This window comes from Bradyrhizobium algeriense (assembly GCF_036924595.1).
In the GTDB taxonomy this organism is placed as follows: Bacteria; Pseudomonadota; Alphaproteobacteria; order Rhizobiales; family Xanthobacteraceae; genus Bradyrhizobium; species Bradyrhizobium algeriense.
In genome coordinates this window covers 680,965-736,911 of the sequence record NZ_JAZHRV010000001.1, presented here as the reverse complement: position 1 = coordinate 736,911, position 55,947 = coordinate 680,965, and the positions used below count along the sequence as shown (strand labels likewise).

General features: G+C 62.2%; 58 protein-coding genes and 1 pseudogene (2 of these 59 cut by a window edge). 20 read left to right on the top strand and 39 right to left on the bottom strand.

Annotated elements, in window-relative coordinates; translation table 11 throughout:
- The 12 genes from V1286_RS03585 to V1286_RS03530 form a co-directional block, all read right to left on the bottom strand.
- Positions 1–340: the 5' portion of a hypothetical protein gene (locus tag V1286_RS03585; protein ID WP_334477622.1), read on the bottom strand. Its footprint begins 92 nt before the window's first position; 340 of the gene's 432 nt are visible here — the first part of the coding sequence; the start codon lies at positions 338–340; the stop codon falls past the left edge of the window.
- Complete coding sequence (gene ptsP / locus V1286_RS03580; RefSeq protein ID WP_334477621.1) at positions 337–1,938, bottom strand: phosphoenolpyruvate--protein phosphotransferase; 1,602 nt, start codon at positions 1,936–1,938, stop codon at positions 337–339. The genes V1286_RS03585 and ptsP overlap by 4 nt, the downstream gene beginning before the upstream one ends.
- Positions 1,939–1,943: 5 nt before the next feature.
- Positions 1,944–2,258, bottom strand: coding sequence for an HPr family phosphocarrier protein (locus tag V1286_RS03575; RefSeq protein WP_057845267.1), 315 nt, complete (start codon positions 2,256–2,258; stop codon positions 1,944–1,946).
- The gene (gene dhaM / locus V1286_RS03570; protein WP_334477618.1) at positions 2,251–2,652 is read right to left on the bottom strand and encodes a dihydroxyacetone kinase phosphoryl donor subunit DhaM; all 402 of its coding nucleotides are present in this window, start codon (positions 2,650–2,652) and stop codon (positions 2,251–2,253) included. The genes V1286_RS03575 and dhaM overlap by 8 nt, the downstream gene beginning before the upstream one ends.
- A complete protein-coding gene (gene dhaL, locus V1286_RS03565) occupies positions 2,649–3,263 on the bottom strand; it encodes a dihydroxyacetone kinase subunit DhaL (RefSeq protein WP_334477617.1) in 615 nt (204 codons plus the stop codon). Before dhaL ends, dhaM begins: the two co-directional genes overlap by 4 nt.
- Positions 3,260–4,267 carry an ABC transporter ATP-binding protein gene (locus tag V1286_RS03560; RefSeq protein ID WP_334477616.1) on the bottom strand — a complete coding sequence of 336 codons (1,008 nt, stop codon included), beginning with the start codon at positions 4,265–4,267 and terminating at the stop codon, positions 3,260–3,262. The genes dhaL and V1286_RS03560 overlap by 4 nt, the downstream gene beginning before the upstream one ends.
- Positions 4,260–5,357: an ABC transporter ATP-binding protein gene (locus V1286_RS03555; RefSeq protein ID WP_334477615.1), complete on the bottom strand. Its 1,098-nt coding sequence runs from the start codon at positions 5,355–5,357 to the stop codon at positions 4,260–4,262. The genes V1286_RS03560 and V1286_RS03555 overlap by 8 nt, the downstream gene beginning before the upstream one ends.
- Before the next feature lie 6 nt (positions 5,358–5,363).
- Complete coding sequence (locus tag V1286_RS03550; RefSeq protein WP_334477613.1) at positions 5,364–5,576, bottom strand: hypothetical protein; 213 nt, start codon at positions 5,574–5,576, stop codon at positions 5,364–5,366.
- Positions 5,573–6,526 carry a carbohydrate ABC transporter permease gene (locus V1286_RS03545; RefSeq protein ID WP_334477612.1) on the bottom strand — a complete coding sequence of 318 codons (954 nt, stop codon included), beginning with the start codon at positions 6,524–6,526 and terminating at the stop codon, positions 5,573–5,575. Before V1286_RS03545 ends, V1286_RS03550 begins: the two co-directional genes overlap by 4 nt.
- On the bottom strand, positions 6,523–7,482 hold the full coding sequence (locus V1286_RS03540; RefSeq protein ID WP_334477611.1) for a carbohydrate ABC transporter permease: 960 nt from the start codon (positions 7,480–7,482) through the stop codon (positions 6,523–6,525). Before V1286_RS03540 ends, V1286_RS03545 begins: the two co-directional genes overlap by 4 nt.
- 109 nt (positions 7,483–7,591) lie before the next feature.
- Positions 7,592–8,923 carry an ABC transporter substrate-binding protein gene (locus tag V1286_RS03535; protein ID WP_334489521.1) on the bottom strand — a complete coding sequence of 444 codons (1,332 nt, stop codon included), beginning with the start codon at positions 8,921–8,923 and terminating at the stop codon, positions 7,592–7,594.
- A gap of 300 nt (positions 8,924–9,223) precedes the next feature.
- Positions 9,224–9,373 (bottom strand): hypothetical protein, encoded by a 150-nt coding sequence (locus tag V1286_RS03530; RefSeq protein WP_334477610.1) that lies wholly within the window; start codon positions 9,371–9,373, stop codon positions 9,224–9,226.
- Between the two features lie 36 nt (positions 9,374–9,409).
- Here V1286_RS03530 and V1286_RS03525 point away from each other — a divergent pair.
- Positions 9,410–10,010, top strand: a pseudogene (locus tag V1286_RS03525) (amidase family protein); the annotation flags it as partial.
- A 269-nt stretch (positions 10,011–10,279) separates the two neighbouring features.
- On the opposite strand, the gene V1286_RS03520 reads toward V1286_RS03525, so the two are convergent.
- The 5 genes from V1286_RS03520 to V1286_RS03500 all read right to left on the bottom strand — a co-directional run bounded on the left by V1286_RS03520 (position 10,280) and on the right by V1286_RS03500 (position 14,736).
- Positions 10,280–11,050 carry an amino acid ABC transporter ATP-binding protein gene (locus tag V1286_RS03520; protein WP_334477608.1) on the bottom strand — a complete coding sequence of 257 codons (771 nt, stop codon included), beginning with the start codon at positions 11,048–11,050 and terminating at the stop codon, positions 10,280–10,282.
- 34 nt (positions 11,051–11,084) lie between these two features.
- The gene (locus tag V1286_RS03515) at positions 11,085–11,783 is read right to left on the bottom strand and encodes an amino acid ABC transporter permease (RefSeq protein ID WP_334477606.1); all 699 of its coding nucleotides are present in this window, start codon (positions 11,781–11,783) and stop codon (positions 11,085–11,087) included.
- Positions 11,780–12,577 carry an amino acid ABC transporter permease gene (locus V1286_RS03510; protein ID WP_334477605.1) on the bottom strand — a complete coding sequence of 266 codons (798 nt, stop codon included), beginning with the start codon at positions 12,575–12,577 and terminating at the stop codon, positions 11,780–11,782. The genes V1286_RS03515 and V1286_RS03510 overlap by 4 nt, the downstream gene beginning before the upstream one ends.
- Before the next feature lie 67 nt (positions 12,578–12,644).
- Positions 12,645–13,547 (bottom strand): amino acid ABC transporter substrate-binding protein, encoded by a 903-nt coding sequence (locus V1286_RS03505; RefSeq protein WP_334477604.1) that lies wholly within the window; start codon positions 13,545–13,547, stop codon positions 12,645–12,647.
- A 28-nt stretch (positions 13,548–13,575) separates the two neighbouring features.
- Complete coding sequence (locus tag V1286_RS03500; protein WP_334477602.1) at positions 13,576–14,736, bottom strand: aminotransferase class V-fold PLP-dependent enzyme; 1,161 nt, start codon at positions 14,734–14,736, stop codon at positions 13,576–13,578.
- 214 nt (positions 14,737–14,950) lie between these two features.
- Between V1286_RS03500 and V1286_RS03495 the strand changes: the two genes are divergently transcribed.
- The 8 genes from V1286_RS03495 (at position 14,951) to V1286_RS03460 (ending at position 22,563) form a co-directional block, all read left to right on the top strand.
- On the top strand, positions 14,951–15,775 hold the full coding sequence (locus V1286_RS03495; RefSeq protein ID WP_334477600.1) for an IclR family transcriptional regulator: 825 nt from the start codon (positions 14,951–14,953) through the stop codon (positions 15,773–15,775).
- Between the two features lie 220 nt (positions 15,776–15,995).
- Complete coding sequence (gene pdxR, locus V1286_RS03490; RefSeq protein ID WP_334477599.1) at positions 15,996–17,423, top strand: MocR-like pyridoxine biosynthesis transcription factor PdxR; 1,428 nt, start codon at positions 15,996–15,998, stop codon at positions 17,421–17,423.
- Between the two features lie 443 nt (positions 17,424–17,866).
- Complete coding sequence (locus V1286_RS03485; RefSeq protein ID WP_334477598.1) at positions 17,867–18,127, top strand: DUF1127 domain-containing protein; 261 nt, start codon at positions 17,867–17,869, stop codon at positions 18,125–18,127.
- On the top strand, positions 18,124–18,756 hold the full coding sequence (locus V1286_RS03480) for a LysE family translocator (protein ID WP_334477597.1): 633 nt from the start codon (positions 18,124–18,126) through the stop codon (positions 18,754–18,756). The genes V1286_RS03485 and V1286_RS03480 overlap by 4 nt, the downstream gene beginning before the upstream one ends.
- A 162-nt stretch (positions 18,757–18,918) precedes the next feature.
- Positions 18,919–20,043 (top strand): methyltransferase, encoded by a 1,125-nt coding sequence (locus V1286_RS03475; RefSeq protein ID WP_334477596.1) that lies wholly within the window; start codon positions 18,919–18,921, stop codon positions 20,041–20,043.
- A 150-nt stretch (positions 20,044–20,193) separates the two neighbouring features.
- Positions 20,194–21,372: a 4-hydroxybenzoate 3-monooxygenase gene (gene pobA / locus V1286_RS03470; RefSeq protein WP_334477594.1), complete on the top strand. Its 1,179-nt coding sequence runs from the start codon at positions 20,194–20,196 to the stop codon at positions 21,370–21,372.
- Between the two features lie 251 nt (positions 21,373–21,623).
- Entirely contained in the window at positions 21,624–21,860 is a 237-nt protein-coding gene (locus V1286_RS03465; RefSeq protein WP_334477593.1) for a hypothetical protein, read from the top strand.
- 361 nt (positions 21,861–22,221) lie between these two features.
- Complete coding sequence (locus tag V1286_RS03460; protein WP_334477591.1) at positions 22,222–22,563, top strand: tyrosine-type recombinase/integrase; 342 nt, start codon at positions 22,222–22,224, stop codon at positions 22,561–22,563.
- A 280-nt stretch (positions 22,564–22,843) separates the two neighbouring features.
- On the opposite strand, the gene V1286_RS03455 is transcribed toward V1286_RS03460, so the two are convergent.
- The 5 genes from V1286_RS03455 to V1286_RS03435 form a co-directional block, all read right to left on the bottom strand.
- The gene (locus tag V1286_RS03455) at positions 22,844–23,257 is read right to left on the bottom strand and encodes an MAPEG family protein (protein ID WP_334477589.1); all 414 of its coding nucleotides are present in this window, start codon (positions 23,255–23,257) and stop codon (positions 22,844–22,846) included.
- Between the two features lie 44 nt (positions 23,258–23,301).
- The gene (locus V1286_RS03450) at positions 23,302–23,787 is read right to left on the bottom strand and encodes an SRPBCC family protein (RefSeq protein ID WP_334477588.1); all 486 of its coding nucleotides are present in this window, start codon (positions 23,785–23,787) and stop codon (positions 23,302–23,304) included.
- Positions 23,784–24,101 carry an ArsR/SmtB family transcription factor gene (locus V1286_RS03445; protein WP_334489519.1) on the bottom strand — a complete coding sequence of 106 codons (318 nt, stop codon included), beginning with the start codon at positions 24,099–24,101 and terminating at the stop codon, positions 23,784–23,786. The genes V1286_RS03450 and V1286_RS03445 overlap by 4 nt, the downstream gene beginning before the upstream one ends.
- 165 nt (positions 24,102–24,266) lie before the next feature.
- Positions 24,267–25,091, bottom strand: a complete 825-nt coding sequence (locus tag V1286_RS03440; protein ID WP_417021095.1) for a nucleoside phosphorylase — start codon at positions 25,089–25,091, stop codon at positions 24,267–24,269.
- A 21-nt stretch (positions 25,092–25,112) separates the two neighbouring features.
- Complete coding sequence (locus V1286_RS03435) at positions 25,113–25,781, bottom strand: ArsR/SmtB family transcription factor (RefSeq protein WP_334477586.1); 669 nt, start codon at positions 25,779–25,781, stop codon at positions 25,113–25,115.
- Between the two features lie 73 nt (positions 25,782–25,854).
- Between V1286_RS03435 and V1286_RS03430 the strand changes: the two genes are divergently transcribed.
- Genes V1286_RS03430 through V1286_RS03415 form a run of 4 tightly spaced genes read left to right on the top strand, consistent with a single transcriptional unit; the run spans position 25,855 to position 29,371 of the window.
- Positions 25,855–26,595, top strand: coding sequence for an MBL fold metallo-hydrolase (locus V1286_RS03430; protein ID WP_334477585.1), 741 nt, complete (start codon positions 25,855–25,857; stop codon positions 26,593–26,595).
- 3 nt (positions 26,596–26,598) lie between these two features.
- On the top strand, positions 26,599–27,858 hold the full coding sequence (locus V1286_RS03425; RefSeq protein WP_334477583.1) for an MFS transporter: 1,260 nt from the start codon (positions 26,599–26,601) through the stop codon (positions 27,856–27,858).
- The gene (locus V1286_RS03420; RefSeq protein ID WP_334477582.1) at positions 27,855–28,241 is read left to right on the top strand and encodes a GFA family protein; all 387 of its coding nucleotides are present in this window, start codon (positions 27,855–27,857) and stop codon (positions 28,239–28,241) included. The genes V1286_RS03425 and V1286_RS03420 overlap by 4 nt, the downstream gene beginning before the upstream one ends.
- An 8-nt stretch (positions 28,242–28,249) precedes the next feature.
- Positions 28,250–29,371, top strand: a complete 1,122-nt coding sequence (locus V1286_RS03415) for a cysteine desulfurase family protein (RefSeq protein ID WP_334489518.1) — start codon at positions 28,250–28,252, stop codon at positions 29,369–29,371.
- Positions 29,372–29,865: 494 nt separating this feature from the next.
- Here V1286_RS03415 and V1286_RS03410 read toward each other — a convergent pair whose 3' ends face one another.
- From V1286_RS03410 to V1286_RS03390, 5 genes are all read right to left on the bottom strand, one after another.
- Positions 29,866–30,285, bottom strand: coding sequence for a DUF6647 family protein (locus tag V1286_RS03410; protein ID WP_334477581.1), 420 nt, complete (start codon positions 30,283–30,285; stop codon positions 29,866–29,868).
- A gap of 130 nt (positions 30,286–30,415) precedes the next feature.
- Entirely contained in the window at positions 30,416–30,820 is a 405-nt protein-coding gene (locus V1286_RS03405; RefSeq protein ID WP_334477580.1) for a hypothetical protein, read from the bottom strand.
- Between the two features lie 185 nt (positions 30,821–31,005).
- Positions 31,006–31,272 (bottom strand): hypothetical protein, encoded by a 267-nt coding sequence (locus V1286_RS03400; RefSeq protein WP_334477579.1) that lies wholly within the window; start codon positions 31,270–31,272, stop codon positions 31,006–31,008.
- Between the two features lie 133 nt (positions 31,273–31,405).
- Positions 31,406–31,627, bottom strand: coding sequence for a hypothetical protein (locus V1286_RS03395; protein ID WP_334477577.1), 222 nt, complete (start codon positions 31,625–31,627; stop codon positions 31,406–31,408).
- A 233-nt stretch (positions 31,628–31,860) separates the two neighbouring features.
- A complete protein-coding gene (locus V1286_RS03390) occupies positions 31,861–33,006 on the bottom strand; it encodes a helix-turn-helix transcriptional regulator (protein WP_334477576.1) in 1,146 nt (381 codons plus the stop codon).
- Between the two features lie 224 nt (positions 33,007–33,230).
- Here V1286_RS03390 and V1286_RS03385 point away from each other — a divergent pair, with 224 nt between their 5' ends.
- On the top strand, positions 33,231–37,283 hold the full coding sequence (locus V1286_RS03385) for a BTAD domain-containing putative transcriptional regulator (protein ID WP_334477575.1): 4,053 nt from the start codon (positions 33,231–33,233) through the stop codon (positions 37,281–37,283).
- Between the two features lie 266 nt (positions 37,284–37,549).
- Here the strand turns inward: V1286_RS03385 and V1286_RS03380 are convergent, their stop codons facing one another.
- The gene (locus V1286_RS03380; protein ID WP_334477574.1) at positions 37,550–38,752 is read right to left on the bottom strand and encodes an aspartate kinase; all 1,203 of its coding nucleotides are present in this window, start codon (positions 38,750–38,752) and stop codon (positions 37,550–37,552) included.
- On the bottom strand, positions 38,753–39,934 hold the full coding sequence (nagA, locus tag V1286_RS03375; RefSeq protein ID WP_334477572.1) for an N-acetylglucosamine-6-phosphate deacetylase: 1,182 nt from the start codon (positions 39,932–39,934) through the stop codon (positions 38,753–38,755). It lies immediately after the preceding gene.
- 117 nt (positions 39,935–40,051) lie between these two features.
- Between nagA and V1286_RS03370 the strand changes: the two genes are divergently transcribed.
- From V1286_RS03370 to V1286_RS03360, 3 genes are read left to right on the top strand one after another with little or no spacing between them, the layout of a single operon-like run.
- On the top strand, positions 40,052–40,975 hold the full coding sequence (locus V1286_RS03370) for a glucosamine kinase nucleotide-binding domain-containing protein (protein ID WP_334477570.1): 924 nt from the start codon (positions 40,052–40,054) through the stop codon (positions 40,973–40,975).
- Positions 40,976–40,994: 19 nt separating this feature from the next.
- The gene (locus V1286_RS03365; RefSeq protein ID WP_334477569.1) at positions 40,995–41,951 is read left to right on the top strand and encodes an N-acetylmuramic acid 6-phosphate etherase; all 957 of its coding nucleotides are present in this window, start codon (positions 40,995–40,997) and stop codon (positions 41,949–41,951) included.
- Positions 41,952–41,962: 11 nt separating this feature from the next.
- Complete coding sequence (locus V1286_RS03360) at positions 41,963–42,961, top strand: SIS domain-containing protein (RefSeq protein WP_334477568.1); 999 nt, start codon at positions 41,963–41,965, stop codon at positions 42,959–42,961.
- 193 nt (positions 42,962–43,154) lie between these two features.
- Here V1286_RS03360 and V1286_RS03355 read toward each other — a convergent pair whose 3' ends face one another.
- From V1286_RS03355 to V1286_RS03315, 9 genes are all read right to left on the bottom strand, one after another.
- On the bottom strand, positions 43,155–43,442 hold the full coding sequence (locus tag V1286_RS03355; protein ID WP_334477567.1) for a hypothetical protein: 288 nt from the start codon (positions 43,440–43,442) through the stop codon (positions 43,155–43,157).
- Positions 43,443–43,628: 186 nt separating this feature from the next.
- On the bottom strand, positions 43,629–44,747 hold the full coding sequence (locus V1286_RS03350; protein WP_334477566.1) for a mandelate racemase/muconate lactonizing enzyme family protein: 1,119 nt from the start codon (positions 44,745–44,747) through the stop codon (positions 43,629–43,631).
- A gap of 47 nt (positions 44,748–44,794) precedes the next feature.
- Complete coding sequence (locus V1286_RS03345) at positions 44,795–45,832, bottom strand: tagatose 1,6-diphosphate aldolase (protein ID WP_334477564.1); 1,038 nt, start codon at positions 45,830–45,832, stop codon at positions 44,795–44,797.
- Positions 45,829–46,788, bottom strand: coding sequence for a sugar kinase (locus V1286_RS03340; protein ID WP_334477562.1), 960 nt, complete (start codon positions 46,786–46,788; stop codon positions 45,829–45,831). Before V1286_RS03340 ends, V1286_RS03345 begins: the two co-directional genes overlap by 4 nt.
- On the bottom strand, positions 46,785–47,858 hold the full coding sequence (locus tag V1286_RS03335) for an ABC transporter ATP-binding protein (protein WP_334477560.1): 1,074 nt from the start codon (positions 47,856–47,858) through the stop codon (positions 46,785–46,787). The genes V1286_RS03340 and V1286_RS03335 overlap by 4 nt, the downstream gene beginning before the upstream one ends.
- Before the next feature lie 5 nt (positions 47,859–47,863).
- On the bottom strand, positions 47,864–48,868 hold the full coding sequence (locus tag V1286_RS03330) for an alcohol dehydrogenase catalytic domain-containing protein (protein WP_334477558.1): 1,005 nt from the start codon (positions 48,866–48,868) through the stop codon (positions 47,864–47,866).
- Between the two features lie 8 nt (positions 48,869–48,876).
- Positions 48,877–49,704: a carbohydrate ABC transporter permease gene (locus V1286_RS03325; protein ID WP_334477556.1), complete on the bottom strand. Its 828-nt coding sequence runs from the start codon at positions 49,702–49,704 to the stop codon at positions 48,877–48,879.
- An 8-nt stretch (positions 49,705–49,712) separates the two neighbouring features.
- A complete protein-coding gene (locus V1286_RS03320; RefSeq protein WP_108517213.1) occupies positions 49,713–50,600 on the bottom strand; it encodes a carbohydrate ABC transporter permease in 888 nt (295 codons plus the stop codon).
- A 46-nt stretch (positions 50,601–50,646) separates the two neighbouring features.
- Positions 50,647–51,948: an ABC transporter substrate-binding protein gene (locus V1286_RS03315; protein WP_334477554.1), complete on the bottom strand. Its 1,302-nt coding sequence runs from the start codon at positions 51,946–51,948 to the stop codon at positions 50,647–50,649.
- 182 nt (positions 51,949–52,130) lie between these two features.
- Here V1286_RS03315 and V1286_RS03310 point away from each other — a divergent pair, with 182 nt between their 5' ends.
- The gene (locus V1286_RS03310; RefSeq protein WP_334477553.1) at positions 52,131–53,186 is read left to right on the top strand and encodes a LacI family DNA-binding transcriptional regulator; all 1,056 of its coding nucleotides are present in this window, start codon (positions 52,131–52,133) and stop codon (positions 53,184–53,186) included.
- Positions 53,183–53,917 carry an SDR family NAD(P)-dependent oxidoreductase gene (locus V1286_RS03305; RefSeq protein WP_334477552.1) on the top strand — a complete coding sequence of 245 codons (735 nt, stop codon included), beginning with the start codon at positions 53,183–53,185 and terminating at the stop codon, positions 53,915–53,917. The genes V1286_RS03310 and V1286_RS03305 overlap by 4 nt, the downstream gene beginning before the upstream one ends.
- 119 nt (positions 53,918–54,036) lie before the next feature.
- Here the strand turns inward: V1286_RS03305 and V1286_RS03300 are convergent, their stop codons facing one another.
- Positions 54,037–54,864 carry a DUF2066 domain-containing protein gene (locus tag V1286_RS03300; RefSeq protein ID WP_334477550.1) on the bottom strand — a complete coding sequence of 276 codons (828 nt, stop codon included), beginning with the start codon at positions 54,862–54,864 and terminating at the stop codon, positions 54,037–54,039.
- Positions 54,865–55,482: 618 nt separating this feature from the next.
- Between V1286_RS03300 and V1286_RS03295 the strand changes: the two genes are divergently transcribed.
- Positions 55,483–55,947, top strand: the beginning of a protein-coding gene (locus tag V1286_RS03295) for an ABC transporter substrate-binding protein (RefSeq protein WP_334477549.1). Its footprint extends 786 nt past the window's final position; 465 of the gene's 1,251 nt are visible here — the first part of the coding sequence; it begins with the start codon at positions 55,483–55,485; its stop codon lies beyond the right edge, outside the window.

Here is a 55,947-nt window from a genome sequence, read left to right as displayed (position 1 = left end):
CCGGCACCGTCACCGCGATGGTGCGCGTGCGCGCTTCGCGATGGGATGTGCGCAGGCGGCCGGGATGCGCGCGTCCGTAGGCTTCCAGGAATGCGGCGCGCTCGGCGCCGGACAGATGGCAGACATCGAAGATAATCGCGACATGTTTCGCCGGAATTGGCACCAGATAGGCCGGATTGGTGATCTGGGTCACGAAGGAGCGGTTCTTGCCCAGCGCCGCCGCGAGCTTGAGCCGGGTCCCGGAAGGCCGGTTGTCGAGTACCCGCCGCAGGATGAGCTTGTAGTCGGCGACATTGCTGTCACCAGGCCCGCGGGTATCTTCGCGTGCTTCGTTCGTCATGACCCTACCTTTGCGATCGCCGCCTTGAGCCGCGCTACCGCAACCGGTGCCACCGAAAGGCTCGTCAGTCCGGTCGCAAGCAACGCCTTCGTCAGGCGGGTGTCGGCGGCAGCGTCGCCGCAGAGCGAGACCTCGACATCGCGCTTGCGCGCGGCCTCAACAGTGCGGGCGATCAGCGCCAGCACCGCCGGATGGCCCGCATCGTTGAGGTCGGCGACCGAACCGATATCGCGCGCCGCAGCCATCGTATACTGGGTCAGATCGTTCGATCCGATCGAATAGAACGCAGCGTCGAAATCCTCGGCGCAGAGCGCGGCCGCCGGAACCTCGATCATGATACCAAGCGGCGGCCGGGCGCAAGCGGTCCCTTCCGCCCTGAGCGCCGCGAACTCGGCGTCAAGCATGACACCGGCACGATCGAGCTCTCCGGGAACGGCGATCATCGGCAGCATCACTTTCAGTACCCCGTGCACCGCCGCGCGCGACAGCGCCCGCAGTTGCACGCGAAACACCTCCGGTCGCGCAAGCGAGAGGCGAATGCCGCGAAGGCCGAGAAACGGATTGCTCTCACCATCGATCGTCAGGCCCTTGATTGGCTTGTCGCCGCCGGCATCGAGGGTGCGGATCGTCACCGGCCTTCCCTGGGCCCAGTCGAGAATGCGCCGATAGACTGCATATTGCGTGTCCTCGTCGGGCAGGCCAAGAGACGTCTCGAACAGAAATTCGGTGCGCACAAGACCAATGCCGTCGCAGATTGCGGGATCGAGGCCTGCAAGGTCTTCAGGGGCGGCAATGTTGAGCAGAACCGCGATCCGCCGGCCGTCGACCGTATAGGCAGGCGCAAGCCTGGCGCTCTCGGCGGCGGCCACCGCAGCGTTCGCAGCAGCCATGCGCTGCTCGAACAGGCGACGCGTTTCCGGCTCGGGATCGAAGATCACGCTTCCTGCATCGCCATCGACCAGTGCCAACGCCGGCGGCTGCCCGTTCCACGACAACGGACCGAGCCCGACGACCATGGGCGCCCCGCGCGCCCGCGCCAACATCGCGACATGCGAGGAAGGTGAGCCCCCGGCCAGCGCGATGGCGCCGCCGTGTGACCAGTCGGCGGCAAGAAAAGCGGAAGGCGTGATGTCGTCAGCCGTCACGATCGAGCCACCGGTAATCCTGGCGACGGTGTCCACGCCGCTCAAATGCGCGAGCACGCGATCGCGGATGTCGACGATATCGGCGGCACGGGCACGGAAATATTCATCTTCAGCCGCGCGATAGCCAGCTATCTCCACGTCGAGTGCCAAGCGCCAGGCATGATGGGCAGTGATCCCCTCCGAGATGACCTCATATGCCGCATCCGCCAGCGCATCATCTTCAAGCATGGCGACCTGGAATTCCAGAATGTCGGCCACCTCGCCCTGAATCGTCTTGATCTGCTCGGCGATCTCCGCCCTCGCGCCTTCAATTGCCGCCCGCAGTGCCGCCGCCTCCTGCGCGGGATCGTCGCTCGCCGCCCGCCTGACCACCACAGCCGCAGTCAGCATGGTGACCGGCCCGATCGCGAGACCCGGCGAGGCAGCACGGCCGATAAGATGGATCTCTGCCACCGCGATCAGGCCTCGCCGAAACCGTCATGCACAAGCGCAAGCACGGCAGCAAGCGCTGCCGTGCCATCGGGGCCGGTGATGCGGAAATGCAACGTCGCTCCCTGCGGGGCCTTGACGCGCATCACCTTTACCGGGCTCTTCGCATCCGTCCAGGGACCGTCCGGCGCAAGCGCGAGTTCGATCTTCGCCGCAAAGCGTTTCGCGCACTGCGTGAGCTTGACCGACGGCCGCGCATGAAGACCGACGGCATTGACGAGAACCGCCGAGGCCATCAGCGGCACGAAGGCGTTAGACGCCCGGCTAGCGTTGACATCATGCATAGAATTCCTCCGCGCTACGTTTGACGGCAGCAAGTGACGAACCGCCCGAGGACTCGGTCGCTGCGATCACGGCGCCCTCCACCACCGGCGCATTGCAGACAACGACGCGCGCACGTCGATCTTCGGCCAGCATCTCTACCGCCATCTCCGAATTCGTCTCCGCCCCGCCAAGATCGACCAGGATCGCCACGCCGGCCGACGACCAGGCCGCCTCGATTGCCTCGAGGATACCGGCGACATTGGTGCCGAGCCCTCCATCGGCATCGCCGCCGGTCCAGGCGAGCGGCACGGCATTGCCTACCATCTGACGCACCATGTCCGCTGCGCCTTCCGCGATTTTGGAGGAATGCGAAACGATGACGATGCCGACATTGCCGGAACTTGAATTGCTCATGAAGTTGCCTCGAATTCCAGTGCCGCAATTGCTGCACTGATCAGAAGGGACGCCGAGCGCGACCCCGGGTCCATATGGCCGATGGATCTTTCGCCGAGGAAGGATGCCCGGCCGCGGGTCGCAAGCATCGGCGTCGTGCGATCGGCGGCTTGCGCCGCCTCGGCCGCAATCGCCTTGGCATCACCGCCCCCCGCAAACACGGCTTGCACCGGCACCAGAACATCCAGCAAGGTTTTCTGCCCCGCTTCGGATCGCCCGCGCATCTTGACCGCGTCGATCGCCTTATCCGCCGCCGCGACGAGATCGGTACGCGCCGGCTGCTCCGGAAGCGCCTTGCCAAGTTCCATGAAGAAGGTGCCGACCAGTGGCCCGGAGGCGCCGCCGACCTTCATGACCAGCGTCATTCCTATCGCCTTCAGCATCTCCGGCAATGCTTTGTCCGCAAGGCCGGGTAGCGTCGCGAGCACGGCCTCGAAACCCCGCTTCATGTTCAATCCGTGATCGCCGTCGCCGATCGCCTGATCCAGGCTGGTCAATTCTTCGGCGTGCTCGATCATTGACGCGGCAAGCGCCCGCACCAGTTTTTCCCTGGCTCCCCGATCGAGACTCATGCCGCGACCCTCCCGCCGGCCGCATCAAAGAACAGCGGCTTGTTGAGCCGAAGCGACACGATATCCCCAGGGCCGAGCCTTGCTTCAGGGTCGGACAACGTCACGACGGGTTGGCCGCCAAGATCGAGGTGGAGGTGGCTCTGATCGCCGAGATGTTCGATCCGCGTGACGGTCGCCGACACGTCGCCGCCGTCGCGCGCGATCGTCAGGTGCTCGGTGCGCGCGCCGATGGTCTTGGTCCCGCGCGGCGCGCCGGCAAAGAGACCCGCCGGCAGGAGGTTGATCGTCGGTTGCCCAAGCCGCGCGGCGACATGAGCGTTGATCGGGTTCTCGTAAATCTCGCGCGGCGTACCTATCTGCATCAGCCGCCCGGCCTCGATCACGCCGATGCGCGAAGCCATGGTCATCGCTTCCGTCTGATCATGAGTAACATAGAGTATGGTCGCGCCGAGATCGGTCTGAATGCGCTTGAGTTCAAGACGCATTTCGCCGCGCAGCTTGGCATCCAGCGAAGAGAGCGGTTCGTCCATGAGATAGATCGCGGGCGAGCGCACCAGAGCCCGGCCGATCGCGACACGCTGCATCTGTCCACCCGACAATTGGGTTGCCTTGTTATCGAGCTTGGTTTCGATGTGGAGCAGACGCGCGACTTCCCGCACCTTGGCGCGGACCTCCGCCTCCGGTACGCGGCGGATCGGCGCACGTAACGCAAAAGCCATGTTCTCGAACACGGTAAGATGCGGATACAACGAATATTGCTGGAACACGAAAGCGATGTCGCGATCGGCCGGCGCATCGCCGGTCACGTCGCGTCCGCCGATCCGGATCGAACCATGGTCCGGCATCTCCAATCCGGCGATGAGGCGCAATGTCGTCGTCTTGCCGGCACCCGTCGGCCCGAGCAAAGCGACGAACTCGCCGTCTCCGACGGTCAGCGACAGGTCGCTGACAGCCTGCGTTTTCTTGAACGCCTTGGAGACCGCCCTGATCTCGACCTCAGCCATGCACGCCTCCCTCATGCAACACGGTGCGGATCGCCCGGCCGGACTCCTTGTCGAAGATCGACAGCGTATCGGGCCGGAAGTCGAGCCCGACATTCTCTCCGGTCCGAAACGACACGCTGGCGGGCGACCGGGCCTTGAGTGCGCCATAGCGCGTCGTCACGATCACGATCTGTGTCGTGCCGAGATACTCCGACCCATAGACCTCGCCCCGTACGGCGCCGCGATCGGTGAAACGCACGTGCTCGGGCCTGACCCCGAGGACCAGGTCGCTTTCCGGCAGCGCTTGGCGCGCAGCTGGAATGGCGACGTCGCGCTCGCCGAGCCTGATCGCCTGCGCGCCGGCTTGCAGGCTGCCGCGGAACGGCAGGAAGTTCATCGGCGGCGAGCCAATGAAATCCGCAACGAACAGCGACGCTGGCCGGTCATAGATGTCGCGCGGGCTCGCGACCTGCTCGACGATGCCGTTGTTCATCACGGCGATCATATCGGCCATCGCCATGGCCTCGAGCTGATCGTGCGTGACGTAGACCGTCGTCGCTTGGAGCCGGTCGTGCAGCGCACGCAATTCACGGATCATCGCCTCGCGCATTTCGGTATCGAGCGCTCCGAGCGGCTCATCCATCAGGAAACATTTTGGCTTGCGCACGATCGCCCGTCCCAGCGCGACGCGCTGGCGATCGCCGCCGGCAAGACCCGACACCGGCCGATCGAGAAGATGCGAAATGCGCAGGGTGCGCGCGGCCTCCACGACCCGCCGGTCGGACTCCGCCGCGCCAATGCCCTCGCATTTCAAGGGGAAACCGATGTTTCGCCGGACATTCATATGCGGATAGAGGGCGAACAGCTGGAACACGAAAGCGATATCGCGAGCCGATGCGCGGTTCATCGTGACGTCCTCGCCGTCCAACCGAATGGTGCCGGCCGTCGGCAATTCCAGTCCTGCAATCATGCGGAGCGTTGTCGTCTTGCCGCAGCCGGAAGGACCCAGCAGACAGAGGAACTCGCCGTCCTCGACCGTGAAGCTGGCAGCCTTGACGGCATGGAAGTCCCCGAAGGATTTGTCGAGCGCTTCGACCCTGATCTGTGCCATCCCGCCCTACTCCCTGACCTTCGAGACAACGATGAACATCACCGTTCCGAACAGAGTGGTCGCGAACGACCAGGAATAGAGCGTCAGCGAAAATGGCTGCATCAGCATCACGACGCCCGCGGCGATGATCGTCGTCGCGACGGCCTCCAGCGGACCGCGTCGTAGAATTCTGTCCGCGAAGCTCCGACCCGGCATGGAGGAATTTGCATCGAGGCTCATTTGCGAACGGCTCCAAAGGTAATGCCGCGCAGCAAATGCTTGCGCAAAAGCACCGTGAAGACGACGATCGGCACCAGAAAAAGCGTCGTGCCGGCGGCTACCGCAGGCCAGTCCTGCCCGCCCTCCCCGATAATGATCGGAATGAAGGGTGGCGCCGTCTGCGCGTTGCCGGAGGTCAAGAGCACCGCGAAAGCGTATTCGTTCCAGGCGAAGATCAGGCAGAAGATCGCCGTTGCCGCGATTCCCGTCGTTGCCTGCGGCAGCACCACCTTCACAAAGGCCTGAAAGCGCGTATAGCCGTCGATCATGGCCGCTTCTTCGTACTCGCGCGGGATCTCGTCGATGAAGCCCTTGAGCAGCCAGACGGCGAGCGAGACGTTGACCGAGGTGTAGAGCAGGATCATGCCGAGCCGGGTGTCCGACAGCCCGATGGTACGGTACATCAGGTAGATCGGGATCGCGACAGCAATCGGCGGCATCATCCTCGTTGACAGGATGAAGAACAGCAGGTCGTCCTTCAGGGGCACGCGGAATCGCGAGAAGCCGTAGGCGGACAACGTGCCGAGCGCGACCGCGAGCACGGTCGAGCCGAACGCGATGATCAGCGAATTGACGAAACGCGGCACGTAGTTCGACGGTCCGGCGACGACCATATTGCGACTGCGCGCAATGTCGTCGCAAAGCCCCTGCGGCGGTCCAAGCGTGCGGATGAATTCCGGCGTCTGGCGCGATCGCGTGGTGAAAAGATTGCAGTAACCTTCGAGCGATGGAGTAAAGACGATTTTCGGCGGATAGGAGATCGCATCGTCCGGCGACTTGAATGAGGTAAGAACGATCCAGACCAACGGAATCATCGTGATTACGGCATAGAGAACCACGAGCGAACCCGCCAATCGCCTGGTATTGAGCGATGGTTCGACGACGGAATGGGCCGTGTTGGCGATGCTCATCGGCTCTTCACCCGGTTCAGCGCCTTGACGTAGATGTTGGCTAGTCCAAACACCGTCACGAACAGGATGATCGCGAATGCCGAGGAATAGCCCGTCCTCCAGCTCTCGAACGCCGCGCGCTTCAGCGTGATCGAGGCAACCTCGGTGGTCGACCCCGGCCCGCCCCCGGTGAGTAGGTTGACCATGTCGAACATCTTGAAGTTCTCGATGCCGCGGAAAAGGACGGCGAGCATGATGAACGGCAATGCCATCGGCAGAGTGATCGACCAGAACTGACGCCATTTCGATGCGCGGTCGACCTCCGCCGCCTCATAGATGTAATCCGGGATCGATCGCAGGCCGGCAAGGCAGATCAGCATCACATAGGGCGTCCACATCCAGGCGTCGACGATGACGATCGCCCAGGGACTGAGTGTCACGTCGCCCAGCATCTGGAACGACGATGCGGAGCGGCCCGTGAGGAAGGCCACCATATAGTTGAAAAGCCCGATCTGCGGCTGGTAGAGAAATGTCCAGAAATTGCCGACCACGGCCGGTGAAAGCATCATCGGCAGCAGAATGATCGTGGTCCACATGCCGTGGCCGCGGAATTTTTTGTCAATCAGGAAGGCAAGACCAAAGCCAAGCACGGTCTCGATGACGACGGTCCAGAACACGAAATGTGCCGTCACCTGCATCGCCGCCCAAATGTCCGGATCGGTCAGGATCGTCTGGTACCAATCGATCCCCAGCCACTTCACCGGTGCGTTCGACCGGTTGGCCCGATAGTTGGTGAACGACAGATAGATGGTCCAGACCAGCGGGAAGATATTAATCGCCAGCAGCAGCACGATCGTCGGGGTAATGAAGAGCCATGCGAGAGCCTTGTCGGACAAGCCCCGGACACGGCGCGCCAAGCCCGGCTGCAGGGGCACAGCGCCGTATGTGATCCGCGATGAGGCACTCAAATCATTCATGGCGTCGGCTGGTCCTGATGCGCCGTGATCGTCGGCTTCGGAGGAGAGGCCTGGTATTGCGGAAAAGAATGGCCTGGAGCGCGAGCGAACCGCGCTCCAGGCCGCTATCCTAGAACTTCTTGCCCTCTTCCTTGAAGATGGCTTTCCAATCTTTCACCAGCCCGTCGAGCGCTTCCTGAGCAGTCCCCTTGTCGGCGACCACGTAGTCATGCACGCGCTTCTGCTCGGCCTGCAGGAGTTGCGCGTAGGAGGGCTCCGCCCAGAAATCGACCACCATACCCATCGACTTCAGGAACTCCTTGGCGAAGGGCGCGCTGTCCGGGAAACCCGGGTCGTTCAGCACGGATTTGGCGCAGGAATAGCCGCCCAGCGCCCACCACTTCTTCTGCACATCCCCGCCAGCGAACCATTTGATGTATTGCAGCGCTTCACCCTGGTTCTTGGAATAGGAAACCACGGAGATACCCTGTCCGCCGAGTTGGGTTGCCTGAGTGGTAGCGGCGGGATTGGAGAAGAAGCCGATCTTGTCGCCGCCGACATTGGGGTCCTTGTAGAGGCCCGGGAAGAAGGCGAAGAAGTTCATCTGCAGCGCCACCTGGCCGGACTTGAACGCATCAAGACCTTCCGACATGTAGGAGTTGGAAGCACCGGGGGGCGTGCAGCATTTGTAGAGTTCCTTGTAGGCTTCGAGGCCCTTGACGGCACCCGCCGAGTTGACGAAGCCATCCATTGCATACGGCTTGTTGGGGTCCTGATATTTGAAGCCATAGTCGTAGAGATAGTTCGAAACGCCCATGGTGATGCCTTCCGAACCGCGCTCGGTATAGATCGATGCACCATAGACCTTCTTGCCGTCGATCTCGCGGCCCTGGAAGAACTGTGCGATGTCGCGCAGCTCATCGAGCGTCTTCGGCACAGCGAGATCGCGGCCATATTTGGCCTTGAAATCCTTCTGCACGTCGGGGCGCGCAAACCAGTCCCTGCGATAGGTCCAGCCCACCGCGTCGCCCATGGCCGGCAGCGCCCAATAGTTCGGCGTGTTCTTCGGCCACTGCGAATAACCGACCACGGTGGCCGGCATGTAGTCGTCCATGCTGATTCCTTCCTTCTTGAAGAAGTCGTTCAGCTTGACGTACTGGCCGTTCTCCGCGGCGCCGCCGATCCATTGTGAATCGCCGATGATGAGATCGCACAGCGACCCCCGTGAATTGAGTTCGTTCAGAAAGCGATCGGCATAATTGGTCCAGGGCACGAATTCGAACTTCATGCCGATCCCGGTCTTGGCGGTAAAGTCCTTCGACAGTTCGACCAGCGCGTTGGCCGGGTCCCATGCGGCCCAACACAGCGTGATGGTTTTGCCCTGCGCTTGTGCGGGCGTGGTCGCCGCTCCGATGCAGAGCGCGGCGGCAAGTGCGCCGCCTGCAGCAAAGAGCGCCTTCATGCTATTGTTCATGCGCATTTCCCTCCTGTTGAACCGGCCATCGACATGGCGCGGCGTTCCTGCCCGCTCGAATGCTTCGAGCAGTGCGACACAGTCCTGACGGGCTAAGTGACTAAACTGACGTTCCCTCGCGCTACCCGGATTCTTAAGGACCGGCAAAGCTCGATTTGTTTAGTAAGACATAAGTTACTAAACATTGCAAGCGACCTGTCGCCGGGGCTCTCATGTGGTTTCCCAGCAAGCTCGTGGCGGCCGGACACAACTCACAAAACAATCAGCTCGGACGCTATAGCGGCGGTATCAACTGCGCGCGTCCTGCTGGCGCTCCAATTTCAAAGCAATTTCATTTTGCTTCGCCAATTCAATTTCGGGATGGCGTCGCTCGAACGAGTCGTTCTGCATGTTTGAGCTTTTGACGAAGATCGAAAGCGCGCTGCGCAAATCGGGCACAGCGCCGTTTCCTTGATGAGGCTCCGAGTTGCTACCGCGCTCGCGTTCGAGGCGATGACTGATTTCGATCCGCGGGATCCTGACTCCGCCACGGTTGAAAGCGATCACGTCGATGCGGCGGATCTGCGCATCGCGTTTTCGCCTACGCTGGCACTCGATACACCCATTGATGGCCGCTCGGCGTGACAGAGGAAGCGTTGATGCCACTGCAGCATGTGGGACTAGCTGCGCTCTACGGCCCAGACTTCCACAAGGATCCGGGGCAATTCGATTCGGACGTGGCCAAGCAGATCGAACGCGGTCTTTCCTGGCGGGGTGTAGAAATAGCTGCGGCGCTTGGCGCAAGCTCTGCTATCAGCGCCGCTTTCGCAGCTTTCTTTGCGAATTTTGACCTCCTTCTGGCACGGACCGTTCCCTGTGTCGCCTGGCCCCCTGGTACAACTTGGCCCAAAAATGATCGGAGAAGGAAGCGAGTCGCCGAGCTCATGCCGCCTTCACACCTTTCGTAAATCACGCACGACTTCCAGCGATTTCAATCCCGTGCGGCCGAGACGCAAGCGGCCTTCCGTTCGGGATTCAGATTATCGCACGAAGAGGACAAGACAGGCTCTTGCTGCGCGCAGCGAAGCGCATTGAATACGAAACTGTAAGCGTCTGGGCGAAGGCGGACGTGGGCGGATCTCTTCGTTCCTGGAGGTCGGCACACACGCTGGCGCTTGGTCGATGGCCACTCCAGTCACATTCGATCGTAGATTCGGCGCCCTTATCGCAAGAAAAGGCCAAACAACGCCGTGCGCAATTTCATCGAACTACCCATCAACGGTCGCCTATGCTTCGAAAGTGTTTGCTCTGAACCGATAGCGTCTTCCGCGAACTCGGCTTTTGAGCGTGAGTAAACTTCGGTTGCTAGTGAATGATCTGGTTCAGGAAACTCCGCGCCCGTTCCGTGCGGGGCGCGCGGAAGAATGTGTCCGGGTCGCTTTCTTCGACGATGGCGCCCCGATCCATGAAGACCACCCGATCGGCAACCTGGCGCGCAAAGCCCATCTCGTGGGTGACGCAAACCATGGTCATTCCCTCCTGCGCGAGGTCTACCATCGTTTCGAGCACCTCCTTGACCATCTCCGGATCGAGCGCGGATGTCGGCTCGTCAAACAGCATGATCTTGGGTTGCATGCACAGGGCCCGCGCGATCGCGACACGCTGCTGCTGACCTCCCGATAGCTGCGCTGGATACTTGTTCGCCTGATCGTGTATGCGGACCTTCCTGAGCAGACCTATCGCGCGGTCATGCGCTTCGGATCGGGAAAGGCCGCGAACCCTGATTGGAGCCAGCATGCAATTCTCGACCACCGAGAGGTGCGGGAACAGATTGAAGCTCTGAAATACCATGCCGACTTCGCGGCGCACGCTGTTGATGTCGGCCATGCGGCCGGCGAGCTCGACACCATCGATGACGACAAGGCCTTCATCGGGCTTCTCGATATGATTGATGCACCGGATCAGCGTGGATTTTCCGGAGCCCGAGGGCCCGCACAGAACGATCTTTTCGCCCTTCGCGACATTGAGACTGATGTCGCTCAAGGCTGTGAAGTTTCCGAACCGCTTCACCAGATTTTCCACAATGACGATCGAGGCTGGCCGCCTGGTCTGACCGCCTGGGCTTTCCTGCGGCATGTTCGTCTCCATGAAGTAGGCTTCGATTGACTGATCAGTTGCGGAACGTCCCGGGGACCGCGTACCGCTTCCGCAGCGACGCGACACACTGCGAAGCGGCCGAACTGATGACAAGATAAACCACTGCGACCGCGAGGTACATTTCAACCAACCGTCCGTTGAGCTGCGCAAGCTTCGAGGCAGCCCCAAGAAGATCGGTCAGCGACAACACGTAAACCAGCGACGTATCCTGGAACAGGATGATGGTCTGGCTCAGGATGATCGGGCTAGCCACGCGGATCACTTGCGGCAGGATCACACAGCGGTAGGTGTCGAACGCGGACAACGAAAGGGCCTGGCATGCCTCGAACTGGCCCTTGTTCACTGCACGCAGCCCGACGCGGATGATTTCCGAATAGTAGGCCGCCTCGAACAGGCCGAATGTGATGAATGCAGTATAGGTGGCGCCAATCGGAATCGGACGCCCATTGCCGCTCAGGTGTCCTAGCACGATCGGCACCAGAAAGAAGAACCAGAACAGGACAAGGATGAGAGGGATCGAGCGGATCAAGGCGATATAGCCGCGGACGATCTGGCTGATGACCGGCACCTCGAAATGCTGCACCAGCGCAAAGCATGTCCCCAACACCATGCCAATGACGAAGGCAGCCGCCGTCAGCGTCAGCGAGAACAGCAATCCCGACCAGAGATAGGGCCACGCCTGCTGGACGATCGAAAAATCGAGGCTATTCATTTCGCGATCTCCATCGCCTCCCGCAGTGCGCCGCCTTGCTGCAGTTCGCTGGCCGGGGCCTCCACCGTGATATCATCTCGGGCAGCCGCAGTGCCCGGGATATGAAGGGCCTTGTCGATGAGCATCATCGACTGGTAGGCGATCAGGGCGAGCGCCAGATAGATGAGCGTCGCCGCGCCGAATGCGGTGAAGGTCTGGAAGGTTGCTTCGCTGATCTGGCGCGCCTGCGCGGTCAACTCCATCAAGCCGATCGTCAGGGCTACGGATGTATTCTTGTAAACGCCCATCACCTCGCTGGTCAGGCTCGGCACGATGAGGCGCAGCGCCTGCGGGACAATGACGTGTCGATAGGTGAGGTATGCGCTCAGGCCCAACGCATTGGCGGCTTCGGCCTGCCCCTTCGGCAACGCCTCGATCCCGGCGCGAACCTGTTCGGCGATGCGGGCGGCGGTGTACAAGCCCAGGCACAGCAGCGCCGGGAAAAACGATCCCCAGGGCGGCGGGATCTGCTTGATTGCGTTTCCGAGTGTACCCGGCAGCACCTCCGGCAGGACGAAATACCAGAGGAACATCTGCACGAGTACGGGGATGTTCCGGAAAATCTCCACATACAGGCGAGCCAGTGCCGCGACGAATCGATTTTTCACCGTTCGGCCGATGCCGACGAGGACTCCGACGGCGAACGCGATCCACCAGCCGAAGAACGCGAGCGCCAGCGTCCAGCCAAGACCCGACAGCAGCCAATCGATATACCGTTGGCCATCCGCCGTCTGTTCAAAAAGAACTCCGAACATCGCGAGCCTCACGACTACATGGATATCGACCTGCTGGCGCGAGACGGCCGCGCCGACCACACCGCGACTAGTCGACCGCGTCGCTTGGATGCGCAATCCGCTCCTTCAGGGTTTCGGTCAGCGGAAAAGCGAGATTCTCGCCCTTCGGCGGAATCGGGCTGGTGAACCACTTCGCATATGTCTTCTCGAATTGCCCCGATGCCATCTGCTTGGCGAGGATATCATCGACGAGCGCCTTGAATCCGGCATCGCCTTTCGTGAACATCAGCCCGTAATAGATCCTTGCGTATCCTTCGGGAAGGAACGTCAAGGCGTTCGGATTTGGTGCCGCGGCCTTGAGGCCGGCGAGAAGGATGTCGTCCTCCATGAAAGCCGCTGCGCGGCCGGTGTTCAGCATGAGGAATGATTCCGCATGATCCTTCGCCTGCACGATGTTCAGACCAAGCTGTTCCTTCGCATTCACGCCCTGAGCAAATCCAACCGCGTTGGAGCCTTGCGTAACGACAATCGTCTTGCCCTTCAGGTCGGCAGCGCTCTTGGCACCGCCTTCGGTCTTGACGAGCCAGCGGGGCTGGCTGACGAACGTCGCAATCGAAAACGAGACCTGCTCCTGGCGCTTCCTGTCGTTCGCCGTGCCTCCGCACTCAATGTCCACGGTGCCGTTCTGTATCAGGGGAATCCTGTTCGACGAATTCACCGGCGTGTAGTTGACGGTCACCTTCGGCAGGTTAAGGTCCGCCTTGATGCGCTCGACGATCGCCGCGCAGAGGTCCAGCGAGAAGCCGACGGGCTTTTGATCCGGTCCCAGGTAGGAGAACGGGATGGAAGCCTCGCGATAACCGATCGTGATGGCGCCGCTCGATTTGATCTTGCTCAGCGTTGGGCTCTCTGCCGCGGCAGACGAATTCACCATCGCTCCGACCGCAAAGAGGCCCGGAAGAACTCCCAGTAGCCGTACGACGTTCTTCATGTCGTGCATCCTCTCCTGTAAACGAAAACTACGCTGCTGCCGTTGCCTGCTTCAGCCCGCGCTTGCGAATCAGTTCGATCAGGCGGTCGACATCGGCGACCGTGTTGAACATTCCGAACGACACCCTGATGCCGTCGCGCTCCGGCGAAACGCGCACATTGTTCTCGTCGAAATAGCCGAACCAGTCTGTGGCCGGCAGATCAAGAACGTAGATGTGCGGCGCGCGATGCAGGCGAGCACGTGGGCCGACGAGGCGAATATCGAGCTCATCGAGTTGAGCGATGAGATGGTCGCCGAGTTCGAAGCAGTGGTTCTGGATGTTGGCCACCCCGATTTGCTCGATCATGTCAAGCGCCGCACCGAGCGCATGGATCGCCGGAAGATTGAAGTTACCGAGCTCAAAGCGCCGGGCCGTCGGCGAAGGCGCGAGGCTGTTCGGACGCGCGATCAGATCAACGGGTATTTCCGCAAGACTCGCGGCGGCCAGATAGGTTGGCTCCAGATCCTTCAGGGCTTTGTCCCAATAGAGCAGCCCCAATCCCTGAGGGACGAGCAAGCCCTTGTGACTTCCCGATCCCACGAAGGTCGCTCCGGCCGCCCTGGCATCGATCGGCACGACACCGATCGCCTGCATCACGTCGACGATGAAGTAGAGTTTCCTTTCCCGGCACAGGGCACCAACACTCTCGATATCGAAGCGGTGGCCCGCATGGAAGGTGACGTGCGACATCGAAATCGCCCGCGTGCGCTCATCGATGTGGGGTAGAAAGCTTTCCGCGTTGACGACATCAGACATCGCAAGGAAGCGCACCTCGACGCCCCTCTTCTGCAGATTGAGGAACGCATAGGCGTTGTTCGGATGATCGCCACGGATCATCAGCACGTTGTCGCCGGCACGCAGCGGCAGCGCGTTGGCCGCGATGTTCATGCTCTCCGACGTATTCTTCGTGAAGGCGATCTCGTCGGCTGAAACGCCCAGGAAGCGCGCAACCCTGGCCCGCGTCTGCTCAACGCGATCGAGCCAGACGCTCTTCGGTCCGGCCGCTTCCAGCCCCTCGCGCAGAAACAGGTCGATCGCGGCCTTCACCGGGCGCGCCAAGGGCGCCTGGAATCCCGAGTCGAGATAGACCATCCGATCGGCGACCGGGAATTCCCTGCGGACGGCATCCACGTCGTAGTGACGAGACATCTCGGTCTCCTGTTGAGCACCCCCTTGGCGACGGCCGGGAAATGCCAGCTGAAGCAGCGCGAATGCCGGTCGAAGTCCGGTGCGCGCTGCATAAGCCATGCGCATCCGCCGGCAACGCCAACGGTATGAGCATCCGCGGCCGCCCGTCCAATTAATTTTCATATTTCAGTAGTTTTTATTCCGAAAAATGATAATTTTTTGGTAGGAGTTGCTGATGAACGAACAAGACAAAAAAAATGACGGACCGCTCGACCGCGCTTTCGCGATCGTGGGCCACGTCGCCGGGGAAACCAAAGCCGTCTCGGTCGCGGAAATCGCCAAGGCGCTTTCGCTCCCGCTTCCGACCGCGCATCGGCTCATTGGAAATCTGGAGGAGCGCGGCCTGCTGCAGAAGGCGCTTGGAACCAAGCGATACGTTGTGGGCAATCAGTTGGTCACGCTGTCGGCGAAGGTCATTGGTGCAGCCTTCCGTACCGCGCGCCGCCATGCGGTGCTGCGGGCGGTCGCGGCTGAAATCGGTGAGCAATGCGAGATCGGAGTCGTGCGCGACAATGTCGTTGCCTATGTGGACAGCGTCCGCGTCTCGCAACCACAGGGCCTGCAATTCAATCCAGGTGAAGCCGCGCCGTTACACTGCACGTCGACCGGAAAGATCTACATGAGCCGGCTGTCCGAGCGGGCACGGGAGAAGCTATGTCGCGCACTCACTTTGACCAGATACACGGAAACCACGATCGTGGATTTCGACATCCTGATGAAGGTTCTCGGGGAGACCCGCAAGCGCGGCTGGGCCAAAACGAACGAGGAATATGTGAAGGGGGTCGTTGGATGCGCGGTTCCGATCCTGTCGCCACGCGGCGAATTGATCGCCTGCCTGGGCGTCTCCGTCCCGGTTGCGCGCGTGAGCTATGCCGAGCTGGACCGCTTCATTGCGCCGCTTCAGAAAGCGGCCGCGCTCCTCTCGGAGACAATTCTCCAAGCTGACGAAGATGGCGGAAGCGCTGTACTGGAAAAAACCCAGCGTCGCTCTCGCAAATAGTCGGCTTTTGGTCTGGAAGCAGAAGTCGCAGGACGCCGCACCAGTTCCGCACCGGAAACGATGTCTTCAAGACATAACGAACGCGAACAAAATCAAACAAAACCACAGCAAAATTAACAAAACTGTCGGTTGCCATCTCCACATCTGTGAAGCGGTATGATGGAACGTTCATCGTTGTGCAGGGTTGCCGGTCCATTGCAAGGGAACATGGACCAGGATTGTGGCTTTTCACGTCAGTCTTGTTGGTCGAACTGACCTCAGTGGCGAGATCTACCGTCAGATCCGGCAAGCAATTCTGGACCGGCGCCTTCGACCTGGAGAACGTTTGCCACCCACGCGAGAACTGGCCACCACGCTGAGGGTCTCACGATCGACTGTGACGGTCGCGTATGAAAGCCTTCTCGCAGAAGGATTTGCGACATCCCATACCGGCTCCGGGACGTTCGTCAGCCATCATCTTGAGACGAAACGACCGGCATCGAAAACAAGGCGGTCGACGGTCCGCGCAATTCGGGTGCGTGGAGTTTGGGAGACGATACCCCTTCCGATAGGCTTTGACCGCACAGCACGTTTCGATTTCAGAACCGGGCTTCCGGACACTTCATTATTTCCACACCGAGCCTGGCGGCGAGTCGTCGCCCGTGCGCTGCGCTCGCGCGAGATGGCGGCAGGCGTCTACGAGAATCCTGCTGGCAATTGGGACCTGCGCGCGGCGATCGCTCGCCACATCGGCATCTCACGCAGCGTTTCCGGATCGCCCGACGACGTCATCGTGACCAACGGCACCCAACAGGCACTCGACATCGTCGCTCGCGTGCTTCTCGGGCCCGGCGATATCGTTGCGATGGAAGATCCGGGCTATCGGCCTCTAAAGGAGTTGCTCAAGGCGCTGGGCGCGCGCGTGATCGGTGTGCCGGTCGACAGCGAAGGCCTGGTCGTTGAGGCGCTGCCGGCCGAGGCCAGGGCGGTCTACGTGACGCCGTCGCATCAGTTTCCCCTTGGCGTGGCCATGAGCCTGTCGCGTCGACGGGCGCTGCTTGCCTGGGCCGAGCGCAACAACGCGGTTGTCGTCGAGGACGACTATGACAGCGAGTTTCGCTTCGGCGGACGTCCGCTCGAGCCGCTTCAGACCCTCGATTCGACCGGTCGCGTTGTGTATGTCGGCACGTTCTCAAAGACGTTGCTGCCGGCTCTCCGGCTGGCCTTCATGGTCGTGCCGCCGTCGCTGCGAGAGGCGGCGCACAAGGCGAAGTTCGTCACCGATTGGCATACAGCGACAACAGCGCAGAGCGCGCTGGCGCAGTTCATCGACGACGGGGCGTTTGCACGCCACATTCGCAGGGTGGGCCGCATCTATAGCGAACGGCATGCGATGCTGACCGCGGAGATCAAGAGGAACTTCGGCGATTACCTCGACCTTGTTCCATCGAGCACCGGGCTGCATATCACCGCCTGCGCACGAGGAGCGTCGGTTGATCATATCGATGCGATCGTATCACGAGCCTTTGATCTCGGCGTTGCCATCGATACGATGTCGCGCAACCGGGTGGACAGAAAGCCTCCGGCCGGCCTCGTCCTGGGATACGGGGCGATCGAGACGGCACGGATTGCCGAAGGGCTGAGGCCGGCTGCGCAGATGCTTCGATGAACGTGTGCCTCGACGGGAAGCGGCGTGAGCGATGTCGCTGAGGTGACGGCAAGCGGCGAATTAAGACCGGACGAGAGCCAGACGCTCAGGTCAATCCGATCAACAACAGCCCCGAGCCGCCGCCCGAATTGGACTGATTGATCTTCCGCAAATTGGACCTTCCGTCATACCGCTTCGCTTTTTAGTGTCGGACCGTTGAAAAGGTCGACGGACCGATGCAGGGCGGGCGCGTTCCATTTCGCACCCGCACGCACTTTCCAAATCGCAGATCAATCATCACCGCAAATCGCATTAAAGCGGACGTCCGCCGACCTGCAAAATCGCGAACTCACAACTTGGAGACACGAGCGCGTGAGTTGTGAAGCAATTCACGGCCGCGGGTCGCAGCTCGACCTAATCAGCCACTGCAAGCTGACCTATCGAAATCGAACAGGAGGTTTCACATGAAGCATCCGATGATTTTTGCAATCGCAGGCGTCAATTCGTTCACGAGTCGGAAAGCTGCCGCGGCGTCCAGCCGTCACGACAGCGCCGAGACACGTCGACTTGGGTGGGGAACACGGTTCTTGAGCTGGTGTGCCCAGTGTTCGGAGCGGTCGCGGCAGCGGCAAGCCCTGGCGGAGCTCGATGACCACCATCTCAAGGACATCGGCAAGACGCGGCAAGAGGCAATGGCCGAAGCGGCCAAGCCGTTCTGGAAATGACGCCGTTCATCGCGCACTTGCTGCCGGCGGCGGCGCTGGGCCTGTGCGTCGCTATCCCGTTCGGCCCGATTGGCTTGATGTGCGTGCAGCGGACGCTGGCATTCGGAATCTGGTTTGGGATCGCGAGCGGCATGGGTGCGGCAACAGCGCACGGCATGTTCAGTTGCCTGGCCACGGTGAGCGGGACCGTGTTGACGCAGATGACGCTCGCCCTGCACACGCCGCTGCGCATCACTGGAGGGATCGTCCTGGTCTTGATGGGCCTCAGAACCATTCTCGTGTCCACGCGCGCGGCGCACGGCGCGACATGCGGAGATTTGCTTACATGCGGAGGTTTGCTTTCGGCCTATACATCGACCCTGTTGATCGCGGCCGCCAACCCAATGACGGTACTGCCGTATCTGGGCGTCACGTCCGCGCTGGAAACCGGCAAGCCGCTGATCATGGATCGCGCGCTGGCAACGCCCATCGGTGTGATGCTGGGCAGTGCATTCTGGTATCTCTTCCTCGCCCTCAGCACGAACACCATGTTTCGGAGCTTGCAGAAAGCCGCGCTGGATCGGTTCAACAGGCTCACCGGGATTCTCCTGATGGCCCTGGGAGCTTCGCTATGCGCCCGCATCGTCTGACTGGCAGGCCGCGCCGGCCATTCTGGCACCGGCCGCTCTGCTCGGGCTCGCCAGCGCATTCGCGCTCCAGCTGCCTCCACAGTGCATGGGTCGGCCTCGGCGCGCAAACCACCGCGCGGCTTAGGAGCTGCGAATTAACCGTCAACGCCTGAGGAGAGCACGATGCCCAACCATCAGCACGCTGCTGCGCACAGGACAACGCTTGCCCGCCAGCCCGGTTCGATCTCGGGCGAGACAAGGCTGCGCGCGGCCGATCAACCGATCGTCACCACGCAGGAGCTTCCTTCCGCCGTCCCGCTAATGGCACTTTCGACCGGCTTCTGGGCTTTCAAGACCCTGGCTGCAGCACACGAGGAGGGCCTGTTCAGTCACCTTGCAGGCGGCGCCGGCACCACGGTTGCGGAGCTGGCGGAAGCGCTCGGTCTGCATCCACGCCCGGCCGAGATGCTGTTGACCGGCTGCGCTGCACTCGGGCTTCTGGAGAAAACGGACGGCCGTTATCGCAATACGCCCTTAAGCGAAGCCTTTCTCGTGCGCGGGAAGCCGTATTACTTCGGTGGCTTCGTGCAGATGGCCGACAAGCGGCTCTACGCGGGCTGGGGCAAACTTGCCGAAGCGCTGCGCACGAACCGGCCAACCACGTGGGACCCGGCAGTGCAATCCTCGATGTTCGACGGCGAGGATCCGACGGTGCTGGCACTCTTCTGGGAGGCGATGCATTCGCTCTCCACGATGACCGCGCGCAAGCTCGGCGAAGCCGTGGATCTCGATCATTTCCGTCGCCTTCTGGACATCGGCGGCGGATCGGGCGCGTACGACATCGAGCTTTGCAAACTGTATGGGGAGCTGCGCGCGACCGTAGTTGATCTGCCGCATGTGGCCGCGATCGCCGCAGGAAAAATTACCGCGGCCGGCTTGACCGACCGCATCGAGACCGCCGGCGGCAACTTCTTCGAACAGCTTCCCGAGGATCACGACGTGCATCTCCTGTCGATGATCCTGCACGATTGGGATGAGGCGAAGAACCGCGCGCTGCTGCGCCGGTCCTTCGAGGCTTTGTCGAGCGGCGGCGCAGTCGTCATCAGCGAGCTTCTCGTCAATGACGAAAAGACCGGGCCGGCGCCGGCCGCGCTGATGAGCCTCAACATGCTGATCGAGACGGAAGGGCGGAACTACACGCCGGCCGAATATTCGGCGTGGCTCGAGGAAGCCGGCTTCCGGCACGTCGAGACGGTCTGGTTCGACGCACCCGCCGCGAACGGCGCCGTGATCGGCCGCAAGCCGTAGGGCATAAAGTGCCCTCGCACGTGACGCGCCGCGCGGGCTACGCCAGGATGGCAGGCTTCGATCGCGCGCAGGTGAACCGGTAGCTGTCTTCTCGCACAAAGGCCGATGTTGCGCGCCTTTTTGTGAACTCAAGGGAGGCCTCATGCGGCGATGACGCGAACGCAGGTTGCCATCATCGGCGGCGGTCCCGCCGGTCTACTGCTCTCCCACATGCTCGCCCGCAACGGCGTCGACAGCATCGTGCTGGAGCGGCAGAGCCGCAGCCATGTGCTCGGGCGCATCCGCGCCGGGGTGCTGGAAGCGGGAACGATCGAACTCTTGCGCGAGGTCGGCCTCGGCGCGCGCATGGATCGGGAGGGACGTGTCCATGACGGCTCGGGCATCGCGTGGGAAGGCAAGCCGCACTTCTTCATCGACACCCGCAAGTTCACCGGCCGACCGATGATGTCCTATGGCCAGACCGCGATCACCGAGGATCTCTATGCCGCGCGCGACGCGGCTGGCGGCGTCGTGATCGATGACGCGACAAACGTCGCGCTGCATGAGCTGACGTCGGACCGCCCGCACGTGACCTACGAAAAGGGCGGGCAGACCCGCCGGATCGATTGCGACTATGTCGCTGGCTGCGACGGCCACCATGGCGTGAGCCGGCAATCGATCCCGGCGTCGGTGCTGCGCACGTTCGAGCGCGGCTATCCGTTCGGCTGGCTCGGCATCATGTCGGAGACGCCGCCCTACCCGGAGATCTGCTATTGCCATCATTCGCGCGGCTTCGCGCTCGCCTCGCAGCGCAGCCCGATGCTGAGCCGCTACTACATCCAGTGCGATCTCGACGCCCGCATCGAGGACTGGCCGGACGACCGCTTCTGGGAGGAGTTGAAGGCGCGCTGCCCGAAGGACATGGCCGACAGCATCGTGACCGGTCCCTCGATCGAGAAATCGATCGCGCCGCTACGGAGCTTTGTCGCCGAGCCGATGCGCTATGGTCGCCTGTTTCTGGCGGGCGACGCAGCGCACATTGTCCCTCCCACAGGAGCGAAAGGTCTCAACCTCGCGGTCTCCGATGTGTTCTACCTCTCGCGCGCGTTGACCGAGGCCTTGAAGGCCGGCCGCACCCACTATCTCGACGGCTACTCCGATATGGCGCTGCGCCGGGTGTGGAGCGCCGAGCGCATGTCGTGGTGGCTGACCACGTTGATCCACCAGTTCCCTCATGAAGCGCCGTTCGACCGGCGCATGCGCGAGAACCAGTTCGATTACCTTCTTGCGTCGGAGCGTGCGCAGGCATCGCTCGCCGAGCAGTATGTCGGCCTGCCATTTGAGAGTTGATGCCGCGAGCGCTACGCTTCGCTGCCGCAATCGCTCGCAGCGCCTTGTCGGCAGCGGGGCCCGCACGAACTCTGGACCGGTCAGCAACCAGATTCCCGGTCCGTTCAAACCCGGGGAAAGGTTTCGACCTTCATGTTCCGGATTGTGCCACCGGTTGAAACCGCAGCGGCTGCGGCCAAGTAGTCCGGGTCTGATCCAAACAATACTCCGCATTTGTTTAGCGTAAGCGGACATCGCGGGTTCGTGCGCCAATGTCTGAGAATGACGCCGCACCAGTTTCGCACCAGAAACAACCTCATCAGAACGCAACGAACGCGATCGAAATCGAACAAAAACGCGGCAAAATCAACGAAGCTGATCGATATTCTGCCGCTCATAACGGTCTGGTTGCAGGTTCGAATCCTGCCGGGCCCACCACGCTTCGCCCTTCGGGCTACGCGTGGCGCAGCCACGCGGGGCCGAAGGGTGAAGCGTGGTGTCCGGCGTAGCTTGAGCAAAGCGAAAGCGAAGACGGACTGGAGCGGCGAAGGGCGGACCGCGCTGCGCTCCCAACTAAAATATCGAAAACAACCCCATGCAAAGTAGCAGGTGGTCGCGGGCATGGATGCCTAGAGCGAATCCTGCGAAAACATTTTGACACGTCGGGCAAATCAGCGGCACTAATGCATCGTCGCGCAATTCGTTAAACGCCCATGGCCCCACCCAGCAGCAGGCTCTTCGGCGCGATTGCAGGCAAAACCTGTCCAAACGTGCATGATCTCGATCAAGAACCGCTGATTTTGCTCGGTTTCCCGACAGAGCCCGCTGCCGGACTTGATGCTTGGTTGCGGGCAAGCTGTCACGTGCCTCTTGAGCGGCCTCTATCACCGTCTGGCGATCGGCCGGCGCGCTACGAACAAGCGTCAGCCCACCGTGCCGCTGCCGGACCGACTGCTGGTCCACATGCGTCGCTGGTGCGACAAGAAGATCATCGCCAACCACTTCGTCGAGTGGCAGGGCACGGGCGTGAAGTCGGTCAAGAACGGCTTCGCTCGCGCCGTGGAGGTGGCGAAGCTCGACCTCTCGGACGGCAACGTCACGCCGCACACGCTACGCCATACGGCAGCGACCTGGCTCATGCAGCTGGGCACTGACCCATGGGAAGCGGCTGGTTATCTCGGCATGTCGGTGAAGGTTCTAATCGACACCTAGGGTCATCACCATCCCGATTACATGAAGGAAGCGTCCGGGGCGATCACTCGCAAGAGGGAGAAGATCAAGCGCGTCGTCGGCACCGCCCAGACTACCAAGCCAGCTGTCCGCACTCGCAGCATTCGAGCAATCTAGGCGTGAAACTATAGATCTGCCGGGCGGACGGCTTGCCAAAGTCCGCTCGGCCCGGATAGCGACCAAGTTCCGCAGCCCAGCGAAATGACGCGATGGGCCAACAGCCGAAATGATCACCGTCGTCAGGCGGCCCGGTGTTGATACCCTAATGGATGGCTGCCACGGTGGTTACGGCAATGAGAATGATAGTTACGAGCGCACCTGAAACATAGAGAACGGTTCTGATGCTGCCGCCTTTGGCGGCGTTGCCTCCGCGCAAATAGACCGCAACGTGGGTCAGACGAATTGCGATATAGATCCATACGAGCGTTGCAAGCGTAGCGGGTCTTACCCCCATCAACATAGCCAGAACAGACGGGACGACAAAAGGAGTCAGCGCCTCCACCGCGTTCATGTGAACGCGATCGATCCGGTACAGCAGATTGTCTTCATCGGCTGGAAGGACAGGTCCGGAGAGTGCCCCGGACCTGCCTTTGGACGCTCCTGAAAAGACCGCCAGTCCAATTAACAGGAGGCAAAGGAAAAGCACGCCGACAATGCTAAGCGAGTAGGCTGCCATACAGACCTCCGCCGATTACGATCATGTCGCAAGGGACGCGAGCATCATGCCTCGCCGACAATCCGTTCGGCGAACCGTTTCAGATAAAGCGGCCAGCCCTGATCGCCCTCGACTCCATCCCGGACGCTTTCCCAACCCTCGCCATGGCGTTCAAGGTGACGGTGCTCAAGCTCCAACCGAGTCCGGCTTGGCGATTCGGCAATGAACCGAACCTCCCATTCACTGGTCTTGTCGGGATCAGTTTCGATTTGCCAGCGCGGGCTGATGTCCCAGCTTAGAAGGACGCGATTCGGCGGCTCAAAAGCCAACACACGCGCCCAGCGGCATTCGCTTCCATCGACACCTCGATCATAAACGTGACCCCCGACCCGCGGTTCGAACACGGTCTCTGCGATCGGGACGGAGAGCAGATTGTGCTCGCGTGGCTTGAAGCTGCCGAAGTCTTCAGTGAAGACCTTGAACGCGCGATCGATAGGCGCCTCGACCACGACAGATTGTTTGATGGGCGCTGCCGATACACGTTTAGTCATTGCTGGTCCTCCACTGATTTTTCGACGGCCACTTTGTAAGCTGCCAGTGTGCTGCTCCAGAACCGGTCAAGCCAGACGCGCATCTGGCCGAGTCCCGCAGGATCGATGTGATAAATGTTGCTGGCCCCCTTTGGCTCGGCACGAACCAAACGAGATTCGCGCAGCACCTTCAGATGCTGGGAGACGGCTGACTGGGAGACTGTCAGTTCTCGGGTGAGTTCAACGACAGTGCGAGGCCGCGCGCCCACAAGTTCGAATATTCGTCTGCGAGTCGAATCGCCCAGAGCGGCCAGTTGCGCGTTGTCTTTAGCCATGGCTGGCCGACGTCCGAAGCCGGGAGTGCCAACGGGACCTTTCAATTCGGTCATGACACAGGGTTCTCAGCGTATCATTAGTCATAGCTAATGATTAGCACGCGCTGATGATTAAGTCAAACGTATAGAGATGTGGGCGAAACTTTCAGCTACGGCCATAACTGGTCATGGGTCATAGCGTCGCCAGCCGCGCGCGGCTGCTGCGACGACAGCAAGGGTTGCCTTGGCGCCGTCAGCCTCACCCTTCTCAAAATCGACCTCCGTTTGCGCCATCGAATTTGTGACGTGCGCGAAACAGACGATGGAATGGCCGCTCGTCGCGCTGAAGGCATAGAGAGCGGCCGCTTCCATCTCGACTGCAAGCGTTGCCAGATCGAGCGCCCGCGCGATGGCCGCTTCCGTCTCGCGATACGGAGCGTCCGTCGTCCAGGTCGAGCCGCGATGCAGTTTCTCGGGCAGCGATCGGCACGCCCGCTCGACGCGGTCCAGAAGCGACGAGTCGGGTGCTTCGGCGAAAGTCGAGCCCGGCTGGTAGTGATAACTTGTCCCCTCATCGCGCAGCGCTCGGTCAATCAGGACGAAGTACGGCGTCGGCCCGATTGCGGTGATTTGTCCGGCGGACGTGACGCTGACGAGAAGTCGGCAGCCGGACGCGAAGAGCTGCTCTGCCACGAGCACGGCGAACGGCGCACCAACGGCGCAACCGACGATGCCGATCTCGCCGATGCCGTCGAGATCGAAGGCAAGAAGCTCGGTGTGATAGCAGGCCCAACCTTCATGGATGCGGCCAGCGCCGGTCCGCTTGAGGTGGCGGACAACGTCACCGTCCGGATCGAGCACGCAGATTTCGGGCACGTTGAGGAGTGGCAACTGCCTCTGCCGGCGCGCCTCCCTCAACAGGGATTCAGGCCGGAATACCGAGGGCGCTTTGTGATCCTTGACACCGACGATCGGCCACGCGGATTCCGCGCGATGAGGCTTATCATCCATGACGCACCTGATCGACCTGTCTCAAGCCACGGATTCGACCGGCAGGCCGGCGGCTTTCCATTCGGGGTAACCGTCCTCAAGACGGCGAACGCGATAGCCGCGCGCCCTCAGGGCTGACACGGCTTCGAACGAAAGAACGCAATAGGGCCCGCGACAATAAGCAATCACCTCACGGCATTTTGACAGTTCGCCCAAACGCCTTTCCAGTTCGGCCAGAGGAATGTTGAGCGCGCCCGGGAGATGGCCCAGGGCGAACTCATCTTCGGGCCGCACGTCGAGGACCGTCACCAGATCGTCCCGCAATCGCGCGACCAGGTCATCACGCGATACAGGCTCAAGCGCGTCACGCGCGTGAAAATAATCGGTGACCAAGCGCCCGATCTCGGCAACGTTCCGTTCACCGACGCGCCCTAGCGCTTTGATCAGCGTGATCACTTCGGCATCGCCGGCCAGACGATAGAGAATGTGTTTGCCGCGACGCTCGGTCTCAACAAGCCGTGCGCGCCTCAGGATCTGTAAGTGCCGCGACGTATTGGCGAACGATAGATGTGCGCGAGCCGACAGTTCCTCGACGGTGCGTATTCCCTGCGCAAGATGTTCCAAAAGTTCAAGCCGGTGAGCGTGGCCGAGCGCCTGCGCCACCTGGGCAAGATTCTCATAAATCGCCTGTTTCGGTCCCGAGCTTGACACGGCGCTCCTTCCATATATCATTCAGCAGATCGATTGAATGTATCTAGCGTTTCTCACGAGGGAGTGCAAGTCCATGATTCTCCGCCAGTTCTTGCATAGCGATCCGGTCGGTATTTCCTACCTCTTCGGCTGCGGCGGCCAGGCTGCCGGGGCGGTCGTTGACCCAGTCGGCGATATTCAGCCCTACCTGCAGGCCGCCGACAATGCCGGCATGCGGATACATTTCGTCATCGACACGCATGTCCATGCCGACCACCTATCGGTCGGCCGGGCACTCGCGGCCGCAGCGGGAGCGGAGTACGTGCTCTCGGCGGAGGCCGGCGTATCGTTTCCGCACAAGGGCGTGCGCGACGGCGACGTTCTTCCCCTCGGCAACGTCTCTGCCACCGTGCTGCACACGCCCGGACACACGCCCGAGCACATCTGCATCCTTGTGACGGATCGAACGCGCGCGGACGAGCCGTGGTTCGTCTTCACCGGACACACGCTCATGGTCGGCGATCTCGGCCGCACCGAACTCGCCGCGAGCGCGGAGGAAGGCGCGAGGCAATTGTTCAAGAGCGTGCGAAGGCTGAAGGAGCTGCCTGACTACGTCGAGGTGCTGCCGGGCGCCTATGCGGGCTCGGTCTGCGGCCGGCGACTAAGCGGCAAACCATCGTCGGCGATCGGCTTCGAGAAACGGCACAATCAGGCGTTCACGATCGAGGACGAAGCCGAGTTTGTTCGGTTCATGGTCGCCGAGATTCCGCCGGCGCCACCGGAAGCCGCGAAGATCAGGGCGGCCAATTCGGGCGCGGCCGCCGCCGCAGCCTGATCCATGAGCGAAGCGGCAACGACACAACAGCCAACCTCCCCGATTCGCCTGGGTCTCAGGGAGAACTGGCCACAGTTCGCCTTGCTCGTCCTGATCAACGCCTTCGTCGGCGGCATGGTCGGAATCGAACGAACAGTCGTGCCGCTGATCGGCTCCGAGGAGTTCAGGATCAGTTCGACGACGCTCGTCGTTTCCTTCATCGTCAGCTTCGGAGTCGTGAAGGCGTGCGCCAACTTGGTCTCCGGTCAGCTCGCCGATGCTTGGGGGCGCAAGCGGGTTCTGGTCCTCGGCTGGCTCGTCGGCCTGCCGGTGCCGTTCATGATCGTCTGGGCGCCGAGTTGGGGATGGATCATCGCAGCGAACGCCCTTCTCGGCATCAACCAGGGTCTTGCCTGGTCGATGACGGTGATCATGAAAATCGATCTCGTCGGGCCGAAGTCGCGTGGACTTGCCGTCGGCCTCAACGAGTTCGCCGGCTATCTCGCGGTGGGCGTGACCGCCTTCCTCACCGGGTATCTTGCCTCGAAGTACGGTCTGCGGCCGGCGCCGATCTACCTAGGCGTTGCCTATGCGATTCTTGGCACGGCGCTCTCGATCCTACTGGTGCAGGATACACGGGAGCACGTCCGACTGGAAACGGCGGCCCATACGCAGCAATCGGTGCCGATCAGCTTCCGCGAGATATTCCTTCTCACCTCGTTCCGGGATCGCAACCTTTTTGCCGCGTCGCAGGCCGGGCTCGTCAATAATCTTAATGATGGGATGAGCTGGGGAATCTTTCCCCTGTTCTTCGCTTCGTTCGGCCTCCATGTCGACCGGATCGGTATCTTGAAGGCCGTCTATCCGGTGACCTGGGGCATCCTGCAGATCGCTACGGGCCCTCTTTCCGATCGTTGGGGCCGCAAGGGACTGATAGTGCCTGGCATGTGGGTGCAGGCCGTAGGCTTGTTTCTGACTGCAGCAACAAGTCATTTCGAATGGTGGCTTGTCGGCAGCCTGCTGCTCGGGCTTGGCACGGCCATGGTGTATCCCAGCCTGATCGCCGCCGTCTCCGACGCCTCGCATCCGAGCTGGCGCGCACGATCGCTCAGTGTCTACCGCTTCTGGCGCGATCTCGGTTACGCGATCGGTGCGCTGTCGGCCGGCCTGATCGCCGACCTCTTCGGCATGGGTTGGGCGATCGGAACGATTGGCGCGCTCACCTTCCTGTCGGGGGCGATCGTATTCATCGCCATGGAGTCCAGACCCGGAGCGCGACAATGACCGAGGCCTTTTCAGGACGCTGCCTCTGCGGGGCGGTGCGTTTCGAGGCGCGAGGCCGGCCGAAAGGGGTCTTCTGGTGTCACTGCGATAGCTGCCGCCGCCATTCTGGTGCGCCGGTCAGCGTCTTCGTCGGGTTCGAAAACGACGCTGTCACGCTGACCGAGGGCACCATAACCACGTTCAAATCATCGCCGGGCACCACGCGGGGCTTCTGTTCCCGCTGCGGCTCCACGCTGACCTGCGCTACCGTGCATTTTCCGACGGAAACGCACTATCACGTCGGTGCCTTCGACCGGGCGACGGAGCTGCAACCGAGCAAGCACTTCTTCACCGATGAGAAACTGCCGTGGCTGCGGCTTAATCACGACGAGCAAGGCAAGTGACTGCGACGATGCCGCCAATCTATCTCGACTACAACGCAAGCACGCCGGTGGATCCTGCAGTCGCGGCGGCCATGCGGCCATTGCTGGAGGAGGCCTTCGGCAACCCATCGAGCGGGCATTGGGCGAGCACGCCGGCCAAGGCCGCCCTGGAGCGCGCCCGCGGCCAGGTCGCCGCGCTGATCGGCGCTGCACCAGAGGAGATCGTGTTCACCAGCGGCGGCAGCGAAGCAGACAACCTCGCAATCAAGGGCACGTTCTTCGCGCCCAACCGCCACGGGGCGCACATCATCACCTCAGCAATCGAGCATCCGGCTGTTCTCGCTCCCTGCCGATTTCTCCAGGGGTTCGGCGCCTCGGTTACTCATCTCCCGGTGGATCGGACAGGATTGATCGATCCAGAGGACGTGCGGCGCGCCATTACTCCGCAGACGGTGCTGATCAGCATCATGCACGCCAACAACGAAGTTGGCACCATACAGCCGATCGCGGAAATCGGCGCGATCGCGCGGCAGCACGGGATCCGTTTTCACACCGATGCGGCGCAATCAGTCGGAAAAATCCCGACCAGGGTGGACGAACTCGGCGTCGATATGCTTACGGTCGCCGGTCACAAGCTCTACGCCCCAAAGGGCGTCGGCGCGCTGTATGTCAGGTCGGGCCTCGAGCTTGAGCCGCTTATCCATGGCGCCGGCCATGAATCGGGCCGACGCGCCGGAACCGAGAGCGTCCTGCTTGCCACTGGACTTGGAACGGCTTGCGCGCTGGCGGCTGACCTTGCATCAATGAGGCACGTAGAGGCCCTGCGCGATCGCCTGTGGAAGGCGCTGCAAGAGAGGTTCAACGAAGGCGTCGCGCTCAACGGCCATCCCACGCATCGTTTGCCGAACACTCTCAACGTGTCATTCGTCGGTAGAATCGGCGCTGACATATTGGGCCAGTTGCGCAATGTGGCGGCATCGACGGGTTCGGCGTGCCATTCGGGGCAGATTGAGCTCTCGCCCGTTCTCGCGGCGATGCGCGTGCCGGAACGGATCGGAATGGGAGCGATCCGCTTCAGCCTGGGAAGGCACACCACAGCCGACGAGATTGAGGCCGTCGTGGCGCGCCTGGCCACGATCTCGTTGTCTTGATTGCGACCGGCCGCCAGTCAGGCAAATCGTTTCGTCGCTATCCAGACCGCTCATAACGGTCTGGTTGCAGGTTCGAGTCCTGCCCGACCCACCACGCTTCACCCTTCGGGCTACGCGCGGCGCAGCCTCGCGGGGCCTCGAGGGCGAAGCGTGGTGTCCGGCGTAGCTGAGCGAAGCCGAACTGAAGGCTACGGGCGAAGGCGGGCTACTCCCAACTAAAATATCGAAAACAACCCCATGCAAAGTAGCGAGGTGGCCGCCGGCATGGATGCTTTGAGCGAACTCCGCGAAAACATTTTGACACGTCGGGCAAATCAGGGGCACTACTAGATCATTGCGCCATTTGTAAAATGCCCCTGGCCCTGCCCGACCAACGGGCCGTTCGGCCGATTGCAGGCAAAACCCGGACAATTGAAGTTGCACCGGCTCGCGCGCGGTCGATCACTCAATTCACCCTGCCGAAATCGTTGAGAACCAGCTCTTGTCGTAAGTGACTATGATCCGTCACGACAAGTGCTCACCAAGTAGATGCTGAGCTCGTTTGTCTTGATCAGATCATAGGGATCGTCCACCCCTTGTTCGCGCAGCCATTTGATTTGTAGGTCGTAGGCCTGGCGCTCAAGCGCGGCGAGACAGGGCAGCTCTATCTTGTTGAATCGCTGCACATGATGCACCAATTCATGCAACAGGGCGCTCTTCTGCCGCAGATCATTGGGTCGCCACTCCTGCGGCAGGTAAATAGAGCCCTCGTTGCGATTATAGAGCGCTTGCAACTCCAGCCCGCTATTTTCCGGCGAGCCATGTCGCATTCCCATTTCCGCCGGTGTCACGAAGTGGATCGGCGGATGATCGGGAGCCGACAAACCGGTCTGGGCAACGATCCATGCGATGTAGATTGCGATCAGGCTATTCAAGGGAACGACCTCCTGCGGCAAGATCGCAATCCCCGCGCGATGCAATGCCGCGGATGAATCAGGACCATCGGTGAGTTCGAATGATGAAGCGCAACGGCTTGCACCATCGCGCAAGCTGCGTTGTGCTTCGCTAGTCGTACAACGAGGATATTGCCTGAGAGGCTGTGGTCTCATTCACGGAAGCGCGCAGCCAGATCGTCCCGGCGACGATGTGAATGATTAAAAATGCCGCGGCCACGGCCACGAGCCAGCCCATCTCATTTCGGGCAGAAGGCTGAGCAGGCAACCTCGGTTGAGCCGGCCTGCTGGTGACGAGCATTTCCCGAGTTTCGGAATCCTGGCTAGATTGGCGCGGAGCGGATTGCTCGGAAGGCGCGATCAAATGTTCGTATTGACGCAGGATTCGACCCGCCTGAAGGCGCCGTGAGCTGTGCAGCGCCGACGTGATAAAAGCGAAGAAGCTTCGCCCTTCCTTTTCGACGTGAAACGAAGCGATAGGCGGCAGTACGGCCGAAGGGCGCGAAGTGTTTTTCATTATCAGGACACCACGGTAGATTGATTGATGCGTTGTCAGCACAATGTCTGGAACCAATGGCCTCGACGGCTGGCCGAGCGATGGCGGCAGTTGCAGGGGCATAAGCTCCAGGATTGGCAGTGCACGATGTCAGGCAATAGATCGCAGTAGCCGCATCATCGGACTCGCTGATGCCGCGGAACCGATTATGGCCGCTTCAGCGTGATCGGTTGCCAGAAAAGGCGGCACGCTTCAGCATGCGCTTCCAGCACGTCGATGCCGATATCGCGTAGAAAATCAGATCTGTCCCTGATATCCGCGCGCAGCTTTGACCGGAAGCAGGCGCGCTCCCACCATGTCAAAGGCAGCCCCAAGATCGCCGGGATGCGCAGATCATAGTCGCCTGAGGCAAATCCTGCGCCTACCGCAATGGCATGATCGGCGCGACCAAGTTTATTTCTGTAAATTTGCAAGAAAACCTCCTGAGGCAGTTTGGTCCACGATGACTTTTTGAAAAGAAGGCGCCTAGATATTCACCGCTCAATATCGATTGCCGCTCCGGGTGTGAGTAATAAGAAGAAAGGCAACGCCCGCGTCTCGGAGGCGCTAGATCGTGCGATCAATCGCCACTGGAAATACGAACGTCATGTCGTGAAGATTCTCCACCGGAAGATCTTTGATCTCTCGGTGAATCTCGGCGACGTCGATGCTCGCGCTTTTGGTGGAGCGTACGTCCGCCGCAGCCATCGGCACGGAAAAGAAGGTGAGCTTCACCCCGACCCCGACCAGGATAAGTGTGGCGACCGCGACAACGGGATGTGCGCGCATGACGGTTCCTTCGGTTGCACGTGCCTGGGATTGGCGATGCTTGATGTTATGCAATCGACCGCCGCCGCCGCATCATCGGAACCAATGAGGCTGGTACTGCTGTTGTGTGCTGCCTTCCAATCGTACTGCCCGGGCCCGTCGGCCCCAGCCCAGATCGCAATTGCACCGGTCCCGTCGCCCATAGGACGCGGTGCCGATCAAGAGACAGGCTGCCTCAAGAATTAATGAACCGGCTAGTGTGGGGCCCGAACCTGAGGCGTCGAGTTCTGCAACAGGTGCAGGAGATCGGCCTGCCGGGTCGTATCGGTCTTGGAGAAGATGTGCTGCAGGTGGGTGCGCGCCGTCGGCTCGCTGATGCCGAGCATGTCGGCTGCCTCCTTGGCGCCCAACCCCTGAGTAAGCGCCAGCAGCACGCGGAGTTCGCCGCCGGTCAGCCTGTAAAGCCTGGCAAAAGCCTCACCCGGCATCAGCGGCGCCTCAGCAGGATCCTTTGTGAACACAGCTACCGATGCTGCAAACGGCGCGATAATGCCGCTGCGCTGACCGCGATCGACCGGAAGGAGGGTTGCGACAAAGCCGGCGCCATCGACATCGGGGATCGCAAGGGAATGCTCGCTTGTATCCAAGTCGATATCGTCGCGCGACGCCTTGTCAATGGCCTTCGACAGCGCAGCGCGCGTGGCGGGATCGGTGGGAGAAATCCGATTGTTCACGATGCGAATGGAGCTGCCGGTTTTGACCTGCCTCTCGGCAGCGGCATTCATGTAGACGACGCGGCCATCGCGTGACGTGAGAAAAACACCTGTGACAAGTGCATCAAGCGTCTTTTCCAACATCTCCGACCTCAGCGCCCTGATATCGAGCGCATCCGAGATGGCGAGGGCACGGCAGACGTGCGGGGAAAGAAGCTTGAGCAGGCCGATCTCGAGCTGTTGGTAATGCGGCGCCTTCTCGCTCCGTGAGGCATGCATGGAGGCCATGCGACCGCCAGTCCGCAACGCCGGGAACCAGATTATGTCCAGTAGTCCGAACGGCTCTAGCACTTCTCGAGCGAAACGGCTTCCCAACAATTCGAGGCGCATCATAGAGAGAGCACTAACGTCACCGATCTTCGAGACGATATCCGCTGCTGCCATTGGACTTTGTGCATAGTGGCTTCCCAGCTTTTCAAGGAATTCCGGCTGGTATCCGAACACGAATAACTGATCATTTTGCACGTGCCGCATATCGTGAACGCATATTCCGCCCGCTGTGCTTTCACACAGATCGGCAATTTTCCGGCAAGTGTCCGGCCACTGATGTGGATCGAGCGCGCAGTCGTAGATCGCGCCGATTGTGTCGGATAGCTGCTGGGCGGAGACACCGTCCAAACCGATCACGTAGAGCCCTCCCCGGCAGCGCCACTCGATAGTGCGCCGAGGGATGCAATGATCCCGACGGAGCGCATGGTGGTCCTCCGATTCTTGCGGCCGGGATGCCCGGTACCTCGCCAATTGAGCCCTGCCGCCGTCGTCGCCGGCGTCAGTTCGGCGTGACAGCGGCGTTAATCTTGCTCGGAGGGCCAAGAAAAGCGTAGAAATTGCGTCCTAGGAGGAGCTTCATCGTGCAAATTCCGCGTGCGCCAATGGACGGCGTGCTTTTTCCAAGATTTGGTCTTTCGCTGCTGGGAGGCTTTGAGCTGACCGGACCGGATGGCGTGGTCGACCTGCCAAGCAAGAAGCTTGCAGGCTTGTTGGCCTATCTGGCCTGCAACGCGCCCCGGCCGCAGTCGCGTGAGAAGCTGTCGGCCCTGTTGTGGGGCTCCCGCTTCGACGCGCAGGCCAGGCAGAACCTGCGCCAGGCTTTGTTCCGGCTGCGCAAAGTGCTCGGCGAGGACGCTCTGGAGAGCGATGGTGAGGTCGTATCGCTCAATGCGGCGGCCGTCCGATGCGACGTCAGCCAGTTCGAGGCCCTGGTACGTGACGGTAGCCGGGATGCGCTGAGCGCGGCAGCCGATCTCTACCGGGGTCGGCTGATCGACGACGTTAGCGTAGGCGAGGAGGGCTGGAACGAATGGCTAACTGGTGAACGCGAGAGATTGCTGGATCTTGCCCTTGGCGCCATGATGGGGCTCGGCGAACAAGATCTTGCCGCCGGCCGTGCCGAACAAGCGCTGAAGGCCGGCCAGCGCGCCATCGCGCTCAACAACATGCGCGAGGACGCCCACCGGTTGATGGTACGGGCGCTGGCCGCTACGGGACGCAAGGCCGAGGCTCTCAAGCACTACCAGGACCTCGTTGCGTTGCTCAAGCGCGAACTGAACACGGAGCCCGATGCTGCGACCAGATCGCTCGCCGCCGAGCTTCGCGCCACGGAGCCGCCGGGCAGGTCGTCCGCTGAAAGGGAGATCGCCAAGCCCACGCTGCCGCAACCCGACCGGTCATCGATTGTGGCGTTGCCCTTTGGCAATATGAGGAGAGACCACGAGAACGCTGACAATCCCGCAGCGGACGGCGATGAAGCATCGTCTGCGGTGGCAGTCGGCTCCGGAAGCCCCGAGCGGCGACAGCTGACGATCATGGTTTGCAATATGGTCGGGTCGATGCCGCTTTCGGCGCGCCTCGACCCTGAAGACATGCACGATCTCATCGCCGCCTTCCACAAATCGGTCGCCGATATTGTTTCGCGCTTCGATGGATTTGTCGCCCAGTACCTGGGCGATGGCGTGCTCGTCTATTTTGGCTACCCCGCTGCTGGCGAGAATGACGCCGAGCAAGCCATGCGTGCGGGCCTTGCGATCCTTGACACGATCGGCACGTTGAAAGCGTCTCCAGGCGTGACTGTTCAGGTGAGCGTTGGCATCGCCACCGGGCTCGTTGTGATCGGCGAGCGGTCAGGGACCGGCGACACACAGCAGTGCGTTGCGATCGGCGAGGCGCCAAACGTGGCAGCGCAGCTGCAGGCCGCGGCAGCGCCCGGCGAGGTCGTGATCGCCGCCAGCACGCATCGGCTGGCGGGGCGGATGTTCGACTGCCGTGCGCTTGCTGCCATCGACGTGAAGGGGCTGCCGCAACCGGTGGAGGCGTGGCAGGTGCGCGGCGAGACGGCCGGCGTTAGCCGCTTCGAGGTGCGGCGCGCGGGCGCGCTGACCCCGCTCGTTGGCCGGCAGGAAGAGATTGAGCTGCTGCTGCGCCGTTGGGATCAAGCCAAGCTCGGCGAGGGTCGGGTCGTGCTGCTCACGGGAGAGCCCGGCATCGGCAAGTCGCGTATCGCTGAAAGCCTGCTGGCCGCGCGCGAGGGCGAGCCGCATGCTCGCATTCGATATTTCTGCTCGCCCTACCATGTGCAGAGCCCGCTCTACCCGTTCATCGCGCAGCTCGAGCGGGCCGCGGGCTTCGAACCGGGGAGCAGCGCCAGTGTGAAACTCGACAAATTGGAGGCCTTGCTCAAGCCGACGACGAAAAATGTGCTACGCGACGTGGGTCTCATTGCCGAGCTGTTGGGGGTGCCGGCGGACGAGCGCTACCCGGCGTTGGCGATCAGCCCGCAGCAGAAGCGAGAGATGACTCTCACCGCGCTTCTCGACCAGCTCGACGGCGCAGCGGCGCGGGGCCCTGTGATGATCGTGTTCGAGGACGCCCACTGGATTGATCCGACATCCCAGGATTTGCTCGATCGAATGGTTGCCCGCGCCGCCAGCCTGCCGCTGCTGCTGATCGTCACGGTCCGGCCGGAGCTCCAGCCAACCTGGGTCGGCCAGCCGCATGTGACGATGCTGCCCTTGAGCCGCCTCGGCCGTCGCGACAGCGCCGGCATTGTTGGCGGTGTCACCAAGGGCAAGGCGCTGCCCGCCGCGGTCGTCGAGCAGGTCCTTGCGCACACGGATGGCGTGCCGTTGTTCATCGAGGAGCTGACGAACACGCTGCTCGAGAGCGGGCTGTTGCGGGAGACAACGGACCGCTACGTGCTCGACGGACCGCTGCCAGAGCTCGCTATACCGACGACGCTGCAGGCTTCGCTGGTGGCCCGCCTCGACCGGCTTGGCTCGGGCAAGGATGTGGCGCTGATCGGCTCTGCGATCGGACGGGAGTTCTCCCACGAGCTGATTGGCGCGGTGGCATCTTTGAGTCCGGAGGACCTCGACGCGGCGCTCGAGCGGCTGACGGTCTCCGGCCTCATCTCCCGGCGCGGAACGCCGCCGATCGCGACCTACGCCTTCAAGCACGCGCTGGTGCAGGACGCCGCCTACACCACGATGCTCAAGAGTCGGCGGCGGCAGTTGCATGCGAGCATCGCCAATGTGCTGGTCGAGCGGTTCCCGGCGCTGGCCGAAACCCTGCCTGAGATTGTCGCCCACCATTTCACCGAGGCCGGGCTTGCAACGGAGGCGATCGGCCATTGGTTCAAGGCGGGCCAACGCGCCACCGAGCGCTCGGCTGATCAGGAAGCAGTCCGCCATCTTGAGCGAGGATTGGCGCTTCTGAGGACGCTCCCGGAGTCGGAGGACCGCGATCGCCATGAGCTCGATTTCCAGATCACCTTAGGCACACCTTTGGTGGCAGTGAGTGGATACTCAAGTCCTGAGGTCGGGGCTGCGAGCGAGCGCGCAATTCTCCTCTCCGAGAAGCTGGATGATGTCGGACACCTGTTTGCGGCGCTCTATGCCCAGTTCTCTTACTGCAACACGACCGGCAACACTTACAAGGCACTGGAATTCGCAGAACGCTGCCGGACGCTAGGCATCCGCCAAGGCGACCGGGCGATGCAGCTGATGGCACACCGTGGAACCGGGATTGTGTTGTATCAGCTTGGAAAATTTGGACTGGCTCGGAAAGAACTCGAGCAATCTCTTGCGCTATATGATCCCAAGCGTGACCGATTCCTTGCGGCTCGGTACCTCACTGATCCATTCGCGTCTGCATCGGCATTGTTAGCTTCAATCGCATGGATTTCAGGCTTCCCCGATCGTGCAGCAAAAATGCAGATACAAGCTCTCAGCTACGCTGCCGAACTCAATCACGTCAACACAATTGGTTTCGTTCACTTTTTAGCGGGAGCCGCGCTCGAGCAGCTTTTCGGAAATGTGGCCGCAGTGCTAACTCATACGCAAACCTTGAGTGCTCTTGCGACGGAGCACGGCGTGTTGGCATGGCGGAGCAGTGGGATCATTTTTGAGGGCTGGGCCCTCTCATTGACTAGTGGACCGGAGAGCGGCATTTCCCTGATGCAAAAGGGCATTGCCGATGTCGACGCCAAGAACCTGACATTTCTTGTTCCGCTTTTCACGAGCCTGTTGGCCCAGGTTCGTGGTCGCGCTGGCGACTTCCAATCAGCCTTGGCTCTGTGCATCGATGCGCGAGAAAGATCACAGCGCTCCGAACAATACATTTGGGAGGCGGAGCTTCACCGGAATGAAGGCGAGGTGCGGCGCGCCGCGGGACATTCATTGACCGATGTGGAAGAATGCTTTGGTAAAGCGCTCGACGTGAGCCGCGCGCAGGGCGCCAGGATGTTCGAACTCCGCGCCGCCACGAGCCTCGCGCGGCTATGGCACGACCAGGGGAGGCATGTTGAAGCCCGTGATCTACTTGCGCCTGTCTATGGCTGGTTCACCGAGGGCTTCGACACAGTCGACCTGGAAGATGCCAAAGCGCTCCTTGCTCAATTGAGAGCATAGGTCTGACTGGATGGCCCATTGCTGAATGGCCACTTGTGTGAGGTGTTTCGGACGCCGGCCGCCATGCAAAGTAACAGGGGGTCGCTGGCATGGATGCTTTCCCTGCGAAAACATTTTGACAGTTCGGGCAAATCAGGGGCACTACTCGATCATCGCGTCATTGTAAAACGCCCCTGGCCCTACCCGGCAACAGGCTCGCCGCCGCGCTTTCATGGCCATCGCGGCTGCCAGCTGCGCATCGAAGCGATCCCTGCCGCTCCTCGAACCTACGTTTGCTGGACAAGCGAATGCAACGCCCTGACCGCGGCCTCCCGGTTCTCCACAGGGACAAACAGACTGACCGAATGCGGCGACAACACGTACTTGTCGGGGACAATCCCGTGATGTCCGAGAACCTGCAACGCCCTGAACGGCAATTCCGACGAAGCGCCGCCGAAGCAGGTGAGAGTAACCGAGCTTGAAGCCTCGCGCTGCCTGCGCAGATCCGAGCATTGCTCCAGCGTGCGCAACAGGGCGTCGAGCCACTCTGAATCACAGGCCACGGTCATGCTGGTTTTTCCCGCGGTGAAGTGTGATGCAAGGAGCTGCGGCCAGGACAGGCTGTTTTGCTTGAGATGCTGCGCGAATTTCTCGAAACCGTGATTGAGATCGTTGGAGTCGATTTCCACATGCTCAATGCGAGCCATCGAGTTGACGGCCAGAACCTTTCCGTTTTCCATGCCTGCAACCTCTTTCATCACTTGCGTGCCGTGCTTAACGCCGCCCCACTGCTTGAGAACCAGAGGCACATCCTGACTTTGCGCCAGCTCTACGCTGCGAAAGTGCAGGATCTTTGCGCCCCAGAAGCACATTTCGGACAGGGATGCGAAGTCCACTCGCCGCAGGGGCTTTGCGTCAGGCACGATGCGCGGATCGGCCGAACAAATTCCGTCGACCTCTTTGATGATTTCACAGCGTTCTGCCTTTAGCGCCGCGGCCATCGCAACCGCCGTGGTGTCGCTGCCGCCCCGGCCGAGCGTGGTGATTTCCCTGGTCACGGGGTTCACGCCCTGAAATCCTGCCAGCACTACAACGCGTCCACGATCAAGTTCCTCGCGCACGCGAATGGGCCGTACATCCAGGATGCGTGCGGAGGAATGGGAGTCGTCGGTCATCACGCCGGCCTGGCTGCCGGTGAAGCTGATCGCGGCCACGCCGAGATCGGCAAGCGCCATGCTCATCAGGGACATGCTGATGCGCTCACCGGTCGTTAGCAGCATGTCAAGTTCACGGCGATTGGGAGCAGGGCTTACCTGATAAGCCATCTCGATCAATTGGTCGGTGGTCTTGCCCATGGCGGAGACGATCGCCACGACACGATGACCACGGCCATGAAGGTCGGCGAGACTGCGCGCAACCGCACGAATTTTCGCCGGTGTTTCAAGACAGACACCGCCATATTTTTGAACGATGATGGGATGGTTGCGCATCTAACCTCGGTGAGAAGCCTCGCTCGCCTCGCCCATCGAACCGACACCGCCTATCCATGTGCCGACGATTTCGAAGTTCGGATTGCAGGCGACAAGGTCCGCGCGGTATCCGGGCGCGATCCGTCCAAGCTCGGACTCAAGGCCCAGAAATGCCGCTGATGTCCGCGAGGCCATAATGAGGGCATCTGCAAGCGAGATTCCGAGCAGCGCAACAGCGTTGCGCACCGCCTCGATCATGGTGAGGTGAGCGCCCGCGAGTGTGCCATCGGGGCCAGTCAGGCGATTTTCGTGCAACATGATCGGCCTTCCCTGCAGCATGAATTGCCGGTCCGTCGTGCCCACCAATGGCATGGCATCGGTGACCAGCATCAATCGATCGCGTCCCTTGCAGCGGAAGGCAACACGCAAACCGGCGCGGTCAACATGGATGCCGTCGCAGATGATCCCTGCAAACACCCGGTCATCATCAAGCGCGGCGCCCACCAGGCCCGGCTCCCGGGCGTTCAACTGCGACATGGCATTGAACAGATGGGTCACCCCCAAGACACCGCGATCGACCGCCTGCCCGATTTCGGCTGCGGTGGCGTCGCTGTGGCCGGCCGCGATACGCAATCCGGCGCCGATCAATTCATCGATCATGGACGCGGGCACGCATTCCGGGGCCAAGGTCACAATGGAGCGGCCGCGGCCCCCAAAACTTTTGATCGCGGCGAGATCGCGCCGATCGGGCACGCGGATCTCGGCTTCCGGATGAATGCCCTTGCGAGACCTGTTGAGGGCCGGTCCTTCCAGATGAAAGCCGAGAACGCCGGGAATCTTCAGACAATCCTGGGCGACTGCAGCCAATCGCTCGATGACCTCGCTGCGATCGGTGATGAGGGTCGGCAAGCAGCCCGTGGTCCCCTCCTTGCGGTGCGCCTCAACGATGCGTCGAACGCCAGCCTCCGTGGGCTGGTCGTTGAGAAGAACGCCCCCGCCTCCGTTCACCTGGATGTCGATGAATCCGGGTGCGAGGATCGCGTCTGCGGGAAGGTGGATTGAGGCGCGCACCTTCGCCTCGCCGAAGGTCATGCTTTCAATCCGCCCCTGCGAGATCCTGACCGATCCCGGCCCGCGCATGGCGGCACCGTCAAAGATGTGCTGCGCGGCAATCGTGAGAGAGGAAGGATTAGCGTCGCCCATCGGTATTGATCCGAGAATAGCAGTCACGGACTCGTGAGGCGAGTCACCTACAAGACTTCATATGTACACCAAGGAGCTTTGGGGGGACCCCGAGCGAAACCTTCGCGTTAACTTTCCATGGGAACAAAAGGTACCACGTATCTCGGCATTGATGGTGGCGGAACCCGCTGCCGCGCCCGGATCGAGGACGAAAACGGCAAGGTACTCGGTGCGGCGAGCTCGGGGCCTGCCACGACGCGGATTGGCTTCGAGAAGGCCTGGCGGTCCATCATTGAGGCCACCGAAGCGGCAGCCGCGCAGGCCGGGCTGACGCGCGAGGATTTCGCGCGGATGCACGCCGGAATTGGCCTGGCCGGTCTCGGTCGCCGGGGTGCGGAAGCGGCGCTCAACAAGATCGCGCATCCCTTTGCGTCCGCCATCTTCATCAGCGACGGCCTGGCGGCCTGTCTCGGCGCGCATAGCGGCGCGGACGGGGCCATCGTGGTCGCCGGCACAGGCTCGGTGGGTGTCGGCCTGATCGACGGCCGCGAGATCCGTCTCGCCGGTTACGGCTTTCCGGTGTCGGATGAAGGCAGCGGTGCCGACATCGGCCTGCAGGTTGTTCGACTGGCGCTGCGGGCCGCGGATCGCCGCGGCGAGCTGACCCCGTTGCTTTCAGAGGTGCTCGGCGCATTCGATCATGATCCTTATCAGGCGGTGGCCTGGTCTGAAGAAGCCAGGGCCGCAGACTATGCTGCGTTCGCGCCGATCGTGATGCGGCACGCCAATCAGGGCGACCCGGTCGGCCGTCGCATTGTCGAACGCGCGGCCGATGCCATCGGCGATCTGCTCGATCTGTTCCTGGCTAGAGGAATCGACCGGCTCTCGCTGGTAGGCGGGCTGGCGGATGCCATTACGCCCTGGCTGACGCCTGACCTGCGCGCCCGCCTCAGGTGTCCTGACGCCGACGCGGCCGCCGGGGCGTTACTGGTGGCGCGAGGGCGGCTTGAGCTGCCCAAGAGAGAAACTGACCATGAACAGGCTTCAAAGTTCCGCGTTTGATGGCGCATGGATCAACTATATGGCCACCGAAGAAGTCGATCCCCGCTTTGCCGATCTTGATGCATGGTCGCTGACGTCAGCGATGGAAGCGATGTGGGAAGGCCAGGTTGCGGCAGTCGCGGCGATCGGCCATGCCCTTCCCGCGATCACTGCGGCGACCGAAGCGGCCAAAGCGGCGCTGGGTGATCACGGACGCATTGTGTATGTCGGCGCCGGCACCTCGGCCCGCGTGGCGGTCCAGGACGGCGCCGAGCTGACGCCGACTTTCGCCTGGCCCAGCGAGCGCGTCCGCTTCATCGTCGCCGGCGGCGACAGCGCGTTCGTCACCAGCATCGAGGGCGCGGAGGATGATGTCGATGATGCAGTCATGCAGATCAATGCCGCGCAGCTCACCGCGCACGATGTGGTGATCGCCGTTGCCGCCAGCGGGACAACGCCGTTCACGGTCGCGGCGCTGCAGCAGGCAGGCTCTTTCGGTGCAGTGACGATCGGTGTTGCCAACAATCCCGGCACCGCACTGCTGGCGTCGGCAAAGTTTCCGATCTTGATCGAGACCGGCCGCGAGCTGATCGCCGGCTCCACGCGGATGAAGGCGGGCACCGCGCAGAAGGTTGTGCTCAACCTGATCTCCTCAGGGATCATGCTGCGCCTTGGCCGGGTGTACCGCGGCATGATGGTGAACATGCAGCCGACCAACGCCAAGCTGAAGCGGCGCGCCGAGGCCATGGTGGCGCAAATCGCGCACTGTGATCCGTCGCACGCGGCACGCTGGCTTGAGCAGGCCGAGGGAGACATCAAGACGGCAAGCCTTCTGGCGTTGGGTGTCGACAGGGTTGATGCCGAGACCATTCTGAAAAACTGTGACGGCAACCTTCGGCGCGTGTTTGCCGAGCTCGCCAAGGATCGTGATTCGCATCGTGACCGGCATCCCAAGGGAGCGCCGGCGCGCAAGCAGGGCGGAGCGGTTGAGCCGTGACGTCATCCGCAATGGCGAGCGAAATCGGGGAAAGCGCGGATGTGGTCGCCAAAATTGTTCGTAACCGCCCCGCCACGCGCGATATTGCACAGCGAATTGGGATTGGCTCCGCTCCCCTGTGCGTCGTGTGCGGCCGGGGAAGCTCCGGGCATGCCGGGGTTTTCTTAAGATACCTTGTCGAGACGCGGCTTCGCCTTCCCGTTTCAGCCAGCGCTCCTTCGGTGATCACAGCATTTCGCACGTCGTTGATGCTGCGCCATGCGCTGTTCATCGTGATCTCGCAATCCGGGCGCAGCCCGGATCTTATCGCGGCGACCAGATCGGCGCGCGCCGCGGGCGCCCGCACCATCGCCATCGTCAATGCGACGTCGTCGCCGGTGGCTGACGAAGCGGAGTTCGTCGTTCCGATCGAAGCCGGCAGAGAGCACTCCGTAGCCGCGACCAAGACGGTGATCGGCTCGATGGCCGCTGGCGCCGGACTTGTTGCCGAACTGGCGGAGGATCGTGCGCTGCGGTCAGCCCTCGACAGGCTGCCCGACCGCCTGCACCGCGCGCTGGCGCTCGACTGGTCCGAGATTGCCGATGATCTCGCCAAGGCGTCAGCTGTGTTTGTGGCGGCGCGGGGCCTGGGCCTGGGCTCGGCGCGGGAGATCGCGCTCAAACTTTCGGAAATCCTGCGCCTGCCTTCCATCGGTCTAAGCGCCGCCGAGCTGCAGCACGGGCCGCGCGCCGCGCTATCATCGCGCACGCCGGTTGTCATGATGCGCCTCATGGATGAAACGGCAGCGACGGTGGACGCACTGGCAGAAGAATTGCGCGAGCAAAAGATCACGCTGCATCTATGCGGCGGACCACATGGCTCGCTGCCCTGGTTGGCCGAGGATGATCCCGCCACCGACCCGATCACCATGCTCGTTCCGGCCTATCGGATGATCGAACAGACGGCGCGCACCTTCGGATTTGACCCGGACCGTCCCCCTCGCCTGAGCAAGATTACCGAGACGTTTTGACAGCTGACTGTTCGCTGGCTGGCGGCCGAAGGCGGGCTGCTCGGCCCGCGAGCTACGGCTCGGCAAGCCAGGACCGGCACGACGAAGCCGTCCAGCGGCAATCACCGCACCAGAAATGCGCTGTCTTCGTCCATGCACTGCCATACCTCCGCGGCTTCCAGGCTAACGCTGCACCGAGCGCGCCGGGCTTTCCTCAACAGCCGCGGCAGATTGATCCTTGAAGCATCTTCTCGAGCCGCGCGTCTTCCTTGTCGATGGTGGGGTCTGTACCAAGCAACGGCCCCTTCATGACGTGGCCAGCAATGCCGGACGATGGCAGCGCGGTACCCAGAGAATTCGTCCCGGGTGCAGCAGCACTCGTGCCGAGCGCTCCGCCGCCTGTCATCGGCATCGACATGTGCGATCCCATGCCGCCACGGGCAAACGCGGCATCCGAGAGCACAAGGCAAGCGGCGAACAAGAGAAGCGAAAATGGTTTCATGGTTCACACTCCACGCGTTGCAACGACCTGCACTTAAAGCTAAGTCCGGCGCGCCGCCTGGCCGCACACGATTGCGCGAGCAGATCGTTACAATGCTGACAGGATTCCGCTCGCCTTCAGGTGCTTGCCCGATCGGGTCTTGACGCACCCACCCGGTCCGGCGGCACCCGCAGCCTCCTGAGCGCCCTATAGCGTGCGGTAGCGCTCGATCGATGAAAAATCGGGCGCTATTCCAAGGCCCGGCTCCTCGTTCAGAGCGACCAGGCCCTCGGACACGTCGAAGACCGGTCCGCAGAATTGATCGCGGAGCGGATTGTCGTTGACGTCCACTTCCAGCCAGCCGTCGCCTCCGGCGCCGGCAAGCAGATGTGCGGACGCAAGCAATCCTATTCCGCCACCGAGGTAATGCGGGCAAAAGGTCTTGCCCGCTTTCAGGATGTCGTCCGCCAGTCCACGGCAAATCGTCAGCCCGCCCCATTTGGCGATGTCAGGCTGAACGACATCAAGCACATCCTCTGCAAGAACCTGTTCGAAGCCTTCGCAGCTTGCAATATTCTCGCCGGCCGCAAGCGGCATGCCGGCGCTCGTACGCAGCCTCTGCCACTCCTGCCGGGGACGATCGGCACGAAGCGGCTCTTCCAGCCAACGCAGACCGAACTCGCCGAGCCGCGGCACTATCTCCAGCGCCTGATCGATCGACCAGCCCTGATTGACATCCGCCGCCAGCATGCCGTCGCCAACGCCGGCGCGCAGCGCGGCCAGATTGGCGAGATCCGCCGCCACATCGAAGCCGATCTTGAGCTTCAGCGCGCGATGCCCGCGCCTCATGGCCGCCTCGGCGGTCTGCCGCGCCCCGCCGGGATTGATGCCGCTGGCGTACGCCTTGATCTTGCCGGAACGGCCGCCCAGCAACCGCCACAGCGGCTGCCTGTGCCGGCGCGCATGGAGATCCCACAGCGCAAGATCAATTCCTGCGATGGCCTGGGCGAACGGCCCGGGCTCGCCGCATTGCAGCGCCAGCACCGAAGTGCCCTGCGTCAGGGTCTCGAAAGCCTGCGCGGGACCATCGAGCTCGCGCCCGATCAGCGCAGGCGCAAGCACCTCATTGACGAGCCGCGCCCGATGTTCGGCGCCCGTCGAAGGAAAGTTCGACCAGACCTCGCCCCAGCCGACAACGCCGTCTTCGTCTTCGGCGCGAACGAACACCGCGGGACGGTTCAGCATGCGGCCGAACGAGGTCACCACCGGCGTCGACAGGGGGTAGCGGTAGCAAAACGCCTGGATTGTGCGAACGGAGAAGGCCATCTTTGGATCCAGCGATTTCACTTGGTAACGATCAGGTCACGACGCAGTTAGTATGCGCGCGCGAAATCGCCTTCCTGCTTGATCTCGCCAAAGGCGGGAAAGCGCGCCTTCCATCGTGTGCCCTTTGCCTTCGTCAGCGCATTGAGGCTTTCCAGCACCGCAACGCCGTCCTTGCGCAGGCTTGCCGCGACCGCCGCGCGATCCGGGAAATGCTTGCGAACGGCGTCAAGCCAGATCGTGCGTCCCGCAAGAAAGCCGCCGGCGCCCGCCGCATAGGCAAACTCCAGCACCCGCTCGAATTTCTCTGGCGCAGCACCACCCGACAGCAGCACCCAGGGAATGTTCCGTTCGCGGCAGATCACGCCGATGGCGTCGAACTCCTTCTGCGCGGCTTGCGCCGCCGCGCTGCCGTCCCGCGGCGGCAGGCTGTTGGCGGCGAGCGGGCTCTCCAGCTTCAAGAGGTCGACGCCATATTCCGGCTTGGCGAACTCGCGCACGCTGTCGATCACAAGCCCCGGCAGCTTGCCGGGCGATTCCACATAATCAGCAGTGTGATTGGCGCTACCCAGGAACGGATAGACCAAAAGCTCCAGCACATAGGGAATGTCGTAGCGCGCACATTCCTGTCCGATCTCGCGCACGAACCGCTTCTGATGTTCGTTGACACCAGGGTCGGCATCGGGACGGTACCAGGCGAGCACCTTGACCGCGTCACCGCCGATCGCACGGATCTTCTCCACGCTCCAGTTGGCGATGGCGCGCGATTTGCGGCCGCCCGCAGTCTCCTCGACGCGGTGCTCCTCAAGCGTCATGATGAGACCGCAGCGCGCGGGCAGCAGGTCGATGGCGGCGGGCACCGCAAAGTTCGGATCGAACAGCATCGAACTGCAATGCGGCGAGAGATTTTCCACGAGCAGCCGCTTGGCGGCAGTCACATCGGAATATTCAACCTGGTCGCGCGTGATGCCCTTTGCCTGCGCGATGGCGTCGAACAGTGGCGGCCGCTGGTCCAGCGCAACCATGCGAAAGTGGCCATCCGCATCCGCCAGGCGCGCGATGCCCCGGTTTTTTCCGATCGTTCTCATTGGTGCGTCCTCATGAAGGCAAGACAGTCATTGATGGAAGGAATTCCGGCGCGGCCGCCCGAACGGGTGCATTTCAGCGCGGCGGCCGCGGCGGCGAACGCCATGGCATCCTGCACCTTAAGGCCCGCGCCGATCGCAAAGACATAGGCGCCGTGGAAGACGTCGCCGGCGCCTGTCGTATCGACGACGGAAACAGGATATGCGGCGCGCCGCTGCAGGCGGCCGTTCTCGTGCCAACTCACCCCTTCGCTGCCGCGCGTGACGGCGACGACACGGCAATTGAACCGCGCCAGCTTGTTCAGGGCCGCATCATCCGCCGATCCGGCAAAGGAAGCGAGCGCAGGCTCGGAGAAGACAGCGTGATCGGTGAGCGGCAGCAGGCGCTCGAACACCTCGGCGTCGGCGACATCGCCGTCGAGCACGGTCGGGATGCCAAGCGCGCGCGCCTTGCCGAACAGCGCGATTGCGCCTTCGACCCAACGCGGATCGGCAAGCACCGCGGACGTCTGCGCCACTTCATCCAGCGGCAGCCAATCGGCCGCCTCGGGAAAGGCCCCGCGAAAATTCACGATCTGCCGCTCGCCTGATCTGTCGACGATGATCCCCGAAACCGAGGAGCGTCCATCCGGAAATAATCTGAAGTTTGCGACGTCGATCCCTTCGGAAGCCAGCGCCGACCGCATTTCGCGCCCTGCGGCATCGTCTCCAGCGCGGCCCCAGAACGCGATGGAGCCGCCGAGCCGCGCACCCGTCACGGCGGCGTTTGCCGCCATTCCGCCGCCGAGCGTCGAATAGTCCAGGCTCCTGATCTTCTCGCTTTGGCCAGAAAAAAACCGGTCGACGCGCCAGACCTGATCAAGCGCGGAGAGCCCGAGGCAGACGATACGGACCCGCTCCGCGCTCGACGCGATATCAGCGATCGCCTCCCGATCTTCGGTCGCCTCGCGCGCGGTCACTGCAGCACCCGGCCGTCGGCGCTGTCGAACAGATGGGTTTTTCCCGGCTGCGGGCGAAGGCTGAGTATCTCGCCGACCTTCGGCCGCAGCGACGGATCGACGCGCGCAATCGCCGAGGCGCCTGCGAGGTCGAAATGGATCAGCGTATCCGAGCCGAGCGGCTCGACCAGCTTGATCGTCACCGCCATGCCGTCGGCCGGATCTGCCGCCAGTGCGAAGTGCTCGGGACGGATTCCGAGCACGCCATTGCCGGCCTTGCGCAGCGGACCGCAACTTTCCGCGCCGAGCGGCACCGCCGCGCCGTCTTTCGAAAACACCACGCCGTCGGCGCGCCACTCGACCGGAAAGAAATTCATCGCCGGCGAGCCGATAAAGCCTGCCACGAACTGGTTGGCCGGCCGCTCATAGACCGCCTCCGGCGTGTCGTATTGCTGCACCGCGCCGCTCTGCAGCACCACGATGCGGTCGGCCATGGTCATGGCCTCGATCTGGTCATGGGTGACGAAGACCATCGTGGTCTTCAGTTCCTGCGACAATGCCTTGATTTCGGCCCGCACCTGCCCGCGCAGCTTTGCATCGAGATTGGAAAGCGGCTCATCGAACAGAAAAGCCTTGGGATTGCGCACGATGGCGCGCCCCATCGCCACGCGCTGGCGCTGGCCGCCGGACAATTCCTTCGGCTTGCGGTCGAGATAGGGTTCGATATGCAGCAGCGCCGCGGCGCGTTTCACCCGCGCGTCGATCTCGGCCTTTGGCGTCCCCCGCAGTTCGAGCGCAAAGGACATGTTTTCGTAGACGCGCATGTGCGGATAGAGCGCGTAGTCCTGGAACACCATGGCGATATCGCGCTGCGCCGCCGGGATGCCGTTGACGCGTTTGTCGCCGATATAGACCTCGCCCGCCGTGATCGGCTCGAGCCCTGCGATGATGCGGAGAAGCGTGGACTTACCGCAACCGGAAGGGCCGACAAAAACGACAAACTCGTGATCTGATATCTCGAGGTTGAGATCGGGGATCACGGCAAAGTTGCCGTAGCGCTTGACGAGATTGCGGATCGAGATAGAGGCCATAATCGTCAGTCCAGCGCCAGCACGGGCTTGATCAACTCGCCTTTGGCGAAGCGTGCGAAATTTTCCGGCAAACTCGAAAGTCCGAACTCGCCGTCGACGAGGACGCGGTATTCGTCCTTGTAGCGGCGCAGCAGCGCGACGTTCGGCTCGAAATCGGCGATCGGGAAATAGAAGGTGCGGATCATATAAAAGTCCTTGCGGCGGAACACCTTGCCTTCCTCGATGGTCCATGGCGCGGCGTTCTCGCCGACCAGCACCAGCGCGCCGCGAGGCAGGACGAGCTCGATCCCGAGGTTGCGCGCCGCATGCGCGCCCGAGCACTCCATGATCAGCGCAAAGCGTTTCGAGGTACCGCCGACCGGGTGCGTTTTTGCGCCGAAGGATTGCGCGATGGCAAGCCGTGTCGCGTTCGGATCGGAGACATGGATGTCGTCATAGCCGAGACTGCGCAGCGCCAATACGACGCCAAGCCCGACCGGCCCCGCCCCCATCACCAGAACAGGGCCAGCCTCCTGCGGCGGCACCACTCGGCTGACGAACCGCACGGCGTGGCCCGAGGTGCCGATCACGTCAAGCAGCAGCGGCGCGATACTGTCCTCGATGTCGTCGGGCACCTCCAGCAGGCAGTTCTCCGGCACCGGCACATATTCGGCATAGCCGCCCGGCCGGTTCCAGCCGATCAGGCTCGACACTTCCAGGCACATCTGCGTGTCGCCGCGCTTGCAGGCGGCGCAACGGTCGCAATGCAGCGGGATATAGATCGCGCAGCGACGGCCATGCAGGCGATGGCCCGGCTGCTCGACCACGCCGAAGATTTCGTGACCAGCCGTGAATTCCGCGCCCTTGTGCCAGAGCTTGAAGTCGGAGCCGCATAGCGCCGTGCGCGAGATGCGCACCAGCACCTCGCCAACAGCCACTTCCGGCATCGCCACGCGCTCGATGGTGATGCGTTCATGGCCGTGGAAGACGGCGGCACGCATGATCGAATTGGCTGATGGAGAGATATTCATCGGAGCACCTAACCTTTTACCGCGCCGAGCGTCAGCCCGGAGACCAGCCAGCGCTGAACCAGTGCGGCGAGAACGAGCGGCGGCAGCGCGATCAGCGTCGCCGCCGCCATCAGCGCGCCCCATTGCGTCGAGCCTTCGCCGATGAAGTTGAACGCGGCCGCGATCAGCGTCTTGCTGTCGCCGTTCGACAGCACCAGCGCGAACAGGAAATAGTTCCAGGAAAATACGAAGGCCAGGATCGCCGCAACCGCGATGCCCGAGCCGACCAGCGGGAGCGCGATGCGCCAGAGAATGCGCGTGATGCTGCAACCGTCGACCTGAGCTGCTTCGAACACGCTGCGCGGGATGCCATCGAAGGACGGCAGCAGCACCCAGATCACGATCGGCAGCGTGATGACGGCGTGGCTGAGAATGAGCGCCGTATAGGAGCCGATCATGCCGACCTGGCGGAACATGACGTACCACGGCAGCAGGAACAGCGTGCCGGGCGCCATGCGCGCCGCCAGCGTCAGGATGGCCGGCCACGATATCCGGGTCCATGACACGGCGAAGGCTGCGGGAATCCCGAACAGCAATCCGAGGCTGGTCGAGCCGATAGTGACGATCAGGCTGTTGACCGCGTAGCTCACGAACGGCGTCGTCTTCATCAGCTCGACGTAGTTCTCCAGCGTCGGTGAGAAAACAAGCGTCGGCGGATAGGCCGTCACCTCGAACGAAGGCTTTAACGACGACAGCACCATCCATACCGTCGGCGTCATGATGATGATGCCCGCGAGCACGAGCTGCAGCAGGTTGAGGTGGCGGATCCAGCGATCGGCGGTCGGTGCGTCGGTCATCGCGGCATCTACCAGGCGACCGCGCCGCGCAGGCGGTTGAACGCGAGCACCGCGCCGAACACGATCGCGGTCAGCGTCAGCATCAATGCGCTGGCATAGCCGATGTTGAAGAACTCAAACCCGACCCGGAAGCCGTAGATGTTGAGCGTGTTCGAGGCGTTGCCGGGACCACCCTGGGTCGTGATGTAGATGATGTCGAAGAAGCGCAAGAGATCGACGCTGCGCAGGATGGCTGCGGTGACGATGGTCGGCAGAAGGAGCGGCAGCGTGATGCGCTGGAAGGTCTTGAACGCCGAAGCGCCGTCGATCTGGGCGGCTTCATAGACGCTCGGCGGCAACGACTGCAGCCCACCAAGCACGATCAGCGCGACATAGGGCGTCCATTGCCAGCTGTCGATCAGCGCGACGGTCGGAATGACCCACCTCGGCGAGGCCAGCCACTCCGACGGCGGCAGGCCGAGCGATTGCAGGATGTAGTTTGCCGCCCCGAGCGACGGATCGAGGATCACGAGCCACATCATGCCGGCGACCACCGGCGGCATCATGAACGGCGAGATGAACATCGACCGCACGATCCCGGGCAGGCGCTTGGCGTGAAACAGAACCAGCGCCAGCCAGACGCCGAACACAAGTTGCAGGACCAGCGAGAGCACATAGAGCGCGATGGTGACCCACAGCCCGTGCCAGAACTCGTAATCGGAGGCGAGCTTGGCGTAGTTCGAAAGACCTGCAAAGGACTGCTGGCCGGTCGACGAAAAGCTCTGGAAGCCGAGCCAGATCGTGTAGACGACCGGGAACGCGATCATCGCGACAGTGAAGATCACCGCCGGCGCCGAGAGCGCCGACAGTTCCAGCTTTTGCCGGTCCTGCGTCAATGTCGCAGCGGCATCCGACATGCTTGCGCTTCCTTTCAGATTGCAGTCGTCGATGTGACGCCGACCGCTACTTTTGCGCGATCAGCGCATCGAGCGCCTTGTCCGCATCGGCACAGGCCTGATCGACGGTCTTCTGCTTCAGGATCAGATCCTGCACCGCCTGGCCGATGAATTCGCGCGATTGCGGATTGGCGACGATCGGGTAGCCGACCTCGGAGGATCCCTTGGTGGCGAGCACGTCGAGCGCGGCCTGCCATTCCTTGCGCACCGGCTCGGCATCGATCCACTTGCGGTATTCAGGATCGTTGGCGACCGCCGGCCGCGGCGGCGCGATTCCCTGCAGCGCCGTGCGCTTTTGAATCTCCGGACTCGTGGCCCATTGCACGAAGTACCAGGCCGCACTCGGCTCCTTGCTGTAGGCGGACACCGCCATGCCCCAGCCGATCGCGGTCGGCACCTGCCCGGCCTCGCCCGCCGGGAACGGCGTCAGGCCGGTATCCTTGAGCCGCTCGCCGCCGTCCATCACGGTGCGCAGTTCATTGGAAGATTCGAACGACATCGCGGCGCGGCCACCGCGATAGAGCGCCGATATCTGCTGGAAGCTGTAGTTGACCACGCCGGGCGGGCCATATTCGCGCAGCAGCCGACTGTAGGTATCCAGCGTCTCCTTGCCCTTCGCCGAGCAAAGATTGGATTTTCCGTTGGCCATGTAGCTGCCGCCGATATTGTGCAGCATGTTGCTGAAAGTGTAGGCGACCGCGGGCTTCAGCCCGCGCGAAACAAACGGCGTGACGGTACTGTCGCAGGCCTTGATCTTCTGTGCTGCGGCTTCGAGATCCTTGATGGTCGCCGGCTTCTCGACGCCGCATTTCTTGAGGATGTCGGTGCGATAATAAAGAATGGGCCCCTCGATGTTCATGGGCATGCTGGTCAGCTTGCCGTTGAACGTCCCGGCCTTGAGCAGCGCCTGGCTCAGGCCGGCAAAGTCGTAGTCCGTTGCCACCTCGTTCTTCGACATGGCGGAGAGATCGGCGTACCAGCCGGAGACGGCGAACTGCTCGCCCTCGCGCGACGGTAGCGTCATGAACACGTCGACCTCGTCGCTGCGCGCATTCATGACGGTGACCAGCCGCTGGCGCATCTGCTGCTCCTGGTAGCCGTCGACCTTGAGCGTTATCCCCGTGAGCTTCTCGAAATCGGCTTTGTAGGTCAGCAGCGCCTGCCCCACGGGATTGTTGTTGGCGAGGAATGTGACGGTCTTGCCCTGGAACTTCTTCCAGTCGAAGTCGGCCGCATTTGCCTGTGCGCTGACGGCGGCCACCGCGAGAACCGGCAACGCGACGTGCGCCGCAAACATCCTGGCGTTCATTGAACTCCTCCCTGACCTGGCTTGTCCCGCCTGCTCGGCAGCGCCATTCTGAAACCGGTTACATCCTAAGCGCCACCTCTCGCCTGTCAAGAGAACGGACAATCCATCGATGAATTTGCAGAATTTCCAAACTTGCGTATTTTGTTGATCAGCCATTTGTGTAACGTTACATCCATCGCGCCATGAACCCGCCCGCCACCAGATCATTGAAACAAGGCATTCGTGCCGTCGCGGCGCGGGCCGGCGTATCGACGGCATCAGTCTCGCGCGCGATCAACAATCCCGAAGCGGTGAGCCCCGACTTGCGCGCACGGATCTCGCAAGCGATCGATGCGGTCGGCTACATCCCGCATGCGCCGGCGCGCATCCTGTCGTCGCGCCGCTCGCGCACGCTCGGCGCAATCGTGCCGACCATCGACAACACCATGTTCGCGCGCGGTATCGCCTCGCTGCAGAAATATCTTTCCTCGGTCGGCTACATGCTGCTGCTGACCACCAGCGGCTACGACCTCGACGCCGAGCTGGAGCAGGCGCGCAACCTGATCAGTCGCGGCGTCGATGGCCTGGTGCTGCGCGGCGATTGCCATCACGACGCCTTGCGCAAGATGCTCGCCGACAATTCGGTGCCCTTCATCAATGTCGGCATCTATCGGCCCGATCGTCCCTACCCCTGCGTCGGCACCGACAACGAGGCCGCGGCCTACCGCGCCGCCGCGCATGTCGTTGAACTCGGACATGTCAGGATCGGGGTCGTCTCCGCGCTCCAGCGCAACAACGACCGCGCCAGCGCCCGCGTCGCCGGCTTCCGCCGCGCCCTTGCCGAGGGCGGCGTCGAACTGCCGGATAAGTGGCATGTCGAGGTGCCCTATACGCTCGACGATGCGCGCGAGGCGGCGCGCTATCTGCTCAGCCTCGATGACCGCCCGACCGCGGTGGTCTGCGGCAACGACGTCATCGCCTACGGCGTGCTGCTGGAAGCTGAGCGCAGCGGTTTCTCGGTGCCGCGTGACCTCTCCGTCGTCGGCTTCGACGATCTCGACTGGAGCCGGCATTTGCGGCCGAGCCTGACCACCATTCATGTCCCCACCGGCGAGACCTGGCAGCGCGCCGGCGAATATCTGGTCCGGCGGCTGGCCGGCGAACAGGCCATCATGCATCACGAAATCGACTACTCGCTCGTCGTTCGCGAGTCGACGGCCCCGCCTGCACCCCTGAAACGACACGGACGATCACGATGACCTCCACCTTCTCGCTGGCCCAGGGTTTTCATGCCGTTGTGATCGGCGGCGCCGGCGATATCGGCGCCGCCATCAGCAGCGTGTTCCGCGAGCTCGGCGCGACGGTCACCGCCACCGCCGTCAATGATGCCGATCTTGCCCGGACGCCGCTGCAGCCTCAGGCAGGACTTGAGCTGACAACGCTTGATGTCACCGACGACGCCGCGGTCGCAGCGCTTGCGCAACGGCATGGCCGCGTCGACGCGCTGGTCAATTGCGCCGGCATTTTGGCGCGCGACAAGGAATATGAGATCGAGACCTTTACCAAGGTGCTCGATGTCAATCTGACCGGCACGTTCCGGACCTGCATGGCTTTCCGCCCGCTGCTGGCCAACAGCAAGGGCTCGATCGTCAACATCGCCTCGATGAACGCAACGCTGGCGCTGCCGCGCATTCCCGCCTATTGCGCCAGCAAAGGCGGCGTCGTGATGCTGACCAAGGCGCTCGCTCTGGCCTGGGCCGAGGAAGGCATCCGCGTCAATGCCGTGGCGCCGGGCTATATCGAGACCTCGATCAATGCCGCCGGCCGGTCCGATCGCGCGCATTACCAGCGCATCGCCGACCGCACCGCCTTCAAACGATGGGGGCAGCCGGAAGATGTCGCCGGCGCCGTAGCTTTCCTCTGCATGCCGGCGTCGCAATATGCGACCGGAACGGTGGTCGCAATCGATGGCGGCTTTCTCGCCGGCTAGAGCCTTTTCCGTTCCGATTGAATCGGAACGGGGCTCTAGATTCTTGTTTTGACGCGTTTTCTTGACGCGAACCGGTTTCCACTTCGCTGGAAAACGCTTTAATCAGGCGCCTACGGGAATCAATGAAGCTTGTTTCCTCCCGCCGCCGACGACCGGGTTACCGGATCGCCGTTGCCGGACAAGACCTGGGCCGCGCCGCCGATGCCGCGCCGGAACGCCTCATCGAAGGTGACGCCGCGAACCTGCCAACGGTGCATCCGGCCGCCCCAGTCCATCTGCCACTGCGTGGCCCAGCCGAGATCCCGATCGTTCCAGACCAATCGCCCAACCAGAACGACTTCGCCACCCTGCTCGGCCGCAATCGGCGCCAGCGCCGGGAATGGCGCCGTCCTGAGCTCCGCGCCCGTGATGTTCGATTTCGCCAACGCCGCCGTGCCCGGCAGCACAATGTCCATGCCGCGCTTGTCAGCCGCGGCGAGCAACGCGTCGCGCTGCAAGTCGGACTGGGTTCCATCTGTTGTCACGATATAGTTCCTTACGCCTTGTTCCATCTCGACAAAGACGGCAAGGCGCGGACGATGTGAAAGCCAGGGCTTGAGGCCAAGCGTCTTGAGAATGTCGTCGATCTTGCTTTCCTCGAACTCCACGGTGAGATCGTAGGGCCGGTCGCGGGTACCCTGCTCGTCCCGAATGGGCTTGCCAAAAAACTGGTCGCGATAGCTGAAGCCCGTGACGAAACCTTTTGCCTTCGATTTGTAGGCTGCCAGTCGCGGATCACCACTGAGCTTCAGTGCGCCTGACACCTTGATGAGGACGTCCTCCAGACAGACGGCAAAGCCAAAAATGCGGTTCGTCTCGCCCTGGCCCGTCACGGTGACCTTCGCGCGATAAAGATCAGCTCCCGCGGCGGCCATGGTGCCGGCGCACCAGGTCAGGGCGGTTGCCATAAATATCCTGATAATCGCGCGGGCCGTACCACGGCCCATTCCGATAGGCCGGCGTCTCGTCCTGTGCAGATTGGCCATGACGATGCCTCCGCGGTTCCGCATCGAGGATGCTCTTCTCTTCAAACATTCGTTCGTTTTTGCGGAGAGCAAACTTTCCGAGTGCAAGGCCGCACCACGGAAACGGCAAAGCTCGTCGCCGTTTGGATCGAGGTCGCGAGCGGACCCGTCGAGATGACTGCTCTTGCAAAGGTTCAAGCTGGCACTCGCGCCGCATTTCCGGTCATGGGTTTGAGTCCGCGGCACCCGTCAGTGAAATCAGAGACTTATTGCTTCGTCTTCACAGCCTGCGATGCTGAAATCACCGCTCGCAAATCACTGCAAGTCTCGTCGCGGCGCAGCATGCAAAATGAGACTACCGGTCAAGTTGCGGAGGGTGAAGTTGCGCGCGCCGGCCCTGTCATCAGCTAGGTTTTCGCCCGGCGGTTCCGATCGCAATGCAATCCGGCTGCGCGTATGCAGCCGGCATCGACCGCATGGCGATTCCTGGAACGACCTGACGAAGACTTCGCAATTCAAGGCCTGGCAATACAAAAACTGGCGATACAAGGGAGGGGTTCGATGTTTAGAAGCTGTGCGGGACTGGTCGCGCTGAGCAGCCTGTTGCTTTCCGGCGCCGCCTTAGCTCAAGAGAAGATCAAGGTCGGCGTCACCGCGACGCTCGAGGGCACCTATACGGTGCTCGGCGAGGACGGAATACGCGGCCACCAGACGGCGATCAATACGCTCGGCAAGAAGGTCGGCGACAAGGAAATCGAGTTCATCATCGCCTCCACGGATGCCACGCCGGACTCCGCGGTTCGCGCCGTGCGCAAGCTGATCGAACAGGACAAGGTGCAGATCCTGCTCTCGCCATTGTCCGGTGACGAAGGCATTGCGGTGAAGAATTTCGCCAAGACGCGCCCCGAACTGACCTTTGTGAACGCCGCTTCCGGCGCGCAGGAAACGACGTATGTCGACCCGGCGCCGAACTTCTTCCGCTACAACATGGACGGCGCCCAGTGGCAGGTCGGCCTCGGCAAATAC

Excerpts from the sequence above, each read along its gene's own strand:
- V1286_RS03575 (WP_057845267.1), bottom strand. The coding sequence starts at position 2,258 with ATGCATGATGTCAACGCTAGCCGGGCGTCTAACGCCTTCGTGCCGCTG.
- dhaM (WP_334477618.1), bottom strand. The coding sequence starts at position 2,652 with ATGAGCAATTCAAGTTCCGGCAATGTCGGCATCGTCATCGTTTCGCAT.
- dhaL (WP_334477617.1), bottom strand. The coding sequence starts at position 3,263 with ATGAGTCTCGATCGGGGAGCCAGGGAAAAACTGGTGCGGGCGCTTGCC.
- V1286_RS03560 (WP_334477616.1), bottom strand. The coding sequence starts at position 4,267 with ATGGCTGAGGTCGAGATCAGGGCGGTCTCCAAGGCGTTCAAGAAAACG.
- V1286_RS03555 (WP_334477615.1), bottom strand. The coding sequence starts at position 5,357 with ATGGCACAGATCAGGGTCGAAGCGCTCGACAAATCCTTCGGGGACTTC.
- V1286_RS03550 (WP_334477613.1), bottom strand. The coding sequence starts at position 5,576 with ATGAGCCTCGATGCAAATTCCTCCATGCCGGGTCGGAGCTTCGCGGAC.
- V1286_RS03545 (WP_334477612.1), bottom strand. The coding sequence starts at position 6,526 with ATGAGCATCGCCAACACGGCCCATTCCGTCGTCGAACCATCGCTCAAT.
- V1286_RS03540 (WP_334477611.1), bottom strand. The coding sequence starts at position 7,482 with ATGAATGATTTGAGTGCCTCATCGCGGATCACATACGGCGCTGTGCCC.
- V1286_RS03535 (WP_334489521.1), bottom strand. The coding sequence starts at position 8,923 with ATGAAGGCGCTCTTTGCTGCAGGCGGCGCACTTGCCGCCGCGCTCTGC.
- V1286_RS03520 (WP_334477608.1), bottom strand. The coding sequence starts at position 11,050 with ATGCCGCAGGAAAGCCCAGGCGGTCAGACCAGGCGGCCAGCCTCGATC.
- V1286_RS03515 (WP_334477606.1), bottom strand. The coding sequence starts at position 11,783 with ATGAATAGCCTCGATTTTTCGATCGTCCAGCAGGCGTGGCCCTATCTC.
- V1286_RS03510 (WP_334477605.1), bottom strand. The coding sequence starts at position 12,577 with ATGTTCGGAGTTCTTTTTGAACAGACGGCGGATGGCCAACGGTATATC.
- V1286_RS03505 (WP_334477604.1), bottom strand. The coding sequence starts at position 13,547 with ATGAAGAACGTCGTACGGCTACTGGGAGTTCTTCCGGGCCTCTTTGCG.
- V1286_RS03500 (WP_334477602.1), bottom strand. The coding sequence starts at position 14,736 with ATGTCTCGTCACTACGACGTGGATGCCGTCCGCAGGGAATTCCCGGTC.
- V1286_RS03495 (WP_334477600.1), top strand. The coding sequence starts at position 14,951 with ATGAACGAACAAGACAAAAAAAATGACGGACCGCTCGACCGCGCTTTC.
- V1286_RS03485 (WP_334477598.1), top strand. The coding sequence starts at position 17,867 with ATGAAGCATCCGATGATTTTTGCAATCGCAGGCGTCAATTCGTTCACG.
- V1286_RS03480 (WP_334477597.1), top strand. The coding sequence starts at position 18,124 with ATGACGCCGTTCATCGCGCACTTGCTGCCGGCGGCGGCGCTGGGCCTG.
- V1286_RS03475 (WP_334477596.1), top strand. The coding sequence starts at position 18,919 with ATGCCCAACCATCAGCACGCTGCTGCGCACAGGACAACGCTTGCCCGC.
- pobA (WP_334477594.1), top strand. The coding sequence starts at position 20,194 with ATGACGCGAACGCAGGTTGCCATCATCGGCGGCGGTCCCGCCGGTCTA.
- V1286_RS03465 (WP_334477593.1), top strand. The coding sequence starts at position 21,624 with ATGTCTGAGAATGACGCCGCACCAGTTTCGCACCAGAAACAACCTCAT.
- V1286_RS03455 (WP_334477589.1), bottom strand. The coding sequence starts at position 23,257 with ATGGCAGCCTACTCGCTTAGCATTGTCGGCGTGCTTTTCCTTTGCCTC.
- V1286_RS03450 (WP_334477588.1), bottom strand. The coding sequence starts at position 23,787 with ATGACTAAACGTGTATCGGCAGCGCCCATCAAACAATCTGTCGTGGTC.
- V1286_RS03445 (WP_334489519.1), bottom strand. The coding sequence starts at position 24,101 with ATGGCTAAAGACAACGCGCAACTGGCCGCTCTGGGCGATTCGACTCGC.
- V1286_RS03440 (WP_417021095.1), bottom strand. The coding sequence starts at position 25,091 with ATGGATGATAAGCCTCATCGCGCGGAATCCGCGTGGCCGATCGTCGGT.
- V1286_RS03430 (WP_334477585.1), top strand. The coding sequence starts at position 25,855 with ATGATTCTCCGCCAGTTCTTGCATAGCGATCCGGTCGGTATTTCCTAC.
- V1286_RS03425 (WP_334477583.1), top strand. The coding sequence starts at position 26,599 with ATGAGCGAAGCGGCAACGACACAACAGCCAACCTCCCCGATTCGCCTG.
- V1286_RS03420 (WP_334477582.1), top strand. The coding sequence starts at position 27,855 with ATGACCGAGGCCTTTTCAGGACGCTGCCTCTGCGGGGCGGTGCGTTTC.
- V1286_RS03415 (WP_334489518.1), top strand. The coding sequence starts at position 28,250 with ATGCCGCCAATCTATCTCGACTACAACGCAAGCACGCCGGTGGATCCT.
- V1286_RS03405 (WP_334477580.1), bottom strand. The coding sequence starts at position 30,820 with ATGAAAAACACTTCGCGCCCTTCGGCCGTACTGCCGCCTATCGCTTCG.
- V1286_RS03395 (WP_334477577.1), bottom strand. The coding sequence starts at position 31,627 with ATGCGCGCACATCCCGTTGTCGCGGTCGCCACACTTATCCTGGTCGGG.
- V1286_RS03380 (WP_334477574.1), bottom strand. The coding sequence starts at position 38,752 with ATGCGCAACCATCCCATCATCGTTCAAAAATATGGCGGTGTCTGTCTT.
- nagA (WP_334477572.1), bottom strand. The coding sequence starts at position 39,934 with ATGGGCGACGCTAATCCTTCCTCTCTCACGATTGCCGCGCAGCACATC.
- V1286_RS03370 (WP_334477570.1), top strand. The coding sequence starts at position 40,052 with ATGGGAACAAAAGGTACCACGTATCTCGGCATTGATGGTGGCGGAACC.
- V1286_RS03365 (WP_334477569.1), top strand. The coding sequence starts at position 40,995 with ATGGCCACCGAAGAAGTCGATCCCCGCTTTGCCGATCTTGATGCATGG.
- V1286_RS03360 (WP_334477568.1), top strand. The coding sequence starts at position 41,963 with ATGGCGAGCGAAATCGGGGAAAGCGCGGATGTGGTCGCCAAAATTGTT.
- V1286_RS03355 (WP_334477567.1), bottom strand. The coding sequence starts at position 43,442 with ATGAAACCATTTTCGCTTCTCTTGTTCGCCGCTTGCCTTGTGCTCTCG.
- V1286_RS03350 (WP_334477566.1), bottom strand. The coding sequence starts at position 44,747 with ATGGCCTTCTCCGTTCGCACAATCCAGGCGTTTTGCTACCGCTACCCC.
- V1286_RS03345 (WP_334477564.1), bottom strand. The coding sequence starts at position 45,832 with ATGAGAACGATCGGAAAAAACCGGGGCATCGCGCGCCTGGCGGATGCG.
- V1286_RS03335 (WP_334477560.1), bottom strand. The coding sequence starts at position 47,858 with ATGGCCTCTATCTCGATCCGCAATCTCGTCAAGCGCTACGGCAACTTT.
- V1286_RS03330 (WP_334477558.1), bottom strand. The coding sequence starts at position 48,868 with ATGAATATCTCTCCATCAGCCAATTCGATCATGCGTGCCGCCGTCTTC.
- V1286_RS03325 (WP_334477556.1), bottom strand. The coding sequence starts at position 49,704 with ATGACCGACGCACCGACCGCCGATCGCTGGATCCGCCACCTCAACCTG.
- V1286_RS03320 (WP_108517213.1), bottom strand. The coding sequence starts at position 50,600 with ATGTCGGATGCCGCTGCGACATTGACGCAGGACCGGCAAAAGCTGGAA.
- V1286_RS03315 (WP_334477554.1), bottom strand. The coding sequence starts at position 51,948 with ATGAACGCCAGGATGTTTGCGGCGCACGTCGCGTTGCCGGTTCTCGCG.
- V1286_RS03310 (WP_334477553.1), top strand. The coding sequence starts at position 52,131 with ATGAACCCGCCCGCCACCAGATCATTGAAACAAGGCATTCGTGCCGTC.
- V1286_RS03305 (WP_334477552.1), top strand. The coding sequence starts at position 53,183 with ATGACCTCCACCTTCTCGCTGGCCCAGGGTTTTCATGCCGTTGTGATC.
- V1286_RS03300 (WP_334477550.1), bottom strand. The coding sequence starts at position 54,864 with ATGGCAACCGCCCTGACCTGGTGCGCCGGCACCATGGCCGCCGCGGGA.